This is a genomic window from Streptomyces sp. MCA2, assembly GCF_023544705.1.
GTDB classification, from domain to species: domain Bacteria; phylum Actinomycetota; class Actinomycetes; order Streptomycetales; family Streptomycetaceae; genus Streptomyces; species Streptomyces decoyicus.
The window spans coordinates 1-57,671 of record NZ_JAMJFM010000024.1 but is presented as its reverse complement, the minus strand read 5'-3'; the positions used below and the strand labels follow the sequence as shown (position 1 = coordinate 57,671).

Here is a 57,671-nt window from a genome sequence, read left to right as displayed (position 1 = left end):
GCCCAGGCGGCGAGATGCGGCCATACCCCTGCGTGCTGCTCCCGCTCAGCATCCGAGCCAGGAGTGGCGGGCTCATCGAGGACGCGGACGATCTCGGCATGGGACTCGGCGAGGCTGTCGAGGACGCTTCGCCACGCGGCGGTGTGTCGGGCGGGGGGAAGCTCGTCGAGCGCGCGGTGGGCGGCGGTCAGCAGTTCGTCGGCGCGCGGGGCAAGATCCATGGCGTAAGCCTCGATAGCTGCGCGGTTCCGGCGTGCGCGGGCTGCCGTGGCGGTGTGATGGTGGACGGTCCGTCCATAGCGGTCGCGGGTGGTGTCGAGCACGGTCTCCACCTCGCGGTCGAAGACGGCCATCCGCAGCCGGAAGTTACCTGCACGGGAGCGAAGTTCGGCCGTCGAAGGCGTGGGGGATATGGGGATCGGTTGCTCCTGGTGGTCGGTGTCAGCGGGACCGGGCCGTCATCGCGACCGGCCGGGGGCAGAGTCGGGGAATCGGGCGGTGGGCGCGTAGCCCGGCTCCGGCAGGGCCGACCGCGCGGGCGGCAGTGACGCCGTCGGTGTCATGCCGTACTGCGGTGACTGGCCAGCGGCTGCCTGTGCGATCCGGCTTCGCCGATCCGACAGGCCATTGGACTGGATGGGGCGAGGCGGCCTCGCTGCGGCAGCCGGATCGAGGGCGACGTCGGTCTGCACGTCGTAGCCGTGGCGGCGCAGGTCATGGACGGCCTGCCGGGTGCGGCGCGGTCCGTCGCGCTCGGGCTCGGTAAGTCGGAAGAGGCCCGGTTGGTCGGGGACGGGCTCGAACTGTTCCCGGACGAGGAACCAATGGGCCAGGTGCGCGGGCATGGAGGAGGAGAAGGTGGCGACGAAGCCGTGGTTGGGGTGAGCGCCGAAGGCGAAGTGGGTGGATGCGGCCAAGGCGGGGAGCTTTCGGTTGTGTCTGGGCGCGGGCACCGACGGACGGGTGGCTGTCTCAGCGGGCGGGAGGGGCGCAGCGCCCGCGTGGAGGGCTGGGCGCCGGCCCATCGGCGGTGCGTGCGGTGATGACCTGGTGGCGCCCGCGGCCTTCGGCCCGGCGGTCGTGGTGCAGGGTGATACGCCCGCAGGGGCTCGTGGCCGTGAACGTGGTTGTGCTCATGCGGGACGGCCACTGCTGGGTACTGGCGAATCTGGCGAGATGCGACTGGTGTTGGGCTGGCCAGCTGGCGGCCAGGTACCGCGGGCTGATGTGGAAAGAGCCGTCGCCCATGGGGTGTTCGGGGGGTGCCATGAAGTTCCTTGGGCCTGGTGCTCAGCGGCGCGGTGCGGGGGTGCCCGGCGGGAGGGCGCGAGGCGGAGCCGGCGCGGCGAGGCCGTTTCGCACACGTGGGGTGCAGGTGTGCGCCTGGCGGAGGAACGTCTCGCCGTGGGTGAGCCAGGTCTCGATGGGCGTCCAGGTTCGGGTAGCGCGCTCGCCGCGGGTGAGCGGGACGCCGGAGGCCAGCTCTTCGTGGACGGCCTCGGTGTCGGCCAGGGCTCCCGCCAGGCGTGCAAGGGCGGTGGCGTCCTCGGGCCACGGGGTGGTGGCGGGACGGCAGCGGTTCAGCAGCGCGGGCGCGTGGTCGAGCACGGCGAGGAAGTTGCGCCAGGCGTTGTCCAGGAGATCCTCGGTCGAGCTTCCGAGGGCATCGAACTCGGGCGGGGTGGCGTCGTTGTACTGGCCGGAGGCAACCATGGCCGTCCAGGTGCTGTGTTCGCTGCGGAGGCGGGCGAGCGCCGCGGCGACGGCGTCGGTGCTGCGGGCATGGACGGCGCGGTCGTAGGTCGGAAGGTACCGTTCGGTGATCGCTCGTGCCGCGAGACCGGGGGAGGGCGGCAGGACGACGCTTCGCGGGGCATGCGGGTCAGCGAAGCCCCCTTCCAGGGGCATGGGCGCGAAGGCCCCGATCAGGTAGTCGCGTTGGTGCCCGGGGCGCTCGGCAAGTAGGAGGCCGGTGCCGGTGGTGGCGTTGGTGAGGGTGGCCGCGTACGGGAGGCGGGTGGTGCGCACGGCGCGTCCGAGCTCGCCGCTGTCCCACAGCCACGGCACGAGGTCCTCCTGCCACAGGGGATGGGAGTAGATCTCGACCTGTGCATCCCACTGGCCGGGCAGCAGGCGGGCGACGTGGTCAGCCATGTCGCCGATGAACTGCCGGCTGCTGACACTGACGGTGGTGTGGTGCCGCTCGGCGCACCGGATCAGACCGGCCACCGTGGTACGGGAAGCGGTTGACTCGTTGGCCGGCAGGTAGTAGATGCCGGCTTCGCCGCGCTGGAATCCGCTCTCTCGCAGAGCGGTGTGCGCCCAGGGGTACTTCTCGCCGGAGGCGAGGGCGACGATGCCGTTGTGCCGACTATCGGTGAGGATGATCTCGGCGTCAGCCATGGGCGAGTGCCTCCCCGGACCGGAAGGCGGCGCGCAGGCTGCGGCCGTAGTTCCAGGCGTGCTCGCGGGACGCGGATTCCAGCTGATCGTACGTGGCCTGCTTGGTCATCTGGCCCGGGTGCTTGCGGTAGCGGTAGACCGGGACGGGCAGCAGGACCCCGGGGGCGAGGTTGGTCACGCCGAGGGCCATGTAGTCCTCGCCCTGGACGAGGCCGCCCATCGGCGCCGCCCGCACCAGGTCGGTGCGAGCCAGGATCGTCGTGGGGCCGATCGGAATGGTGTCCGACGGGCGCTTCCAGTACGTCCACACATCACCGGCCTGGTGCAGGCCGGGCGGCGTGGGACAGCGCCACAGGGTGGTCGAGCCGTCGGGGTGACGGTCCTCGCTCCATCCTGCGCACCAGCCCACTCCGGTTGATTCAAGAGCGTTGAGCTGCGTCGCCATGGCGTCGTCGGTGAACTCGTCATCATCGTCTGCCCAGTTCACATAGCGCGTGCGGACCTGGGTGAGGGCGAGGTTGCGGGCGCAGGCGGCGCCGACGGCCCGGGGGAGGGCGAGAGTGCGGATGCGGGGGTCGGTCACGAGCGGCGCCGGCAGGCGGGCGGGGTCGGCGCCGTCGATGGCGATCACCGCTTCCCACGGCACGGTCTGCCGGGTGAGGCTGGCGTGCATGGCGGTCAGGTAGTCGAGACGTTCGTCGTGCAGGCGGGTCGCGATGACGATCGTGATGCGGGGAGTGGGCAGGTCGGTCTCCGGTGAGGGGCGGGAGGGGTCAGCGGCGTGCAGTGGTTCGGGGCCTGCCCAACGCGGTGGCGGGAACGGTGGTCGGAGGCGCGGGTGGGTGCTGGTTGGTGGCCGGTGTCGCGTGGCGGAGATTCACGCCGATGCCCTGCGTCGCGAGCTGGTGGGTTACCGCCTGGATACGAAGTGCACGACCCGCCTCTCCGTACGCGGTGGGCAGGAGGAAAGCGGCTCGGTGCGGGTGGTACTGGAAGCCGTGCGCGTACAGGTGTATCCGTGCCTCCTCGGGCACGCTGGCATAAGGGGTGCCCAGCACTCCGTCCTCGTACCAGACCAGAGTGACGACCTGGTCGGCCTCGGGCGGGATGTGAAGCAGTGGCGGCTCAGGCCGTTCCCGGGCGTTGCGGCGTACGTCGATCAGGGCGCACCTGTAGTGGGGCAGGAGACGCCGGGTGACCGCGGCGGCGGCACGCAGCGGGTCGCCGCCGACCTTGATGCCGTTGGGCTCGCCCACACCATCGAAGTGGTGCGGCTTGAGGGTCCCATCGCGCAGGGGTGCGACGAGGAACTGGTGGCGGTGCAGGGGCCGATCGATGACGCAGAGCCGTTGGCCGGCGGGGCCGTCGAGCAGCGCGTGGTGGCGGAGGACGAACTCGGAAAACGCCCAGCTGACGAGGCCGTTGTCCCAGACCTCTTCCGCAAGTGGGAACTGGTCGCGGTAGGCGCCGTGCTGGCGATATTCACTGGTCCAGGTGCCGGGCAGGCGGGCGGCGAGGGAGGCGGCGAAGGAGGACAGGTCTGCGCGGTGGTGGGGCATGGGCTCCTTGGGGCCGAGGTGTTTCGGTTCGGGTCAGCGGTGGCGTGTGCTCGGCTTGGGCGGTGGAGGTGCTGGGCTCTCCCGTGGGGAAGGCGCCGGGAAGAAGCGGTGGAAGTCGAGGTGGTTGCTGAGTTCCTTGGCCGCGTCGCGGAGCGATTCCGACGTGCGCCGTAGGTAGGCGCGCCCCGTGGCATGGTCGATGACCATGCGGTGTTCCAGTTGCTGCCTGTCGGCCGGGCGGGAGGACCGGCGCAGGGAGAGGGCGGTCTCCGCCGTCTCTGCGAAGTACGGTGCGGCGAAGCACGCCATGGTGGAAGCCGTCGAGAGGCGGGCGAGTACAGCACTGCCGTCTCGGTTCGTGCTGTGGGCGGTCTGGGCGAAGTCGGCGGTGAACTGGACGACGTCGCGGGCGAGGGACTGCGCGTCGGCGGCGTGCTGGATCAGCTCGGCGTAGGACGGCGCGGCCGGCATATGGCCGGTGCCGTCCAGCAGCCGCCACTGCTCCGCGGCGTCGAGGAGTTTGACCTTCATGTCGTCGAACGCGGCGATAAGACGGAGAGTGTCGTCGCGAGGTATCAGTTCGCGCTGGACATTGGGATTCATGAGCCTCTTGTTGTCAATGCATGCGGGCGTCGGTGTCGAAGAGCGCTAGCTCGTGGCTGTGCAGGAGGTGCTGCACGATGAAGCTCCGGCCCGCGACTTTCCACAGGCCCCTGCCACGGTTGAGGTGCGCGATGGCGTCCATCTCGACGGAGGTCAGGCCGAGCAGAGAGGCCGCGGCGTGGAGCTGGTCGGTCTCCTGGCGGTAGATGATGCGGGTGGAGCAGTCGGCGAGGAGGCCCTCGGCCAGCGCCCGGCCTTGTGATCCGGCGTCGCCTGCGGTGAGCAGATCGCTGAGCCGGTGGATCACCATCAAGTTCGCGATGCCGAGGCCGCGGGAGAGCTTCCACTGGGCCTGCATACGTTGCAGCAGTCCGACATGGCCCATCAGACGCCATGCCTCGTCGTAGACGATCCACCGTCGGCCGCCGCGCGGGTCGGTGAGGGCGGACTCCATCCAGGCGGAGGCACAGGTCATGGCGAGAACGAGGGCGGTGTCGTCACCGCCTCCGCCGAGCCGGGACAGGTCGATCGTGAGCATCGGTGTGCTGGGGTCGAAGCGCACGGTGGAAGGTGCGTCGAACATGCCGGCCAGGTCGCCGTGGACCAATCTCCGCATGGCGTGGGCGAGATCGGACGCTGCCTCGCCGAGCCGTCCGGACATCATCCCTGCAGCTTCGTCGAGCTGGGTAGGGTCGTTGAGGGCGGCGGCGACGTCGCCGAGAAGCGGGGCCCGGTCGGCGGCTTGGGCGCGGATGACCACGGCGTTGAGGGCGACGTCGAGGGCGGTGTGCTCCATGGGCAGCAGGTCCCGGCCGAGGACGGTCCGCGCCAGGGAGCCGAGCAGCAGCAGACGCCTCTTGCGGATCTCGCCGACCCAGTCGGCCTCGGAGATGCTCTCCGGGCATGGCGCGGCATCCAGGGGGTTGAGGCGGCCGGGCAGCCCGGGGCCCAGCGCGACGGACGTACCGCCCAGCGCCTGCGCTACCGGCGTCCACTCCCCCTTGGGATCGCAGGGGACATAGACCCGGTAGCCGAAGGCGACCGACCGGAGGGCGAAGCTCTTGGCCAGCGCGCTCTTGCCCTGGCCGATCACCCCTGCCAGCAAAACGTTCGGATTCGTGAAGCCCTCCACACGGCCGTAGAGCGCGAACGGGTCGAACACGAAACTGCCTTCGGCGTGGACGTCGCGGCCGATGTAGATGCCCTCTGCCCCCAGCCCGCCCTCGGCGAGGAACGGATACGCTCCCGCGACGGTGGCAGTGGTCATGCGGTGGGCGGGCAGTCTGAGCTTGTTGTTGCGGGAGGACGCGGGGCCGGGTCGTCCCGCGGGCGGGAAGAGGGGCGCCGGCATCTCCTGCTCCTCCACACCGGTGCCGCTGGCGTAGACGGCTGCTTCGACGCGGGCCTTCGCGGTTGCCTCGGCGAGCTGCCGACGGGCGGTTTTCCGGGAGGCGCGGTCCGTGCCGTGCGGGGTGAACAGGGGGCTGGCGCTGGCACGGCGGGCGCGGCGCGCGGGTCGGTGGCTTATGGCAGGGCGGCTTTCACGTGATGACGGTCTGGACGCGGTGGAGGGTCAGACGCGCGGGGAGGCGCGGAAAATCAGCGGCTTCCGGTAGCCCTTGCCATCGCCCGCCCAGTCCAGCTCGATGTAGCCGTCGGCGAGGTAACGGCTGGAGCCCGCCCGGTGCTTGAGGGTCCCGGTTTCGTACGAGCCGTTGCCGTTGCTGCTGCTGTGTGCCAGCGCGTGCTTCAGGCCGGTGTAGTTGGCGTACTTCACGAGCGGGTCCGTGCCCTTCGCGCTTTGCTTGGTCTGCAGGTGGAAGCGGGCCTTGGCGAACCGGTTCTTCGGGGCCGAGTAGGGGCCGTCCCAGTTGACCTTGGCCGTGGTGTAGATGTAGCCGCCGCTCCGCTTGGCGCAGAGCCGGACGTCGAAGTCCCAGTTGTCGCTGTCCGGGTTGAACGACGGGTCGTCGACGGTGTAGCTGCTGGTGGTGCAGTGGTAGCTGGCGGCGGAGGCCGGTGTGGCGGTGACCAGGGCGGTGGTGCCGGCGAGGGCGGCGAGGATGGCGGCGGTGGAGGTGGAACGCTTAAGGGCGCGCATTTGGTGCCTTTCGGTGATGGGTTACTGGCTGCTGGGGGCGGTGTGGCCGTGCAGCGGGGTGTTGAGGTCGCTCGGAGTGGTCTTGCGGCGGACGCTGTGCCCGGTGGCCAGATGGCGCTGGCAGATAGTGAGGACTGGCGGTCCCTCCGGTAGCCGTTCCGGGCGGCACTCAGTGGAGGTGGTGGACGCTGCCGGCAGGAGGTGGAAGGCGGAGTGGATCTCGGCAATGGCCTGCCACAACCGGGTGTGTGCGACGGAGAGGTGCCGGCTCGCGCCGGGAAGCGGAGGGCGCGTTGTGTCGGCGAGTTGGTCGAGTAGCCGGTGCAGGGCGGCCAGGTGGGCATGGAGCACGTCGAGGTGAGCGCGGTCTGCCGGCTCCGGCGATGCTGTCTGGGCAAGTGCGCGGGTGTGGTGGCGGATGCCGGCGGTGGCGGCGCGGAGGTAGGGGTGCGCGTCGTCGGCGTGGGGAGGCGAGTTCAAAGGTGCGGGGGTCCTTGCTGCCGCCGTATCAGTGGAGAGGGCGGGGGGTCAGAGAGTGGTGCGAGCCAGCGGCAGTGCGGAGACGGCGAAGGCGTCGGGCTGCTGGTAGTTGAGGCGTCGCAGGTCGACACCGGCGGTGACGGCGGCGGTCTCGATCTGCGCGCAGGCAGCGTCCAGGAGGTCGTCGCTCTGGGCGGTGACGGTGACCAGTCCGGTCAGGGCGACATCAGCGTGTCCGGCGATGAGCTGCCGCTCGCGCTGCTTGACGTCGGCGTATTCGACGCTGTCCTCTTCGCTGTCGACCTGGCCGCGCCGGGCGCGTTCGCTGGCGTCGGCCATGATCGCCGACTTGCGGCGCTGGACGTCGCGCAGCGCCGACTCGATTCCCTGGGGCACGTACACCAGGGACAGGCTGCGGCGGACCCCGGCGGTGAACATCAGGCCGTGGAGGAATCCGGCGCCGACTTGGATGCGCGGCCAGTTCTCCACCCAGTAGGTGGCGTGGCGGGCGGAATCGGTGGCCAGTCGGTCCCAGTCCTCGACCTGGACGACGGGTCCGGCGGCGGCGGGATCGGCTTCCGCGCGGCCGGTCTCGGACCACTGCTGCAGGGCCGACAGGGCTTTGGGGTCGTAGGCGGTGCGGATGACGGCGGCGACTTCCCGTGCGCTGAGCCAGCCGGTGACCGTTAGTCCGGCATTCCGGGCGGCCTGGGCGACGCTGGCCGTGGTCTGCTGCATGACGGTGAAGGCACCGGGCAGCCCGCCACCGGCCTGCGAGATCAGGCGTCTGGCGGCTTTGAGGTCCAGGGAGATCGCGAGGTACGTCTCGTGCGGTGCTGCCGCGGGTCCGGCGGCGGCAACCAGTTCGGAGTAGACCTGCCCGGCGACCGGGGTGTCGGGTCGGCCGTGCTGGGTCCAGTGCCGGGCGAGGGTATCGCCGCTGTCGGGGACGGTGCGCTCCAGGACCTGCACGGTGGCGACGTGTCCGGTGCGGGCGATGCCCGCCAGAGTTCGGCCCCACCCGTTGACGTTGTGGTTCTGCGTCGCGGGGTCGAGCAGGGCGAACGCTCTGCTACTGACTCGGGCGATGGCGGTGAGGGTCTGCTGATGAGGATCGTGAATGGCGGCCGAGCCGGTGGCGGAGTCGCCGGGAGTGACGACCTTGAGGGAGGCGGAGGTGCCGGGCAGGTGCAGGACGCCGTCCTGCCGGGGCCGGGTGATGGGACGGGCGAGCCAGAGGGTCTGCCCAGTGCGACGGCGGTTTGCGTAGCGCGCCACGATGGGGGCCCAGTCGATCAATGAGCGGCCGTGCCGACGGTTCGTCACCAGGGCAGCGACGGCCGCCCACAGCGGTGCGAGGGCGATGGCGCCAACGAGCCCGGTCGTCATGACCGTCACCAGAAGCAGCGCCAGTGCACCGGATACCAAGGCGAGTTGGGAAAGAGTAAGACCGAGGAGAATGCCGCGGCGAGACCGGTGCGGAAACTTCACCGAGACCGGGGCGACGGAGAGATCAGACAAAGAGCAGTGGTCCTGGGCGCGGGGCTGGGGGCGGGAGACGGAGACCTCCCGCCCCCAGGGGTCGGACAGGGGTTAGGTACCGGTCGGCGGGGGTGACGAGGGACTGACGGACTGTGGCTCGGAGGGCGTCGCCCCCTGCGGCGGCGGGGTCGTGGTGGGCGGCCTGGACTGCCATCCGCCGGCCTGGCCTGCTGCGGCGCCTTCTCCGGAGCCGCCTGCTGCTGAACTTCCGCCTACGTGCCCGCTGGTGTCATCGGCGGCATTGGTCGGCGGCGGCTGGACGGCCTTCTCCAGCCCCGACTTGGCGGCATCACCGCCTGATGAGACCCCCGAGTCTCCGCCGGAGGACGTGGCGGTGATGTCGCCGGGGAACTCTCCGGAGCCTGCGGCGGGGCCTTGGGGAGCTGCGCCCGCCGCGGCGGCTGCTCCGCCGGTTCCGGCGGTGGCGGCCATGGAAGCACCCTTGCGTCCGGCACGTTCGGCGTGCTGCCGGGCCATCTGGGCACCGGCGCCACCGGCGCGGTGGATCGACTCCCCGTCTGTGCCCTCGGCCGCCCAGTGGACGAACTTGAACACGGCGTATGGGCACAGCAGTACCAGGACCATGATCACGATCCCGGACAGGACGTCGGCGAGTGCACCGAGCCCGCCCTTGGGAGAGGTGTTGCCCATCGCGGCGACGCCGAGGACGAAGATGATCGTCATCAGCAGCTTGGAGACCACGAGGGTGGCGGTGGCTTCGATCCATCCCTTACGCCAGCGGCGGGCGGCTTCCCAGCCGCCACCGGCACCCGCGAAGATCGCGAGGGTGACCATGACGAGGATGCCGACCTTGCGGACCAGCATTACGCACCAGTACAGGACGGCGCCGAGGGCGACTCCGAGGCCGGCCACGGTGGCGACCATCCAGCCCAAGTTGGATAGCGCGCCGATCTCCGAGACCTTCACGGTGCGTCGCACAGCCGTCTCGACGGACTGGTGTGAGGCCCGGAAGAGGCCGTCGGACAGGGCGTCGACCACTTCGATGGCGATGGTGGTGGCGGCGATGGCGCCGAAGGCAAATAGGCAACCCGACATGGTGCCGGTGAAAGCCTGGGCGAGGGCCTGGCCGTCGCGTCGGACGGCGGCACGGATGAGCTGCGCACAGAAGGTGGCGACCAGGATGGTCAGCCCGATGGGCAGCAACATCTCGTAGTTGTCGCGGAACCATCCCGCGCTCAGGTCGACATGGGTGGTGGAGTTGACGGCTTTCGCGGCGAGGTCGGCTGCCGCGGCGGCGAGTTCGCCGGCGCTCTTGGCGATCCAGTTGCCGATCGCCGCGCCGGGGTTAGAGGCGAAGTCGATCGCGTCGCCGGCTGCGTCGGTGGCCGAGCAGACCTTGTCCGCCAGGGGCAAGTCACAAAAGGCCATGGGAGCGTGTCTCTCCTTTCGGAATCAGGCGGTCAGGGCGCGACGCGAGGGGAGATGGCGGCCAGGGAGCAGTCGTGATGGGGCCGGCACTGCACGGCGAGCGTGATGGCGCGTTCCTCGGCACCGCCGCCGTGCTTCTTCCAGGCCATCTTCTGCTTGCCGTTGACGGTGACGACGTAGACGTACGCCTCGGTGATCGCTGACGGGTCGTCCGCCAGGGCCTGCTTGAACGTGCTCGGGAAGTGCCCCTCGGCGGCCGTGCCAGTGGCGTGCTGGTCCTGGTCGGCCATACGCGACCACAGCACCGGATCAGGTACCTGGCCGGAGACCGAGGTCCAGTCGGCGTACTTCGCCTCGCCGGTCATCCATGCCTGCATGCCGTCGAGTTGCTGGCCACGGCTGGTATTCCGGGTGTCGTAGGACCACAGCATCGTCGCGGCGGCTTTGGCGTAGGCGACCGGATCAGAAGTCTGTGGCGGCTTTGGCACCGAGCCGGTTCTCACCGGCCGGTCCGGCGCGGGCGGAGGCGAACTGCTCGTCGGTATGGGGTGCTCTGGGGGCTGCTCGCTGCGGCCGGTGAGGAGGGCCGCGCCGCCGGCGATGGCCAGCAGCACGGTCAAGGCGAGGGCGACGATCGCGATGCGTCGGTTGGCCGGCCAGCGGAAGCCGTACGCGGATCGGGATCGGGGAGAGGGGGGCTTGGACATCAGTGGATCTGCGACCCCAGCGAGCTGAAGAACGCGACCACACCGTTGGCGGCGCCGAGGCCGAGGGCTGCGCCGGCGGAGACGGTGGCGCCTTTCTTGCCGTTCGCCTCGGCCTGGTGGCCGCCCGAGTGATGGCCCCAGGCCCACACACCGAGCGAGACGGCCAGGGCGCCAACGACGGCGATGATGCCGAAGAGGTTGATCGAGTTGACGACGGACTTCAGGACGGAGAGGCCGGGCAAGCCACCGTCCTGGGGTGTGATGCCGGGGTTGTAGGCGAGGTAGACGATCGCGCGGTCTGCGAGTGACGTGGTGATGGCAAAGCTCCTTGCATGCCAGGCAGGGGACAGCCCGGCGGGAAGGGGAGAAGAGAGCAGAGGGAGGGGCGCCGAGCTCCAGGTGCGGAGGAGAGGCGACGGGCCGAGCGGGCGGCATCAGACGACGCGGCGCGCGGCGAGAATCGACCAGTCCGCGATCGGGGTGATCCGGACCGGCTTGGACGTCCGGGGGGCCTCGATGACCAAGCCGTCACCGAGCGCCATGCCGACGTGTTCGGGGCGGGAGGCAGTGCCCCGGCTGAAAATCAGATCGCCGGGCTTCAGGCTCTGCGGCGAGACGGCCTTGCCATCACGGACCTGCGTGTATGTGGTGCGGGTGAGCTTGACGCCGGCGTGGGCGTACGCCTGCTCCGTCAGCGAGCTGCAGTCGCAGCGGCCCATCGGGTGAGGTCCGCGTGGGGAAGTGCAGTGTCCGCCCCACTGGTAGGGCGTGCCGAGCTGCTGCATTGCCCATCGCATGGCCTTGCGAGCCCTGGGGGCGGCACCCTTGGGGATCTTGTAGCCCTTCGGGACCTTGCCTTCGGGGATGGGGCCCCAGCTGGAGCCGTCCTTGCTTGGGACACACACCGAGGAGGCGCCCGATGACGCGTCCTGGGCGTCTTTGCCCTGCGCGGAGTGGGGGAGCGACGCGGTGATGGCCCTATCCAGCGCGGTAGCCAGGCTTTCCCACCGCGCGTACGCGTGGGGGAAGCCGGACTTCTGGACGCGTTGGGCGGCCTGCGCGACGGTCAGCTGCTGCCAGCCGTGAACCTTCTCCAGCGCCTTGTAGAACCGTGTCGTGGCGTAGACGGGGTCATGGAGCTGCTGGGCGGTGCCCCAGCCCTGGCTGGGCCGCTGCTGGAACAGCCCGACCGAGTCGCGGTCGCCACTGCCCAGGTTGCGCAGGCGTGATTCCTGCATCGCGGTGGCCAGGGCTACAACCTGGCCGCGGGCTGGCACGTTGAGGCTGATGCCGGTGGTGATGATGGTCTGGGCGTTGGGGATCTGTGTCGCGGGCAGCGTGAGGTCTTTGATGTGGACGTGCTTGCTGTCCGCGCCGTCGAGGAGCTTGGTGATCTTCTTCGTGGCCGCGTTGGTGTTGCTACCGGTGGTGAGGCAGTCGCTGAACTGCCCGCTGTTCTGGGCGGCTTGGCTGGCGGTGGCCATCATCGTGGCCGTACCGAAGAGGAGAACGGGGGAGAGGACGACGACGCCGAGGCCGGCGGCGAGCGCCTTCAACCTGTGCGGCCCGCTGGCCGATCACCGTTTTCAGGCAGGGGCGGGTAGCGAGAGGTCATAAATGTCCTTGAGTGCAGTTCCGGCGTGCCGCGTGCGCGTGGAGTGGTGGAGGGGGCGGCGGCCGGGGTGGGCTGTCGAGGTGTAGGTCGGCTTTGGCGAGTTGCCGCTCGCCGCGCCGGCCAGGGTGTGGGCTAGGGGTGCCGGGGCAGGGGGAACCTCCGTGAGGCAGGGTGGGGTTCAGTCAGCGGCGGTGTTGCGCCGGGGCAGTTCAAAAACAGTAGGCCCAGATTGGCAGTTGACCAAAAAGCTGACGTGAGGGGCCGGATTCCGACCCCCCTGCACGACACTTCTTGGTCGTCGGCAAATTCCCCTCTACAGTTTTGGGACTCCCCCCGCCCTCTGCTTGCAGCCCCGGGCTTCTGTACGCCTATTTCGGCTCGCGGGGACTTACACGTGCGACGGGGAGCTATCCCACCTTAAGCTCCCACCCGAATCGGGGTTCTCTTTGCCCTTTTCCCTTCACCAGGGCGATGCTCTCAGCGTCCTCGCCGATCTTCCGGACGACTGTGTCGACTCCGTCATCACCGACCCGCCGTATAACTCTGGGGGCCGGACCGCGAAGGAGCGCACGACCCGCTCCGCGAAGCAGAAGTACACCTCCGCCGATGCCGGCCACGGCCTGGCTGACTTCACCGGCGAGAACATGGACCAACGCAGTTACGGCTTCTGGCTGACACAGATTATGACCGAGGCGCACCGGCTGACGAAGCCCGGCGGCACGGCGCTACTGTTCACCGACTGGCGCCAGCTCCCCGTCACCACCGATGCGATCCAGGCGGCTGGCTGGCTGTGGCGGGGTGTGCTGGCCTGGCACAAGCCGCAGGCCAGGCCCCAGAAGGGGCGCTTCACCCAGAACTGCGAGTTCATTGTCTGGGCCAGCAACGGGTCCATCGACGGTTCCCGTAACCCGGTCTACCTGCCCGGCCTTTACAGCGCCTCGCAGCCGTCGGGCAAGCAGCGGCAGCACATCACACAAAAGCCCGTCGAGGTGATGCGCGAGCTGGTCAAGATCAGTCCCGAGAGCGGCACGGTACTCGACTTCTGCGCCGGCTCCGGCTCGACAGGGGTCGCGGCCCTGCTGGAGGGCCGCGACTTCATCGGCGTAGAGAAGACGAAGCACTACGCCTCGATCGCAGCGGACCGTTTGACGGAGACGATCCGCAAAAACCTCACTCAAGACGACGTGACACTCACTGCCTGACGCCCAACACCGTGACGTGCGGGAGAATTTGGACCCATCTCCGTACCGGCGGGCCCATTAGTACCCTGCCGAAAGTTCCAGTGCAATTACTCGCCACGCTTCCCGTTTCCCCTTTTTCACGGCTCGTAGGAGGTCATTCCCATGCCTGAATCCGTAGACCCGCCTGCCGACGGGGAGTTGGAACCGGTACACATTCCAGATGCTCAATTGGAGGGGATAGAGGCCAGCGTCCGACGGCTGATGGAGCAGTCGGCGCAGCAGGCCCAGCAGCTCGACCACCTTGCCTCAACCCCGACTGCCGGGGGCGGCGGTTCTCCGTTCGCGGCGTTCGGCCTGCCGGGGCTCGGCGGAGCGGCCCCGGCAGCGCCGCCGGAGCCACGTCCCATTCTGGAGCTGGAGGGCGAGGCGTACGAGGACGAACTCGACGCACTGAGTGACTGGGTGGACGATTGCCTCCTCCCGGTCTACGGGGCGGAGGTCACCACGGCGGCGCCCTGGTGCCTGCAGTGGCAGGAGCACGCCGACGTCGTCGCTTGGCTTCATGCCCTCTGGCTCGCCTATCAGCAGCACAAAGATCCCGAAGCGGGCCTGTCTGGGATGCTCGTGTGGCATCGGGACTTCCTGACCCACACCATCGCGGCGATCCGCTCGCCTGGCGGTCCGCTGTCGGCGTGCATGACCTCCCCGGACCGCCCCGCTCACCGAGTCCTTCCCGGCCCCCCGCCGTCGGCGCGAGCCGAGAAGGCAACAGAGGCCGAGCCGGAGTCATCCGCGTCCGGTGAGCACGAGCTGGCGTCATGACCGGGGGGCGCCCGGCCTTCGGCCTGAGCTTCGACCCTCGTGCGCTCACCGACCTCCTCCAAGCCCCCACCGACATTCGCGATCTCACCCTCGCCTACCTGCAAGAAGTTGTGAACGCCGAGCGATTCGGGATTCGGCTCACAGGTGATTTGAAGGACTATCGCAAGTTGTTCGTGGATTCCCGGCGGGAATGGCGCGTTGTCTACGGCCTCCGACCAGCGCCCGAGACGTCCACCTACCGGCAGGAAGTCCACGTCGTCGCCGTTCGGCCACGGGCAGGCAACGACGTCTACGACACGGTCGGACGCCGCCTGGGGATGGCCAGCCGACCGCTGAGCGCGCGCACTCACGCGGCGCGCTCCCGCTCCCCGCAGCTCACGACCCGCAACTCGGCTCCGATGCCCTCTGCGGTACCGGGCCTGCCGCACCCCACGCGGGCCCCCTCGCACCGTCACGCCCGCTGACTCATATAGCGCTGGCGATGCCTCCTGGACCAGCGCTGGTGCCTGTCCGGAGCGTGGCCTCCCAATTCGACCGCTGCCGGCTGCCCCACGGATTCGATTGAACTCAACCTGGGATCGGGCCCGCAGCCCGCGGACGAGGCAACCCGGGCTCTGGAGCGAAGGCTCGCGACCGACGGAGACCACTTCGCACTCGGGTACTCCTACACCCACGACTACCCGGGCGACCCGGTCATCGTGGCGGCGCTGCGTGCCCTCGATGGCCGCTCCTCCCCCTTCCGTGTCGTGATCGAAGAAGTCGATAGCGACGCCCGGACCTACAGCCTGCGCGAGGGTGGCTTCGCCACGGTCGGAGAAGCCCTCCAGTGGTGCGATGACCGGCTCAGGGGCAAGGCCGGACCGCTCCCACCCGTCAGGCCGGCCACGTCACTCGTCCGCCCGACTCCCGCACCGAAGGCACCTGCTCCACGGCCGCCGGGCCGATCGCGCTGAGCCTCGAAGCGACCATGCGCGGCGCAACATAGCCGACGATCGCCGGTTGGCCAAACCGGCGATTCTCCGGACTCTTATATGGCTGCCGGGACGACAGCTCTGGCCGCCTCTCCACACATTCCCCCTTCCGGAAGGAGGCTTATTCCGCATGCGCTCAACACGAATTGCGAAGGTCGTCGCGATGCTCCATTCTCGCCCCGCCGATCGCCTCAGCGGCGGTGGCTACGGATGTCCCGGCTAACGCGGCGAGTAGCCCCCAGGTCTCCCGGCCGTGTGACCGTCCTGGCTCGTGGGTGATCGACACGAAGGCCGTGACCATCCGCTCGGATGCGTCGTCGAAGTCGACCCCCCCATCGGGATTCTGTACTGCGGCCACAAGTTCACCGTCCACAAGACCCGCGGTAACTGGCACTACATCACCAACACGACCACCGGCGAAAGGGGCTGGGTCTCCAGCACCTACGTCTACCGCAGGTCTACATGTGCCTCGACTGATGTAACCGCCCCCGCATACCTCGCCTCGCTTTCTCCCTTCAACTGTTAGGAAATCTCCTTGCGCCTTTCCCGTCTTGCCGCCGCCGCAGCCGTGACCGCGGCCATCGCGCTGCCTGCCGTCACCGCTCCGGCGGCCAACGCCGCAGCCCCGGCATCCTTCGCTGCCTCCGCCTCGTGTGACAAGTCCGGGCCGTACAAGGTCCATGCCAGCGCTGTCACCATCCGCTCGAAGGCGTCGTCGAAGTCCACCGCTGTCGGGGTTCTTTACAAGAGCCACAAGTTCACCGTCCACAAGGTGACCAAGTCCGGTTATTGGGTCTACATCACGGACAAGAAGACCGGCGTAAAGGGCTGGGTCTCCGGTGTCTACGTCTACCCGACCGTCTACACCTGCCTCCACTAAGAGGCCACGCCGCGCTGTCAATTTCCGCCGGTGAGTCTCAAGGAGTCGCTGCACATGAAAGGAATGCACTGTGCTTGATGACATGGACGATGTCATGGGCGTCATCACCGAGCAGATCGAGGCCCGCTTCGGTATGAGCCTTCTCGAACTGCAAAGGGCTGTCACAGCGGCTCCGCATGAGAACCGTGAGGCCACCGAAGTCGTTCATTGGCACGGCCTGCTCGCCGAGTCCCAGAAGGTACTGGAAGAGGCCGAAGACAATCTCGTCGCGGTACTCGAAACCCAGCCGATTGAACTCGATGACCCAGCTATGGAAATGGCTCACCGAGTAAATGCAGCCGTCTCCGCCAGGAACGGGCGAGCCGGGGTCGTGCAGTGGCTTCTCGACCTCGATGCCCCTGGGAAGAAGGGCCTGGCCGCGGAACGGGCGGCTCGCTTCAGCCGCGGGGCCCGGGAGCTCCCGGTCGGAAACCAGGGCCTGGCCGCGGAACGGCTGGCGGCCCGTCTCAGCGGCGGGGCCCGGCAGGGCCCGGCCGTGCAGACCACCACGCCACCCCGGCCCGCTACTGTACCGGAACCGGTATCCCGACGGGTGCCCCTGCGGTGAGCGTCCGGCTCAAGCCCAGCACCCTGGACCCCCGGCTGGAGCAGGTTTTCGACGCTCCTATCGCCGAGCTGTACGCGACAGCCACCAGCCCGGATGCCTCCGCCGCCTTGACCCGCGCCATGGAGCTGCGTTCGTTCCTCGCCCTGGCCGAGGAGCAGGTCGTCCGCGTCCGCGACCGAGTCCGCCACGCCATGGCTGCCGAGCACGACGTGGACGAGCTGTCCGCGGGTGACCTGCGATTTGACGCGCAGTGGCTGGACGCTGCGCTCGACGCCCGCAACAGCTACCGAGCCGCCCTGGGTGACCTGCTGCGGACCATGCCGACTGCGTGCCAGCAGCCCCGGCCCGTCCGCATGGCACAACCGGTGGCCGCCACCACCCTCCCCACTGCCGCCCCGGCACCGCAGCGTGCCGGGGCGGCCCGGGCCCGACCGTGAAAGCCCCCGATTGCCTGACCACATCACCTCCCCCGAGGTAGCCGGACGGATCCAGGACCTCTACGGCGCGCCGCTGGCCGACCTTGAAGCCCACGCCCAGGAGCAGCCGCCCGGCATGCTCGCCGCCCTTCTCGGCATGCACCGAGACCTTGCCGTCGCCGAGCAGAGCATCACCGTCCAACGCGACCTTCTCGGTCAATTCGTCCACCCCGATCGACAGATCGGCGGACACGAGGTGACGCACGTTCTCGACTGCGCCCGGCGCCTCGCCGAAGCAGTCGCTGTCCGCGACTTCCAGGCCAAGACGGCTTTCGCCGTCCTCCAGAGCCTGGGTCGCGTCGCCTCTGCCGAGGGGCGCGCCGCCTCCTCCGAGCCGGTAGCCGCCTCCGTGCCGGCCCTGCCTGCTACTCCTGCCTCGGCCGCGAGCACCGCTCCGAGCCGCTGACCGCGCGGGTACCCCGCTCACTCACCCAGGAAGTTCCTCCCTTGGCTACCACCGGTCTGCCCCCCGACGCCGACGCCGACATCGCCCGCGTCACTGAGGTACTCGCCATGATCACTCCACGATGGAACGTGCGGATCCTGCTGGCACTGTCCGGCCCGCCGCTCCGCTACAACGAAGTCGCGGACAAGATCACCTGGCTGCAAAACGGCCAGCTCCACTCCAAACTTCAGGCCCTGTGCGAAGCCGGCCTAGTCCAGCGCACCGAGCACACCCCGCGGCACGTCACTTACGGCCACACCGATCGCGGCGCCGCCCTGCTGCCGGTACTGCCGCTGATCGTCACCTGGGCAGAGGAACATCTGGAGCAGGCGGACCGGCCGCTGCCCGCGATCGAGCAGATCGAGGACAGCCTCACCCTCCTCACCCGTCGGCACGCCGCTGCAATCCTGTGGGTGCTGAAGTCCCGGGGGGAAGCCAGTGGTCGGGCTCTGGCCAGGACGGTCATGCCCGGCTGTGACTGGACCAACGTCTACCCGCCCCTGCGGCAGCTCGTGGCCGACGGCCTGGTCGACACCGCCGGCATCGGGAAGCCCTACAGCCTGTCTGGTGCCGGCGACGCCCTCGGGCCTGTCTTCGGTGCTCTGTCTGCATGGTCGGCCGGGCAGCCCCTCACCCAGGCCGCCCGGCACCCGCTCTGGGGACGTCCGGTCACTGCGCCCGCTCCGAAGAAGTGGGTCAGCAATCAGTCGCGGCTACCAGCCCCAACCGCCACGCCCGCGCCGAGCAGGAACGGCCAGGTCTCCGCCCTGACGTGGCAGCACCGTGACCTCTTCTCCCATACCACTCCCGCTCGTTCGGGAGCGGCAGCACTTGCGGCGGGAGGACCTCGCCGATGAATAGCTCCCCCTCCACAGGCACCGTGCAGGATGCCCGCTCGGTGCTTTCCTGCCAGGCCCTGATCCGCTTGGTCACCGAGATCGACGACCATGGCCCCGTACCCCTGCGCCGGCTGGCCAGCACCTTCGCTGATCTCAGCGAGGCCCGCCTTCGCCGGGCCACGGACTGGGCCCGCGACGTCGGCCTCGTCCGCGTCCGGCCGGGAGACCGCCTCGGACTGACCACGCCTGGCCTGGAGTTGGCCGACGTCTATGACGCGACGGCACAGTGGGCCCGCCACCACGCCTATCCGGATCCGGTGTCCGACTTCATCAGCCGCGTCCAGAGCACCCTCGCGCTCCTGACCGCGGCACCGGCACTCCCTGCGGAACCTGGTTCCCGTGTTCCAGGAGACGACCTCCGGCTGAGCGAGGAGGCTCTCGCAGACTTGACCAGGGCACGCGATCTGCTGGATCAGTGGCTGGCCTCGAACCAGGCCGTCATGGGCACGACCCAGACCGCCGCGTGACGGGGCCCACCGGCTGGCCTCGGCAACCAAGCCGGACCGCAACGGCCTTGCTGCGCGGTGTCTATCTGCCCAGGACGGCCGACAGCGTCGCCTTCGCGATGACCACCTACGGCACCCCCCTCCTCGTCCTGGCCGCCACCGGTTCTCCGGGGCTGACGGGGTTGGCCTTTGCGCTGGAATGGCTGCCCCGGCTGGGCGCCTTCGTGGTGGCCGGCACCCTCGTCGACCGCCTCGGCACCGCCCAGGTCTTCCGCGCCGCGTGTGTCCTGCGGGCCTTGGTCGTCCTCACTGCTGCGCTCCTGCTGGTGGTCCACGGGACCAGGGCGCTCGCGGAAGTGATCGTCATGGTGCTTGCCCCGGTATCCGGGGTCCTCACCGAGTTCAGTTATGTCGCCGCCGAGACCGCCGGCGGCGAGGCGAGCCGGACAGTCAGAGGTCGGGCGCACCAGGTGCAGTCGGCCCTGCTGGGGATCGACCAGAGCGCCATGCTCGCCGGACCTGTGGTGTCGGGCCTGCTGTTGGAGTACGGCGGCCCAGCCGTGATGCTCGGTATGCTCGCAGGCTTCTCCCTCCTCGCCGCCGCCCTCAGCCCCCGCCAGCGCCACAACCCGATCGGTTCTACGTCGGAGAAGATCGGGCTACGGGCCGGCTGGCTGACGCTGCGCTCGCTGCCGGGCCTTGCTTGGCTGGTCGGCGGCCTGCTGGCTTCCAACGTGGCCATCGGCCTCCTCCAGGCAGCCATGCCAGTGATCGTGGTCACCGAACTCGGGCGCTCCAGCTCCGACGCTGGACTCATCTGGTCCGCAGCAGCCCTCGCCTCCCTGCTCGCCGTCACCGCAGCCCGCCGGGCCATCGACCGCTGGGGCCTGTGGCCGGTCGGCACCGCCTCCGCCGCCATCGCAGCCACCGCAACCCTCGCCGTCGCCCAGGCGGACTCCTACAGCGGCTACCTCCTGCTGATCGCCGCTCTGATGGCCGGCGAAGGCGGACTCACCGTCGTCCTGCGCACCATGCGCTCCCACCTCATCCCGCCCAGTGTCTTCGGCAGCACCCTCGCGGTGACGATCCTGCTGCTCCTGCTGCCCTTTCCCGCCGCAGGGCTCCTCGTTGCGGTCGTTCCACCCTCCGATCTCGGAATCGCCGTTACCGGTGCAGCGCTCCTGCAAGCCCTCGGTCTTGCGATCGCGTTCACCCGGCTGCGCCGCCTGCCTGACCCTCCTGACCTCCCGCTACGAGAGGAGCCCATAGCTCATGCCCACCATCACACAGGACGGGCTACCGGGCCTCGGCCTCTCCCTGACCATCACTGACCGGTTTCGCGCCTTCGATGCCCAGCACCCCTGGATCTACCGCGCCCTGGAGCAGCTCGTGGAGGAGCGGCTCGAAGCAGGGGCGAAAAAGGTCGGGATGAAGGCCCTGTTCGAGGCTTTGCGATGGCGTCACCCCCACGAGGTGAGGGGCCTGAACAACGACTACACGGCCCTGTACGCCCGTGCGTTGCTCGCCGAGCACCCGCAGTGGGCTTCGTCGATCGAAATCCGCCGCCGACGCAGCCCGTGACCCTCTCATCCTGCTGACCCTGTTTTGACCTTCGAGGAGCTTGTTCTTGTCCGACTGTCCGGTCGCCCTGGGCGTCGCCAGCGCAGAGGGGCAGGCCGGCCGCGTGAGCCCGGCAGCCGCCTCGGCCCGACGCAGCCGGGGCCTGCTGAACGGCTACTTCCTCGGCATGGGAGTGGTGATGGCCCACGCCCTGTACTCGGCCCGGCTGGAGGTGTGCAAGCCGGCCCCCGCCACCTACCAACATGCCCTGCACACCCTCGGCGCCGTCCATCCGGAGCGCGTGCTCTTCGTGGACGACCGCGCCGACAACTGCAGCGCCGCCCGCCGACTGGGACTGCGCACACTGCACTACACCGGTCGGCCTGCCGACCTCGAAGCGGCCATGCTGCCCGCCGGGTGACCGCCTCTACCCCCAACCTCTCAGGAACCCGTGCCACCCCACGAAGACCTCCACACCATTGATGGAGACGTCTACGTCTCCCCGCGCTACCTCGCCGGCTCCACCGGCACCGGCGACCCCGCCCTCGCCCCGCTCCTCGGCCATGGCTGGGACCTCCAGCACGACGACCTAGAAGTTACGTGGAATCACTTGCGAGGCTTGCGGTCTCGTACGGGGACCCACGGACTGAAGGGATCAGCGGTACCAGATGGTCGAGCTCAGGGAGAAGTGGCCGATACTCGGTCGGCATGAGCAGGCAGCGGCCTGGCTGCAGGTGTGGCAGGACTTGGGACGGGCGCCGAGGACGATCGATGCCTACGCCCGGGGGCTGGCGGAGTACCTGGAGTTGTGCGAGCGGGAGAGCGTCGACCCGGCGCAGGCCACGCGAGCCCATGTCGCGCTGCATGTACGCGAGTTGAGCTCACGACCGAGCCGCCGGGGCGTCAACGTCGTGGCTCTGGACTCCGGTGCCGGATTGTCGAATGCGACGCTCCAGCAGCGCCTGGTGTCGGTGCGGTTGTTCTACGACTTCCTGGTCGAGGAAGGGCTGCGCCAGGACAATCCCGTCGGCCGGGGACGCTATACCCCTGGGGCCCGTGGCGGCGGGCAGCGTGGGCTGGTGCGGAGGCTGGTGAAGCTTCCCTGGATCCCCAGCGACGAGCAGTGGCGGGCCGTGCTGGCGATAGCCGCCGCCGAGCCGGTGCGTACTCGGCTGATGCTGGCCATGGCCTACGATGCGGCCCTGCGCCGGGAGGAGTTGTGCTCGCTGCGCACCGATGACCTGGATCCGGGGCGGCGGCTGGTGCGGGTGCGGGCGGAGACCACCAAGAGCCGCCGGGAGCGGGTCGTGCCCTACTCGGCGGCGACCGGGGTCCTGCTGTCGCAGTACTTGGTGCACCGGGCCACGGTCAGCCGGGCGCGCGGTGGGCTGTTCCTGTCCGAGTCGCGGCGCAACTTCGCCCAGCCGCTGAGCCTGTGGACGTGGTCGAAGGTGGTGCGCCGGATCGCCGTGGAGTCCGGGGTGGAGCGCTTCTCCACGCACACCACGCGGCATCTGTGCCTGACCGACTTGGCGCGGATGGGGTGGGAGGTGCACGCGATCGCTACCTTCGCCGGACACCTGCATACTGACTCCACCATGCGCTACATCCACCTCTCGGGCTGGGATCTGGCCGAGAAGTTGGCGCGGGGGATGGAACACATCCATACCCAGCGCGTCGCGCTGCTGAGCGCCGGCGCCGAGGGCACCGGACAGCCGCGGTGAGGGCACTTGCCCTGGCCGCTGGGAAGACGGCACCCGAGTGGGCCTGGCCGCTGGAAGGCGCGTCCTGGGACCGGGACCCACAACTTAGTGCCGACGAGCATGCGGTGCTGGTGCAGGCCGGCCCACGGCTGTTTCACTCTTCCCGGCTGACCCGGGCGGAACGCAGTGCGCTGGCGCGGTTGCTCGGGCCGCTGGAGCAGGTGCGGTCCTGCCTGAGGATCCCGGACAAGGCCGGACACCACCGGTGGGTCGACTACCAGGTGGTCGGGATGCTGCTGGTCCGTACCGCCGAGGCCGGTTCGGCGTGGTGGAGTTGGGACCAGAGCGTTTGGACCCGTGTGATCGGGGCCGACGCGGAGGAATGGAGCCGCCAGTGGCCGGCACAAGCGTCGCAGTCATGCCGCCCCCGCCTGCTGGCCTACGCCTACCTCCTGGGCGCGCCCGTGGACGAAGCCCTGTTCCTCGGCTTCGAACGGCTGCGCCTGGCCCGCACGGTCTTCGGCTCCGAGAGCGTGGACCGGGAGGTCGACACCGTCTACAGCCTGCTGCGCGGCTGGGGCTACCGCCTGGACACGACGGGCAACCGATCGGTGCGCACCTTGATCGCACACGCGATGCTCCTCAACCGCAGCCCGCTGCTGGCGGATATGGACGCGGCGTTGGTGGAGCGCCTTCGTGAGGCGGTGTGTTCCACCGGGAGGGCATCCGGTGACCTGCACTCGCTGCAACGGGCGCTGGCGGCGCTGGGGCGGTGCGAGCCGCCCGTCGCACGCAACGAGAAGCTGTTGGGGGAACTGGGGGCCCAGCGCTGGACGAATGTGCCGGCGCCGTGGGCCGAGATGGTCTGCCGGTGGTTCGACACCTCCATACTCAGTCGCAATGTCCGCCTGGCCTACCGCCAGGACCTGGCTCGTACCGGCCGGTGGCTTGCCGCCGAGCACCCGCAGATCACCGAACCCGCCCAGTGGACGAGGGCGATCTGCGCGGCCTGGGTGGCAACAGTGGACCGGATGCGGATCGGCGACTACGCCGAACGCACTGCCACCCGCGGCGTGTTCGGGGACCCGATGTCCCCCTCCACCAAGGACAGTGCGCTCACCGCCAGCCGCGCGTTCTTCCGCGACCTTCAGGAATGGGAGTGGATACCGCGCAGGTTCGATCCCGGGCGCGCGCTGGAGACGCCTCGCAGCGTCCGCGCGCTGCTGGGTCCCAACCCCCGCGTCATCGCCGACGAGGTGTGGGCCAAGCTGCTGTGGGCCGGCATCAACCTCACCTCCGAGGACCTGCCCACTTCCAGCAGCGGCCCCCGCTATCCCCTCGAACTCTCCCGAGCCGTGGCGCTGACCTGGCTGTTCAGCGGCCAACGCAGCGACGAGATCCGCCGCCTGCGCACCGGCTGCGTCCGCTGGCAGCATGACGGCACGGCCGTCAGCCCGGACGCTGCGGACGTCCTCGCCCGCGACGCTGTCTGTCTGCTGGACGTCCCGACTCACAAAACCGGCACGAGTTTCACCAAGCCGGTCGACCCCCTGCTCGGACAGGCCATCGAGGTCTGGCAGGCCGTCCGCCCCGAGCAACCGATGATGCTGGACGCCAAGACCAGCGAGCGCGTGGAGTTCATGTTCGCCCACCGCGCCAAACGCGTCTCCAAGGACTACATCAACCGCACGATCATCCCGGCACTGTGCACGAAGGCCGGGGTCCCCGACAGCGACGTCCGCGGCAAAATCACCAGCCACCGGGCCCGGAGCACCATCGCCAGCCAGCTCTACAACGCCAAGGAACCGATGACTCTATTCGAGCTGCAGGCATGGCTCGGACACCGGTCACCTAGCTCCACTCAGTTCTACGCGAAGATCTCTCCCAAGACGCTGGCCAAGGCGTACAGCGAGGCCGGCTACTTTGCCCGGAACGTGCGCACCATCGAGGTTCTCGTCGACCGCGACGCCGTCGCCTCCGGGGCGGCGGCCGCCGGCGAGCCCTGGCAGTACTACGACCTGGGCCACGGCTGGTGCACCTACACCTTCTTCGAACAGTGCCAGCACCGGCTGGCCTGCGCCCGCTGCGACTTCTACACCCCCAAGGGCTCCAGCAGAGCCCAACTCCTTGAAGCCAAGGAGAACTTGCAGCACATGCTCGCTTCCATCCCTCTGACCGAGGACGAACGCGCTGCGGTCGACGACGGCCAAACCGCCATCGAGGCGCTCCTCGACCGGCTTACTGACACCCCCACGCCCGCAGGCCCCACACCACGGGAACTCGGCCTCCCCGCCACTGCCACCATGCTGCCCATCGTGGAGGTCCGCCAAGTTCCTGATGATGTGGTCACCCGAACAGCCCGACGTGTCTAGTGTCGGTCCCGGACCACTGATCGGGACGGGTGCTGGACGGGGAAGGGTCGATGCGGGAGTTGGCAGCGGGTGGACAGCCAGTGGGGAATGCGAGCGGGGCGCAACGGCATGCAGCGCTGTCGTTGGGGATCGCGTTGACCCGTACCGAGGACGGTGACTCTCCTCGGGCAGGGCTGGATGTGCTGGAGGAGGCTCCCGTTCATGCCGGGAGAGTCGCGGAGATCCTGACGGGGTTTCGGTACGAGCCGTTCCCGGCCACCGTGTCAGTCGATGTGGTCGGGTACGGGGGGCTGGTCGAGGCGGCGGTGGTGGCCGAGGACGTCGATGTGCTGGTCGTGCATATCGTTGGGCACGGCGAGCTGGCCGAGGGCAGTAGCGAGAAGCTGTATGTCCTGGACAGCGATGGACAGCGCCTGAGTCGGCCGGTGGGCGCATGGATCGACCTGATCGAGGACCACCCGCAGCGGCATCGGCCGATCACGCTCTTCGTCCTCGATGTCTGCTATGCGGGCGAGGCCGCGGTGACCGCCTGGCACGCTCGCATGGATGTGGACCGGCGCCGGGCCTGGGTGCTGGCCGCGACCGGGCCCGGACAGAAAGCGTTCGGCTACCGCCTGAGCCAGGCCCTGGTACAGGTCCTGGAGAAGTACCGTGACTTGAAGGTGCGCTTCGATCCGTCCGTACGCCACATCCCGCCGCACACGGTCTGGAGGGACATCGAACGTACAGTCAACGAGCTGGCTGCCCAGTCCGGCGGCCTGCCACAGGCGATCCTGACCAGCCTCGTTCCCGGGCACGCCGACCTGTCCCACCTTCCGTTCTTCCCCAACCCCTCCTATGACCCTGATCGTGGCTCCTCCGCCGTGGCCTCGGGCCTGCCGCCGGAGATCGCTCGGCTGGCGGACTGGGCCGCGGACCCGCTGCACTTCATGCGGCGCGCCGGTGGCGCCGAGCCGGTGCACCGCGACTGGGCCGAGGGCTACTTCAGCGGCCGAACCGCACAACTGGACACCCTTGCCGGCTGGCTCGACGACGAGGCGGCCGCCCCGGGGCTGCGCGTGGTGACGGGCAAGCCCGGCGCGGGCAAGTCGGCGCTGCTCGGCGTCCTGGTCTGCGCCGCGCACCCGGCTCTGCGCCGGCACACCAGGGCCCTGTGGGCGGGCCTGGGCGACCGAGCCCCGGGGGAAAACGACCGGCTCGCGGTGGTCCACGCGCGCCGCCTGGCCCTGGACGACATCGTCAACTCCCTCGCCCGCCAGCTGCGGCACATCCACGGCTGGGACGACAGTTGTGATGCGAGCAAGACGAGTGAGCAGGCTGTGGGTAATCCGGCGGACTACCTGCTGGGCCTGCTCCCCAGTGACGAGAGGCCGGTCACCTTGATCGTCGACGCCCTCGACGAGGCCGTGCGGCCCCAGGACATCACCACCGCCTTGCTGCTCCCCCTCGCCCGCCAGGCGCACGGGCCGGGCAGCCGGCTGCGGCTGCTGGTCGGCACCCGCGATGACGAGCGTTTTCGCAGTTTGCTGGCTCTGGCGCGGGACGCCAGTGGGTGCACGGACCTGAGCGCCATCGTGCCCGAGGTCGTCTGCCAGGACGTGGCCGACTACGTCAAACAGCTCCTCGCGGCCGACGGCCCCTACGCCGCAGGCGCCCTGCGACCGGTCCGGGACACCCTGGCCAGGGCAATCGCCGACACACTCACCGAGCCAGGCCACAGCAACCGACCGGCCCAGGACACCGATGCCCTGCACTGGGGCGAGTTCCTGACCGCCGGACTCTACGCCCACTACCTCCTCACCAGCCCACCCCCAGGCACCGCCGAGGAGGCCGCCGTACTGGGCCGGGCCGTACCCCGCAGCTTGCCCGCGCTCCTCGAACTCGACCTGCAACGCCACAAGGACCGGCCTCTCCTGCGGCCCGTGCTGACCGCCCTTGCCTTTGCCCAGGGCCGGGGCATGCCGGAAAGCGTCCTGGCCCACGCCACCACAGCCTTCAACGCAACCGTCGACAGCACCACTCCGCTGGCCCTGCCGGACCTGTACACGCTCCTGGACGGCGAAGCCCGCTTTTACCTGCGCCGCGACGTCGACGACGACGGCACCACCCTCTACCGGCTCTTCCACGAGGGCCTCGCCGAATGGCTGCGCGCCCCAGGCAGCCAGCCGCCCGATCAGGACACCCCCACAGCAGCGGTACCCCCGCTCAATCCGGCCGACCGCCTGTATGAGCGACTCTTGGACTCCGTGCCCCGCGACGCCTCGGGCCGCAGACAGTGGCACCTGGCCACCCCATACCTGCTGCGGCACACAGCCCAGCACGCCTTCAGCGCCGGACGCCTGGACGAACTCCTGAACGACGGCGGATACCTCCAGCACGCCGACCCCCACACCCTCGCGGACGCCCTCCGGCACGCCCACTCCGAGCAGGCCAGGCTCAACGCCGCGGTCTACCGGGCATCCTGGAGCGTTCACCACAGGCTTCCACCCGCTGCACGCCGCCAGCTCCTGGCCCTGGACGCGGCGCGCTTCCGCCACATACCGCTGCAAGCGGAACTGCCCGGCGACGCAGACTGGCAGGTGCGCTGGGCAACAGGAAGCCAGGTCTCCACGGCACTGGTCCGCACACTCACCGGCCACTCCGACGGGGTGCTGGCGGTGGGGGTGGTGGAGTTGGACGGCCGCCCGCACGCCGTCACCGGCGGCATCGATGGGTCGGTGCGGGTGTGGGACCTGACCACCGGCACCCAAACCCGTGAACTCACCGGCCACACCAGCGAGGTGAATGCGGTGGAAGTGGTGGAACTGGACGGCCACCCACACGCCATCACCGTTGGGGACGACGGGTCGGTGCGGGTGTGGGACCTGACCACCGGCACCCAAACCCGTGAACTCACCGGCCACACCGGCGAGGTGCGGGCAGTGGGGGTGGTGGAGCTGGACGGCCGCCCGCACGCCATCACCGGTGGCGGCTTCGCCTTCGACGAAGGGTCGGTGCGGGTGTGGGACCTGACCACCGGTGCCCAGACCCGTGAACTGGTCGGCCACAGCGGCAGGGTGGATGCGGTGAGGGTGGTGAAGTTGGACGGCCGCCCACACGCCGTCACCGGCAGCTTCGACGGGTCGGTGCGGGTGTGGGACCTGACCACCGGCACCCAAACCCGTGAACTCACCGGCCACACCAGCGGGGTGCGGGCGGCGGGGGTGGTGGAGCTGGACGGCCGCCCGCACGCCATCACCGGTGGCGGCAGGTTCGACGGGTCGGTGCAGGTGTGGGACCTGACCACCGGCACCCAAACCCGCACTCTCACCGGCCACACCAGCGAGGTGAATGCGGTGGAAGTGGTGGAACTGGACGGCCGCCCGCACGCCGTTACCGGCAGCTTCGACGGGTCGGTGCGGGTGTGGGACCTGACCACCGGCACCCGAACCCGTGAACTCACCGGCCACACCAGCGAGGTGCGGGCGGTGGGGGTGGTGGAGCTGGAAGGCCGCCCGCACGCCATCACTGGTGGCGGCTTCGGCTTCGAGGACGGGTCGGTGCGGGTGTGGGACCTGACCACCGGCACCCAAACCCGCACTCTCACCGGCCACGCCGGCGGGGTGCGGGCGGTGGGGGTGGTGGAGCTGGACGGCCGCCCGCACGCCATCACCGGTGGCGGCTTCGGCCTCGAGAAGGGGGCGGTGCGGGTGTGGGACCTGACCACGGCCACCCAGACCCGTGAATTCATCGGCCACGCCGGGGTGCGGGCGGTGGGGGTGGTGGAGCTGGACGGCCGCCCGCACGCCATCACCGGTGGCGGCTTCGACGAAGGGTCGGTGCGGGTGTGGGACCTGACCACCGGCACCCAAACCCGCACTCTCACCGGCCACACCGGCGAGGTGCGGGCGGTGGGGGTGGTGGAGCTGGAAGGCCGCACACACGCCATCACCGGCGGGGACGACAGGACGGTGCGGGTGTGGGACCTGACCACCGGCACCCAAACCCGCACTCTCACCGGCCACACCGGCGAGGTGCGGGCGGTGGGGGTGGTGGAGCTGGAAGGCCGCCCACACACCGTCACCGGCGGGGACGACAGGACGGTGCGGGTGTGGGACCTGACCACCGGCACCCAAACCCGCACTCTCACCGGCCACACCGGCGAGGTGCGGGCGGTGGGGGTGGTGGAGCTGGAAGGCCGCACACACGCCATCACCGGCGGGGACGACAGGACGGTGCGGGTGTGGGACCTGACCACCGGCACCTGCCGGACCACGTTTTACTGTCCCGCACGCGTGTCGGCCCTCACCGTCACCGCGGACGCCACCGTCATTGTCGGCTTCGCCCACGAGGTGGCCGCTCTCAGCCTCGCACCCCTGAAAGGCAGGCTCAGTTGACCACCCCCGGTAGTCCACCACTGCGGATCGTCGCCGTGCACGGCGTCGGCAACAGCTTCGGCGCCGACATCACCGGCACCCGCCTAGAAGAGCTGCGCGCGCTGAAAGCTGCCGTCTGGGCGCGACAACTGGGCAGCGGCCTCAGCGTGTCCGCGGACCGGATCGACCTCGACTTCGCCTACTACGCGGACAAGCTCCTCACCACCACCCCCGCGGCCCAAGGCGAGCAGGGTGGCGACTTCCTGGACGACTCGCTCGCCCAGGAGATGCTCTCCACCTGGGCACAGGAGCTGGGCGTCCCTAACGAGGTGTCGCAGGGCCACGCCACGATGCCGCTGCGGGCGCTGTCGTCCTGGGTGGCGCACAGGTTCGACCTGGCGGAGGGGCCACTGCGGATCTTCCTGCGGACCCTGTTTCCTGAGGTCGCCGCGTACCTGCGGACCGAGGACGCCCCACAACGCACGGCGGCGCGTGAGGAGGTCGCCGCCCGGATCGCCGAGCATCGACCGCACGTCGTCATCGCCCACTCCCTGGGCTCGGTCGTCGCCTACGAAGCCCTGCACGCCCACCCGGGCCTTCGGCCGGATCTGTTCCTCACCCTGGGCTCGCCGCTGGCACTGCCCCGCGCGATCTTCGAACGCCTCATCCCCTCACCACGTCCCGCCGGCCGCGCACCGCAGGGGGCGCGTCTGCCCGGGCAGACACGATGGGTCAACATCGCCGACCCTGGAGACCCCGTGGCCGTCCCACCCCAACTCAGCCAGCACTTCGACGGGATCGCCCTGGACCACACCACGGTCATCAGCCCCCTCTTCCATTTCCACCACGCCACCAACTACCTACAGTCCGCGACCACCGCCGCCACCATCGCCCCATACCTCGGCATCTGACCCTCGGGCGCCATCAGCAGCATGGCCACCACCGTCGCGTTGCCCACCGAGATCCCCGTGTCCCGATGCGGCACCCAGGATGCGCCCAGGTCGCCCACAAGGGCACGGCTGGCCGATGGACGAACCCGTTCGGGCGCACCGCCTCCTGCCGCACGGCCGTTGCGCACATCCCGCCGGACGGTCCCGGAAGCGGTTTCGATGAACCCCTGAAGACTTCTTGAGTCGACCACTAAGCACGGAAGCCACTTGACAGAGCTGATTCCACATAATCGGCAACGTCTACGTCCACGCCTCCGATCGGCGAGTGCGCCTGGGCTACCTCCCCGAGGGCGAGGACGACGGACTCTGGCGCATCAACGCCTACAAAGACCCGTTCGGCCCGCCGACCTGGGGCGCCTGCTTCAACGACCGCACACCAACCGAATTCGTTCGTGCCTTCACCACAGCTCTCGCGTCGGCCTACGAGCAGGGGCCGGACGCCTACCTCGCCAGGCCGGTCTCCGGCGACGGCGAGCACGACCCCTTTCGCATTGTCGTCCCTCTCATCAAGCAGGGCTGGGAGTTCGACCGCCCCCGCTGGGGCGTCTTCGCACTTCAATCGCCAGAAGGACTCGCCGGATTGGAGTTCACGACCGGCGACCTCGATCCGGAAGCCGAACTGACCACACGCGACGCGCGCTGGCAGCTGTGGGCCGGGAAGTCCATCGACCGGCCTGCCTGGTACGTCACCGCCAGCACCGATACCCCCGTCGCCCTGCTGACCGCCGTCACCCAATGCGTCTCCGACCCGACCCCGCTTCTCCGGTGGCAGAGGAACACCTACAGCTACATCGAGGGCATGGCCCAGCTCACGCCTATTCTCCCGCCCGAACCACCGGCCCCCACCCCACTCGATGTTCAGCGGGCCGCCGCATCCCGCCGCCCTGCCGCGCTACCCACCACCAGCGTCCCGCGCTGGACCACCACCAGCCGCCCTGCCCTGCCCGGCCCACGCCGGTAGGCCCTGCGCACGCTCCTACCGGAAGCCGCACATGCCACTGCACGCCCCCCAGTTCTTCGCCGAGCTGTGCCTGCCCTTCACCGACAGCACGGTCGTCGGAAACACCTATTACGCCACGCCGGTCGCGGGAGCGGCGCTGCGACTGCGCATCAGCTTCTCGGAGACGATCTATGCCGATACGTACGGCGGCCTCCATATGGCGGTCGTCCACCCCGACAGAGGCAAGATCGACTCCGTGGCACTCAGCTTCGCCGATCACGGAACATTCCACCGCCGCGATGAAGCTCTGAACACGCCCCTGAAGAACCGCAACTACGGCACCTTCAACACTGCCTACCACCGACCTGACCAGCCGCCCTGGGAAGGTGCAGTCACAGCCCGCCTTCGCGATGCCATCGAGCAGTACACGGAGGTCTGGTTCCCCGGCGCCTGGGGGACGCCCACGCCCTCGCGCGCTGCTGCCCGCACCGTCCAGAAGACCCCGGCACCACCGGCATCTCGCACTGCGAGTCGCACCCGCTGAACCGCCCCGTCCGAACGATCGCCCTGAGCAGCAGGCCCCGGCGCACACGTCCGGGGGCCTGCTGCGTATGGCCGGACCGGCGCCGCGACGGGTGCGCACGCAGCGTCACCCGCTCTTACGGCCGGGAGCATGCGGACTCTCCTTCTTCGAGCTGCGCGCGACCTGTGCAGCCCGAACACTCTCCTGAAGCATGGCCATCAGGTCCACCACCGGCCCGACCGGCGCTGCAGGGGCATGCGGTGGCTCCTGCCCGGCGAGCTTCGCCGTCACCACGTCGTCCAAAGCCGTCCGGTAGTGGTCATGCTGCTCGTCGAGCCGAAAATCCTCCGAAAGCGAGGTCATCAGGGTCCGGGCCATCTGCAACTCCTGGCGCCGCGGCTCCGGGGCAGGGGCCACCAGGGCTTCGGCGGAACGAACTTCGTCTGGCCACAGCAGCATCTGGGCGACAATCACCTCCTCGCGAACCCGGAGGACCACCAAGCGCTCTGGGCCACGCAGCGCCATGCGGGCGATGCCGACCTGGCCGCTCTGCTTCATCGCGTCCCGCAACAACCGATACGGGCGGGCCCCAGCCCCCTCGACGCCCAGGAAGTGCGACCTGTCCAGCGCGATGGGGTCGATCTGCTCGGACGGCAGGAAGCCGACCACCTCGATCGCCTTCACGCTGGGAAGGGGCAGATCTGCGAGATCGCTGTCGCTGAGTACAACAATGCGGCCATCCGGGGCCTCGTAGCCGCGCGCAACCTCCTCGTACGACACCTCGACCCCTTCAGCCTCGCAGATGCGCCGCTGCCGAATCCTGGCCCCGTCCTTGGCATGCACCTGATGCAGAGGTACGGCGCGCCGCGCGGTCGCCAAATGAATCGACACGGGTATGGACACCAGCCCGAAGGTGATGTGCAGTCTCGTGATGGCGGCCATACCTCCATGCCACCCCCGAGCAGCGGTGATCGCATTCCGGAGCCCGGCTGACCAGCATCGATGCCACCCATGGCAGCCGTCCAGGAGAGCACTGCTCCGGCGAAGGCCAGGGCGGCTGAGGGCCGGCGGCCGAGCTAGGCGTACCCCTTTCCGAGTTCCAGCGCGGGCTTGAGTACTGCGGCGGCGTCGCAGCTGTGGCAGGCTCGCGCGCCCGGCCGCATCAACGCGTCGAGCGCTTCCATGGCGCCCAACTCTGTCCCCCCGCCGCCGGCCTTCCGGCAACCGGCGTCGTGCACGACCGTGCCGCCCCGCCGCTCGGGATCTGGCCGCACCACCCATCCCGACGGTGTGGGCGGGGGAAGCTCCGCCGGGAGCCGGTGCGTCGGAACGGACGACAAGTCCACCCCCTCGATCGGCTGGAGTTGGCCGGCTGTGACCCAGACCCTGTACTCCGCCGCCTCCACACCAGTCGGTGTTGCCACCCAGGAAGGCACCCCGATGAGATAACGCCAAGGGTGCGGCCCCCGCGTCTCACGCCTCTCATGAAGGCGCACGCGTACGGTCTGCTCATCAGGCAAGGTCAGGGAGATCTCGGCCGGCTGGGTCCCGGCCGACGACTGGTCCTTGGCGCCGCCGCCCATTTACGGCGCTCCAGACTCCAGCTGCCTCGCCCGTCCGCGCAGAGCCACCCGCTCGCCGCATCCTGCATCGCGCGACGACCAGTGCGGGTGCCACCACACCTGCACCGACAGCTTCAGCAGACGCCGCCGCACACCGTCGTCCCTCCTCGTCGCGCCGGATCGGTGAGGGCCCGGTACGTACGGTCCCAGGCGCATTGCGCGGCGAGAAGGTCCTCGGGGAAGGCAGGGCATCGCATACCAGCTATTGCATCACGTGTTCGATTTCTGGCGCATCTGTGCAGATGGGGGGCTGCCCGTTGTTGTGACTGAGTGCTTCAGTTGGCGGATGAGTGCGGTAGTTGGCGAGTCGAGCGTGATAGGTGGCGGGTGTGCGCGGCACGCTTCGAGATTCACACGAGCGTCTTAAACAAGCGTCTTGTACGTGCGTATAGATCTGCTCTACGGTGAAGCCATGGACACCGACACCGCCGAGCGCTCCGCGCTCACCGTCGACGGCCGCACCCTTTCCTACGTGGACTTCGGCGGCCCCGGCCGCCCGCTGCTCGCCCTGCATGGGCACATGTCCGAGGGCCTGTCGTACGCCGAGCTCGCCGCCCGTCTCGCCCCGGAGTGGCGGGTCCTCGCCCCCGATCAGCGCGGCCACGGCGAGTCCGACCGGGCGGCCGACTACAGCCGGGAGGGCTACCTCGCCGACCTGAAAGCCCTCATGGATCACCTGAACCTGGACCGGGCGGCCCTCCTCGGCCACTCGCTCGGCGCGATCAACGCCTACCAGTTCGCAGCCCGCCACCCCGAGCGCGTCACCGCGCTGATCAATGCCGAGGGATGCGCCGAACTCGGCCTGGACGGCAGCAATCCGCTGGCGTTCGTCCTGAACCTGCCGGAGGGCAGCGCCCCCGACCGGGAGGCGTTCGTCGCGCAACTCGGCCCGTTCGCACCGCACTTCGAGTCAGCCGTCCGTGAACGGCCGGACGGCACCTGGGGCCTGCACTTCCACCCCCAGGACATCCACGACTCCGAGGACCAAGTACACGGCGACCACTGGGCCGACTGGACCGGCTCCACCTGCCCGGCGCTGCTGGTGCGCGGCGCCAAGGGCGGTGTGCTGCCGGCGGAGCAGGCAGCACAGATGGTCACCCGACGCCCCGGCACCCACCTCGTCGATCTGGAGACCGACCACTTCGTATACGCCAGCGACCCGGCCGGCTTCGCGGCCGCGGTCCGCGACTTCCTCACCACGGTCTAACCAGGTCCGCAGCCGCCCACGCCCCGAGACCCCCGAACACTGGGCGGCCTCCGAGCGCTTCAGCTTACGAATCCCGCCAACTGAAGCGCCCAGTCACAGTTGTGAGTGTCCTGTGCCATCGAAGGTTGATCTTTGTCATCGAAGGTTGATGATCAGTAAGTTCGCGCCCTCGAAGTTTGATCGGCACGGGATATTGCTGGTCAGGGTGGCGGTGGGGCAGCTCGCTGATGCGTACGCGCAACCGAATCCTGGGACGCTTGACCTGGGGTTTTTGGAGGATGGCGAACAGGTTCGGCGGTCTCTGACGGCCTGCTGGGGTGTCCGTTTCGAGCGGGCGGTGCCGGTGCGCCCGTTTCGCTGACCCAAGGGTGGGGAGAGCTTCGCGGGCATGGGCTTCTGATCAAGCCGCTATCGCTGCGCGTCGCCCCTGGAGTTCTCCTCCTCTACTCGCTGCTTGCGGAGCGCTTCAAGGATTTCGATGAGCTCGTCAGCCCTCAGCCCTTCGACTTCCAGGACTTCACCGCGTCCGCCGAATGTGACCCTCTTGCCGTTGTTGCGCTCGAAGAACACCTTGAGCACCGCCGCGATCCCGCCGATGCCCCCGGCAGCCCCAAGAAACGTGACAGTCGCTCCGATCAGTGTCGAGTAATCGACCCCAGGACCCGCGGAGTAGTTGGTGTCCCCCAGCAACGCTTGCAAGCCTTCTTGGCTGGCATGGCTCGCCAGCTGGAAGCCCAGGTCACCATGCCCCTTCCGGAAGGCAACTCTGGTAACCATGACGCGCTCGCCGTCTCCGTCTCGTGACGGCCGCCGGCTGGCCAACCATCCGTCTGGATACCTCCACACGAACCTGATGTCGACGTCCACCGGCATCCTGGCCCCAGCGCTCACTCTTCCCCCTTGCCCCGTTCTGCCCGCCCGTGTCATATGGCATGTTCCCGGCCGCCGGCCGCTTCCGCAGAAGAATCGACGTTTTCGTCAGCTCTAGCAGCGACGCTGCCCGCCAGCACCGCGCCAGATTCGCTGTCTGGCGCGCTCAGCCACAAGGCGCCTGCGCCGCCGCGGTGACAGCTACGGCGCCCAGGTGACATCTATCGGGACCAGTCACAAGAAGTGACCTGCGCCACTCAAACTTCATTGACACTGATCAACCTTCGTTGTCACAGGACAGTGAGCTGCCTGCCATCCAGCCTTGATCATTGCCAGCGAACCGTGGGACCGCACGCAGCTGAGCTGAGCGATGACCTGTGGCCAACCCGGCTTGAGGGCTCCCCGAGGCCACGGCCATGCACCGACCGCACGCACGTGACCACCGAGAGGATCTGTTAGATGAACCGTTCTAAGGTGAGCGGGAAGAAGAACGCCATGCAGGCCGCCGCGCTCGTAGCTCTCGTCGGGTTCCTTGCATTGTCGCTGTGGCTCGGTGACGAGCTGTGGGATCTGGCCGTGTACTGGCCGGCGACCGGCATCGGATTCGGCGCCACCGTCGGGGTGCTGCTCCCGATCACGTTCACAGCCGCCGAGCGCTCCTTCCGCCGGGACGGCTCGGCCGGGCGCAAGCAATCGTCCCGACGGGCCGTGGCCGGCGTCGTGTGTGCGGCTTTGGCCGTGGTGAGCGCGATGGCTGTCGCCCGCGCGATACCCGGAAGGGGCTCCTCGAATCCCTGCCTCCACGAGTGGCAGCCGTGCTGGGTGACCCACCTTTATCCGGGAGCCTTCTTCGTGACGGTGGGCAGCTTGGCCGCGACGGCGACGGTCATGAAATGGCTGCCGAGCTGGAAGTCCAAGCTGCGCACCCGGTCCCGCCGATAGCCGCAGAGGTCGGCGGAGTGGAGACGGGGTGTGTTCGGAACCGTCAGGAGGTCGTGCGGCCAACCCTGTGAATCTCAAGTTCCCCGACAGCGTCAACCTCTGAGAGCGCCAACGAGCCACCTCTCGAACTTCGGGGCCACATGCGCAAGTTCTCTGTCACAGGAGATGAGCGAGTGTCCGAGTTGACCGGTTGAGCACGTCCCCCGGGGGAGTCGGCGTCACTTGGTTGATCGGCGACGCCGGAGTGGTCCTTGTCGATGCGTCGGCACCTCGTCGTGACCGGCCGACGCCGCATGGACGGCTCCACCGAGGACGGTTGTGCCGAGAGCTGACCTCCCCCCATTCCAAAGCCCCCCGGAATTAGTAGATTCCGGGGGGCTTTGTCGCAAGCGCCGGTCTCGCGCGGGCCCTGTGCGACGGGCTCGTCAAGGGGGCGCCTGCCGTGCGCATCTCGGCGGATCGCCATCCCCCTGGCCCCTGCCCCGCAGCACCGATCAGACGGCCAGCAGGTAGTCCTGGCGCTGCACCCTGGGCCTGGTGGACGCCCTGTCACGCTGTCTATGCCGCGCTACGCTGCCGCAGTGATCGAGCCCTCCACGCTGCCCGGTGACCCCACCGAGCTGCACCTGCGCATCTCCTACGACGACGGCCTCTGCGACACCCCGCAGGCCGACACGCTGGAGCGGTGGGATGTGGCCGTCCTCCATCGGCGCCGTACGCATCACGGCGGTGACGGCCCGGCGGCGACCAATGACTGCACAGATGCGGACTGTCCCTCGTGCACCGTGGAGGACGTCACGATCGGGTCGATGGCCTTCTACCGGGTGCATCTCGACCGCGGGCGGAATGCCTACTGGGCCATGGAAGAGGAATCCGAGGACCTGTACGAGACCGCGCAGGTGCTCCTCGACCCGCAGACCGGCTCGTTCACCGGCGAGGTCAGCGAGCTGTTGGAGTACGTCGGCACCGGCCTGCTCGTCATGGACCGGGTGACCCTTGATCGGCAGTGGCGAGGTCATGGCCTGGCCGTCGTTTTGGCCACCGAGGCGATCCACCGGATCATGCCCGGCTGCCGGGCCATCGCCTGCGCACCAGGCATCACCGACCTCAGCAGCCACCGCCTCAAGGACCGAACAGAGTGGGACCGCGTGAACGCAAAGATCGCCCAAGGGTGGGAGCGCATCGGGTTTCGCCTGTACCGCGACAACATCTATCTCCTCTCGCCCGCCTCGCAGGACCTGGAGGAGCAGCGCAGCGAACTGCGGGGTCGGCTCGTGGAACTCGGTGCCATCTGGAAATCAGCCACGTCCTGACTGGCGCCGCGCCGAGGGGCCGAGGGGCAGTCGCGTCACAACGCGGGGCACCCGAGCATCACCGGTTGCGCAACCAGAACCTCCAGGGGCTCCAGGGCGATCCGGCCCGGCACCAGGCCGGCCAGTTTTCCGTCTTTGCCGTCGATGCCGGCTCACGGCGTCCACAGCGGGGAAACCCGGTGCGACGTCGACGAGTCGGCCAGCAGCGACGTCACACCCCCGGGAACCCCGAGCTTCCCCAGGGCCCAGTCGAGCGCGCCAGCTTCGGCATCGCACATTCTGGCAATCAGGCTCGTCTGTTCAGGCAGAACGATCCTTCGGGGGATCACGATCGTCTCGCGGACCCGGTCGATGGGCAGCCCCCGCTGGAAGCCCTGTACGGCGGGGCGAGGTGCGTCCTCGTCCCGCGGGAGCGGCAGGCGCCGGTGGGCCACGTTCGACACGACGACTCCGGCGACGTGGACGTATTCCTCCAGGAGCGGCCCCAGCAGGGCTGCGAGCGCGTCGGTCTTGGCGGCGAGTGACATCCCGGCAAAGGCTGTCGGGAGGCGGAAGAGGCCGCTGTGGTCCTCCACCCAGATCCACGCGGTGCCCGCTCCTTGCGTCTTGGCGCACTTGCCCCGCACCTTGCCCAGGAGCCGTTTCCCCTGGTCGCTCTCCACAGTCTCCCCGGTCAGCGTGGTGCCCGGGGGAGCCGTTCCGGGGTGGACGGTCAGCCGCCTCCCCGCACTGCTGAGGACGTCGACCGCGGCCCCCGAAGCCGCGCACTGCTGGGCGGCCTCCTCGGTCCGCTTCTTCCACGTCTCGCACTCGTGGCCATTGAGGAGTTCGGGGAAGTCGCCTTCCCAGTAGATGTCGCGGTCCCTGTCCAGAGTGAGGAGGTGGACTCGGCAGTTCTGGCGGAACTTCTCGTAGTCCTGGAGCTTTTGGTCCTCGGCGAAGGTGACGACCTCGATGAAAACCGGACCGATACGGACGTCGCCGGGGCCGCCGCTGGCTTTCGCCGGCTCCAGCTCGACCGGGAGTCCGCGGGCCGCCCCCATGAGCGCGAGCCGTGCCTGCGTCTGGGTGTGCAGGAACCGGGACAGGGGTGACGTCGCGGCGGGCATCCCGCCTAACGGAGAGAAGGCCGGGCACCTCGGCCTCTTCCAGATAGGCGTACGCGGCCCACCACCGCACCGCCTCCACCCAGGCGCCTCGCTCTGCTCCGTTCATGAACTGGAGTACGGGGGCGGCCCGGCCCAGACCGACGAAGGTGTCGCTGGCCCGGCCGGAGGCTGGGGAGGGGGTAACGGCCCTGGGAAGCCAGCGGCTGTCGAAGAACGTGGTGAGGCCGGCCACCGCGCGTGCGGTCACTTCGTGACCTGCCGGGGAGAGATAGCTGGCGCCCTCCGGGCAACCGAACCACGCCTCCCAGTCGATCGCCCGGAGGTCTTGGCCAATCGCCCGCCATATCTCTTTGTCACGAGGGTGCATGCCGCCAGAGTGAAGGACTCGCAGACGAGGGCGCCGGAATTTTCCAGGTTCATAGCCTCGATGGGATGACACGGCGGTCACCAGTTCGCCTGGGGCAGACGCGAAAGATCCACGAAAGACTGGCCAAGTGTTGCAGGGGATGTCAACGTAGACATCTTCCCAGAAAACCCCAGGTCAGAGAGGTGATTGCTCGTGACCGTGGCTCCTGTCAGCCCCGGTTTCTCCACCACTGTTGAAGCCCTGCGGCTGCGCCACTGGCGGCTCGGCCCGGGCCAGCCCACGCTCGTCATGGACCAGTTCTCCGCCAAGGACTTCAACTTGATCGTGGACGATCGGGCGGACGTCCACGTGAGCAGCAAAGACGGCCGCTTCTACCTCGGATATTTCCCGCTCGGCCGCCCCGGTAGCGACGGTGAGGGGTGGAAGGTCGCCGTCACCGGCACTGCCAAGGTCCGCGGCTACCAGATGTCTTTCGACATGGAGACGCCGGCGGATGTGGTCGCCGCCGCTGTGGCACGCGTGCTGGAGACCTCCCGCCGCCTTTGACGCCAAAGGTCCGAATCGGAAGTCCTCCACACGAGGCCGCTCACCCGGCGGCACAGTCCGCAACCCCACACAAGGAGGCCGTCAGTGGACCACACGGAGTTGACCGTCGGCGATCTCGTCGACCTGCTGTCCGCCTGCGATCGGACCGCGCCGGTGCGACAGGCGATGAACCCGTTCTTCCCGATGGCGCACCGTCTCGCACAGGTCGTCCAGTCCGTGGACGAGACCGGCCAAACCGTCGTTTACCTCGCTGAGGGGAGGGATGCCGGGGACGCGCAGCTCGGTCACCTGCCGCCCGACGTCGCCATCGAGCTGGCTTGGCAGTCGCCCGTCCAGGCGCCCCCTCGTCGCCCCCGCCGCACCGCCCGCGGCAAGTAGCACACCGCACCTAGCCTTTGGAGGCGCCCCTGTACCCCGAGCAGCCGCTCGACCCGTCCACCCCGAACACGGCCCAGACCGCGTACTGGGTCGGTCCCCGGCACTTGGCCGGTGACGACGGGCGTCTCTACGACACCGTCGCCGACACGCTCGCCGGCCTCGGCTGGACGAGCCTGACGATCGTCCGCGGACGGCAGGAGCCGGACGATCAACCGGAGGACCGCCAGGTCCTGCGCAGCACCGTCCTGCACATCAGCCCCGACACTCTCCGCTGGGCCCAGTGGGTTCTGGCGGACGAGCCGTTCCGCCTGGGGGAGTTGCCGATCGCCTGGCAGATTTCCGCTCGCGCGGACACGAGCAGCCCGCTCGCACAGTGGTCCGCCTACTTCACCCCCGATGTCCCGGGCGAAGTCCTCGCCGACTTTCTCGTCGCGCTCGACGCCCGCGATCAGCCCGATGTCCAGCTCGGCGGCGCCGAGCTGGTCCTCGACTCGGTCGCCGCGCATGGCTGGCTCCGCGACATCGACCGGCCCCACGCGGGAGCGACCGATCCCACCTTCGCCTCGTACCTCAGCCTCGGCGAGGTACCGCCTCTCATCCAGGACGCCGGCCCTCGCGCTCTGACGGTCCTGGCCGATGAGGCGGGGCCGGCCGGGTGGCAGGCGTGGGCGGAGCCGGTGCTGGGCGCCCCCATTCTGTGGGCCGCGTCCTTCGGTGCCAGTGTGCCGCACGACCTTGTCGCCGTGTTCGCCGATGGGCTCAGCTCGACTGCACCGGTCCTGCGCCGGGTGCTGCCCGAGAGCACGCGTGAGCGGCTCCTGCGCGCCCCGGCCAGCTGAGACAGGGGCGGTCGGCGTCCCTGTCTCGGCCATGTCAATTCTTCTTCTGCCAGGTGGAGGTGGGTAGTTGCTGTTCGCGGGGTGTGACTGGTCGGATCGGTGGCTGGACGTCGCCGTTCTCGACCGGTCCGGGGCCGTCCTTGGGGAGACGCGGATCGTCTATGCCGACAGCCCGGACCCGGTGGCCCGATACCGGGAGTTCCTGGCGCCGCTGGGGCGCAGGTGGAGAGCGACGGTCACCGGGATCGAGGACGTGCATATTCTCTTTGCTCGGTCCTTGGCGGCTTCGGGCATGGAGGTGGTCCATGTGGACCCCACCCGTGCTTCACGCCACCGGGCCGCGTTCGGGACCCCCAAGACGGATCGCGCCGATGCCAGGCTGATTGCCTCGATGACCCTTGCGGGGGAATGCCGCCCGATCGTCCCGAACTCCCCCACAGCAGAAGCACTTCGGGTGGTAGCGCACGCACACCGAGCGGCAGTTGCCAACCGTGCCGAAGCCCTGCACGTGCTGCGGGCGGCTCTCGTACGGATCTGGCCGGTGGCCGTATCGGCGTGGCCGGCCAGCGTTGGCGGACTGCGCAATCCCCAGGCGCGGGCCGTCCTTGCTGCCGCCCCTGGACCGCGAGCCGCAGCCCGGCTGGACCGCAAGGGTCTGGTGGAGCTGTTGGCAGGGGCGGGCAGGACACGGACGGTGGAGGACGAGGCCGAGCGGCTTCGCCTGCTCTTTTGCCGCCCGGTGATGCTGCTCGACCCCCATGTGGAAGAGGCCGAGGCCGTACGCATCAGACACCTCCTCGATGCCCTCGACCAGGCCGTTCAGCGGACTGACCTCCTACATGGGGAGTTGGAGAAGCGCTATACCGCCCACCGCTTTCACCAGCTGGTGTCTCGCGTTCCGGGGGTCGGCACGACCCTTGGCGCCTACCTCCTGGCGGAGATCGGGGACCGGCCCGTCGAGCGATTCGATACCGGACGCTCCCTCGCCGCATACGCTGGGGTGTCCCCGGTCACCTGGGCATCCGGCCAGACGGTGCGGGTCGCGTTCCGCCGAGCGTCGTCGACTCACCTGCGGAGCGCTCTTCACGCGGTGGCCTTCTCCATGGTCGGTCACTCGCCGGGCGCCCAGGCGTACTACGGTCGGCGCCGCGCGGCTGGCGACGCGCACGCCACGGCGCTGAGGAAGCTGGGACGCAAGGTCCTTCTGTGCCTCCACTACTGCATGGCCTCTGGCGTGCCGTACGACGACGCCGTCGCGTTCGGGTACGACCCTGCGGCAGCCGATGCTCCCACCCTCCGCCGGGAGAAGCCGCTGGACGAGATGGAGATCGTGCGCGCCCGTGACATGCTCGCCACCCCTGGCGCGACCGTCACTGCCACAGCTCGCGCCTTCGGGGTGTGCAGGCAGACGGTCTATCGCCACGTCCTTGACCGTCCCCGAGCGCGGTGATCGGCCCTCGGCGCATGCTCGGTCCGAGAGCGGAGGCGTTCACCGCACGGCGGTGAAGGCCCCCGCTCTCGGCCAGAGCGGGAGAGGCGGGCGGACCGTGGTACGCCCGAGGACATCCCCGGGCCTTGAGCCCCAGCGTGGGAATGGCGCCCACGGATCCCGCCCGCCTCGCAGAACTCGCAGGCCCACGGCAGAGTGCGAAGACCCGCCCTTTGCCCGTCGGCACGGGCGTAGCCCGGCTACTTCCTGAGCTGGCCCGCGACGCGATCACCGTCCAAGCTGTCCGCTCACTGCCCGATCAGACGCTCGCTAGCCCGGCAACCCCGAGAGGGTTGGCCGGGCTCCAGGCTTTGGGCGCCCACTGAATCGCTCGTGGGGGCCGCGGTATTTCGGTCCAGGTGTTCTGGTGACGCGCCGGTGCCCCCGGCCTCATGGTCGGGGGCACCGGCATACGGCACGTCAGCGGGTTGCTGCCGCCTTGGCGAGGGCCTCGTCGACGTGCTGGTCGACCAGCGCCGGCGAGCCGGAGACGATGACCAGCACGCTGCCGTCTCGGATCGCGGTCTGCTATGCCGTCCAGCCCTGGCACTCCTCACTCACCCGCCCCAGACCTTCCCCACGCGCTCCCCAGCATCGTCCTGGTAAGCCCGTTTGGGCAACAGAGGCAGGCCCGTGCGGACGCGCATCGGGGGTGAGTGAGTGGGCGGAAGTGGCCAACCGTCGGCGCGAATGCGACATGGATGCGTTCACATGTTCCTTACATATGCTTTACTTCTTCACTGCAACGACACATGTCGACATCCACCCCTTTGAACGGAAGAAGCCGTGGCGACACCTCATGCCCGAAAGGCGCTGTTAGCCAGCTTTGTTGGCGCACTGTCAGTGTCGGCAGTGATGACCGGTCTGACCTTCGCGCAGGCCGCCCCACAGGACGACCCGCCTCCCGCGACCGCCACCGAAATACCCTCCGCGGTCGAGGACTTCAGCTACCCGAACGCCGCGCGGATCCTTCAGGATCAGAAGATCGCCCTGAAGCGGGGCGACGGTCACATCACGCTGACCGGTTGCGACTCCGCCCACGACATCATGGTCAAGTCCCGTACCGGTCAGATGGATTACTGCTTCGCGGTCCGTGGTACCAAGGGCTACCTGACCATGGAACTGGCCGACGCCTTCGGTATGTGGACCATGGGGCACCCGGTGCAGGCCACGATCACCGCGGATGGCAAGGAAACCGTCATCAACGCGCCCAAGAACGACTACAAGCCGTTGGGCGAGGCCGGCAACTCCGAGAAGCGCTCGGTCCTTCTGGAGCTTCGCGTCACCAGCTGACGCCGTCCCGCGGCAAACCTCCGGACAACAGTGGGCAGGGGCACGCTGTTGAGCGGGCCCGGAACTGTGCCCCTCCCCGATCGAACAGGAAAGTGCCAGTGATGGGCAGACGTTCGCGCGCCGCGTGGATATCAGGATTATTCGCAGCCTCCCTCATGACGAACGTGCCGGCCTACGCAGTGGCCGGTGGAACCGCCACCCCGGGCGGGGCCTACACGTTCGCCGTGAAGCTCGACATCGGTGACGGCAAGCGCAGCTGCTCGGGCGCGCTGGTGGACAAGCAGTGGGTGCTCACCGCAGCCGGCTGCTTCGCCGACGACCCCAAGAACCCGAAGGTCACCGAGGGCGCGCCGAAGTGGAAGACCACGGCGACCGTCGGCCGTACCGACCTGACCGGGACGGGAGGAACCGTCACGGACGTCACCCAGGTGGTGCCCTACGCGGGACGGGATGTGGTGATGGCCCAGCTGGCCAAGCCGGTCAGCGGTGTCACGCCTGTGGCCGTCGCCTCGGCTCCTCCCACGCAGGGTGAGGAGCTGAAGGTCATCGGGTTCGGCCGCACCAAGACCGAGTGGGTCCCCGACAAGCTGCACGCGGCCGCCTTCACGGTGGACGCGGTGCAGGACGGGAAGCTGGAGATCACCGGCAAGAGCGCGGCGGTGTGCAAGGGCGACACCGGCGGCCCGGCGCTGCGCGAGAGCGGCGGCCGGGTCGAGCTGGTCGCCGTCAACAGCACGTCCTGGCAGGGTGGTTGTCTGGGCACGGATCCGGCCGAGACCCGCACCGGTGCCGTCGACGCCTGGGTGGATGACCTCGCTGCCTGGGTGCGGCAGGTCCGCTACCGGCCGGTCTTCGCCGGCGCGCCGTGGGAGAAGGCCACCCACATCGCCTCGGGCTACTTCACCGGCGGCTCGGCCGGCGGCACGCGGCACATGGACATGATCGTGCGCTGGAACGACGCGGAGGTCACCCTCTACCAGGGCGCCGACGACAAGGACCCCCGCCACCCCTTCGCCGCCGAGTACCAGTTGGCCGAGCCGCCGAAGGCGGGCAAGACGAGCATCTGGCAGCACGCCAAGCAGATCACCGGCGCGAGCTTCGGCGGCGGCACCGACGGGCTGGTGGTGCGCTGGGGCGACGGGGAGCTGACCCAGTACACCCACGTCGACGCCAAGGGCTTCCACGGCGAGAAGCAGCTCGCCAAGGCCAAGAACACTCTCTGGCCGCACGCCACGCAGATCACCGCGGGCCGCTACTCGGCCAACCAGCAGCGTGACGACCTGCTCGTGACCTGGGATGACGGCCGCGTCACCCTCCACCCTGACCTGGGCACCAACGGCGTGGACAAGGCACAGAAGGTGCTCGTCAACAAGAACACCACCTGGACGCACGCCACCCAGATCAGCGCCGGGGAGTTCACCGGCAAGAAGACCATGGACCTGCTGGTGCGGTGGTCGGACGGCGAGGCCACCCTCTACCCGGGCGTCGACACCGCGGGCCTCCACGGCGAGAGTCAGCTGTTCAAGCCGAAGACCGACTGGAACGACGCTGCCGTCCTCAACGCCGGCGCCTTCGTGGGCAACGAGCGGGTCCACGACGTGCTGGTGCGACGGGCGAACGGCGCGCTCAGCATCTACCCGGCAGTGGCCCCAGGGGGCAAGCCCAAGGAGGTCAAGATCGTCGGATGAGCCGGCGCCGCGTGATGCGGCGGCAGGGGAAGCTCCCCGCCGCGTCACGCGGCACCGTGGCACATCCCGGCGGCCCCGGCCCGGCCGATCCCCGCCTCCCCGTCCTCCCTGTTCCCCCGCCCGACACCGCAACGGAAAGCTCCATGAGACGCATACCGTGGATCCGCGCCGCCTTTATTGCGCTGTGCGCATCACTGGCCGTCACCGCCCCGTCGGCCGCGCTCCCCCTCGGGGGACCGGGTTCACCCGGAACCGGGCCCGGCCCGGCGAGCCCCACCACGGTTCCGCCAAGTACCGGGCACGATTCTGCGCACGGCGTGAGCAAGGAGCAGATCGATACGGCGCGACAGGCGCAGCGGTACTGGACGCCGGAGCGCATCCGTGCTGCCGTTCCGGTCGACGCCGAGCAGTCCCGTCAGCCCGATGCGAAGGCGCCGCCAGGAGCCGGACCGGCACGCAAGCGGTCCCTGGCGGGTGAGCCGTCCCACCAGATGCCGGAGGGGATCGCCACGGTCGGCGTGTTCTTGATCCGTGACACCGGTGGCTCGCCCACGCCGGATCAGTTCTGCACCGCCAGTGCGGTGGCTTCGCCGACCAAGAGCCTGGTCGTCACGGCGGCGCACTGCCTCATCGGCGACCATCGCCACCAGGAATTCGCGTTCGTGCCCGGCTACCGCACCGGAGCGTCGAAGGCCGGGCAGGCAGGAGAGAGCCCCTACGGGATCTTCCCGGTCCAGAAGGGCAAGATCTGGATCGATGCCCGCTACCGTGCTTCGACTCCCGACGACGATGTCGACTTCGCCTTCCTGGGCGTCGGCCCGAACACGCGAGGTCAGCTGCTGGAGGACTCCGTCGGACCGGGCAACGACCTGACATCCGTCCCCACGGCGCACCTCGCACGCAAGGCCGTGACGCTCGTCGGCTACCCCAGCGGCCAGAAGACCCCTCTTCAGTGCACCAATGACACCACCGCCTTCCAGGGCCGGTTCATGGAGATCAAGTGCGACGGCTTCCGCACCGGTGTCAGCGGCGGCCCGTTCCTGGAGAACTTCGACGGCCGGCGCGGCAGCCTCGTCGGTGTCATCGGCGGCTACAAGACCGGCGGCCTCTACGACCACACCAGCTACACCTCGCAATTCGACGAAGACGCCCTCCGGCTCTACCAGCAGGCCGTCACCGGCATGCCGACGGACCCCGACCCCGACCCCGGCACCGGCACATCCATGGGCTCCGCCGGTACCTGGACCCACGCCAGGGGCATGACCACTGGCCGCTTCCGCACCACCTCGGTACGCAACAACGTCAGCGACCTGATCGTGCGCTGGTCCGACGGTGAACTCTCCCTCTACCCGGGCAACGGCGCATACGGATTCGGCAAGGACATCCAGCTCGTCAAGGACAAGGCATGGCAGCAGGCCGCGGTCATCACCGCCGGCGACTTCACCGGTGACGCGGACTACGACCTCCTGGTCCGTTGGACCGACGGCAGGCTGACCCTCTACAAGGACGTCAACGAAAGCACCAAGCTGACGCACAAGGTGGAGCTCAAGGGCCCCAACGACACCTGGACCCACGCCAGCACCATGGCCGCCGGACGCTTCGGCGGCGGAAACACGCGCAGCGACGACCTCATGGTCACCTGGACCGACGGTGAAGTGACGCTCTACACCAACGTCGACGCCAAGGGTCTGCACGCCGAGAAGCAGCTCGTCACACCGCCCGACACCACCTGGCCGCACGCCCGGGACGTCGCAGCGGGCGACTTTGGCCCCGCAACGGGAGACCAGGACCTGTTCGTGCGCTGGAGCGACGGCGAGGTCACGGCCTACGAGAACATCGCCGCAGAAACCTTCACGCGCGAACACCGGCTGCTGCCCGCCAAGTCCCGCTGGCGCGACGCGCTGCTGGCCACCGCAGGCGCCTTCGGCGGCCCCGCCCGCCAGAACGACCTCGTCGCACTCTGGCCCGGAGGCAAACTCACCCTCCACCCCGACACCACCAGCGCGTCCGTACCCGCCGAACGCGTCCTTGTGAGCCCGTGAGCAGAAGGATCTGTGCGCTGCTGACGAGGTGACGGTGACTTCGACGTGCGTCGAGCAACTTGGCCTTCGACTACTGACCTGTTGAACCCAGCCAAGGCACAGGCCAGTTTCAGACCTCCTCCCTCGACACCAAGCTGGTGAAGGCACCATCCATGCCCCGGCGCCCTTCACCGGCGCCGTCAACACTTCGCGCTCTGCTCGCGAGCCGGGTGCCGGACCGGTAAGCAGATCCGCTTGCGTGGCCATCTGTCTACCCGCCCCTGATGCGCATCCGTGCGTGCTTCCCCTTTCGCTGAACGGGCTTACCGGGCGCTGGGGGTACTACCGATCGCTATGAAGGACAAGAGAGGACTGACCGGATGAGACCGAGACCGAGCGCAACGAGAGCCGCATGGCTCCTCAGAAGTGGCCCCTTATCCAGCAGAAGCGGACCGCCACGTCGTGGTGCCTGGGCCGTATTGCTGACCGCCTCGCTGGTGGCCGGACTCCTGGGGGCAGAGCCCGTCGTTGCGGCGGAGACCAACGACGACCTGCCTTACATGCGTGGTCTGGTCGTCCGGCTATGGATGGACGGCGGTACCGGGGTCAAGGAGGCGGCCGAGCAGGCGCTTGTCGGCTCGGGCCAGGATCTCAAGACGTTCCTCGACCAGAAGGACAGCATCGAGTTCGTCGACGACTACGTCGATGCGAGCCGGATCTTCAACGCCGGTGGTCCCGCGGTACGCGAGGCAGCCAAGAGCGCCTTGAAGAACAGCACTTCGGAGAAGCCCGAGGCGCTGCGGGCGTTTTTGAAGGATGGCTGGAAGGCTCCGCTGGAGGAGGACAGGCAGGTCGAGGTCTCCCGGGTCATCAACTTCGGGGGCAACGGGGTCAAGGACGCCGGCAAGGCAGCCTTGAAGGGCACCCCCGAAGACCGGGCGAAGTTCCTTGAGGAGGGGCAGTACACGGCGCGCGAGACGGACAACGAGGTCGAGGTCTCGCAGCTCGTCAACTCGGGCGGCCCGGCGGTCAAGGCGGCCGGAAAGGTCGCGCTCAAGGGCACGCCCGACGACATCGTCGAATTTCTCGAAGTAGGGCAGTTCGTCGCGCGCAACCGCGACCAGGAACATGCCACCATCGCCCAGCTGACCGCGCAGGCGACCTTGGCCGGGAAGCGGGCCAAGGAGGCGACGGAGAAGGCGCAGGAAGCCTCCACGCGTGCGATCGAGGCGTCGGATCTTGCCAAGGAAGCCGCGCTGAAGGCGGCGCGGGAGACCAACGCCGCCAAGAACGACTCCCAGCGGGCGGCCGTCAAGGCCAAGCAGGCTGCCGATGCGGCCCGGGCTGCCGCCGCCGCGTCGCAGACGGCCATCAGCGCGGCCAACGCTGCCAACCGCTCGGCCCGCATGGCCGCCTTCGCGGCGGCGCAGACCGCCGCGGCAGCCGCCAATGCCGCCGACGCGGCCAATGATGCCTACAACGCCTCTATCGCGGCCGCGTACAACGCGGGCCGGGCGGGCGAAGCCAGGGACATGGCGAAGAAGGCACGGGCGGCGGCCACCCTCGCAAGGACTTCCGTGGAGGCCGCCAAGGAGGCCGGCGCAGCCTCGCTGGCCGCGGGCGCCGCCGCAAAGGCTTCTCGCAGCGCCAGCGGCAACGCCAACGCCGCGGCGGACGCGGCCGATGAGGCCAACAACTACGCCGAGGCCGCGGGCGTCCACTCCGGTGAGGCCAGGGCGGCCGCCGCGGAGACCCGCCGCCACGCCAACGAGGCCGACCGTGCGGCCAACGCCGCCGAAGCCCTGGCACGCAAGTCCGCCAGTGCCGCTGACGAAGCACGTGAGGCGGCGGATTCCGCGGCCACGCATGCGGACAACGCCGCGACGGCCGCGGAGGAGGCCGCCAAGCACGCCGGTGAATCGGCCAAGGCGGCAGAGCAGGCAAAAAAGCATGCAGCCGCGGCCAAGAGGGCGGCGGAGGCGGCTGAGTCGGCGGCAGCGACCGCCAAGAAGGTCTTCAGCATCGCTCGTGAGGCCGAGGCGGAAGACCTCACCACCCGCACCGCTGCCGCCATCGAACGCGCCAGGTCTCACGCGGCACAGACCGCCTCTGTCACCTCCGCCTCCGCGGCGGGCCTGGTCGAGTCCCGTTCGCTGGACACCACGGCAGCCGAACTGGCCGCCGAGACTGACAAGCCCGACGCCGACACCAAGGCCATCGCCGCCAAGGGCCGCGCCCTCGCCCTCAAGGCGTTGAAGATCCGTGGTCCCTGGCACCAGGAGGCCGCCGCCAGAGCCCTGTCCGGCCTGGACGACGAAGTCCTGGAGTACCTGCGCACCGGGTGGAAGCAGGCCGCCCAGGAGGAGATCCGTGAGCAGGTCTCCCAGCTCAGCACACAAAGCCCCTACGAGGTCGTACGCAAGGGTGCTTCAGAAGCGCTGAAGGGATCCGATCAGCAGGTCAGCGATTTCTACACGGCCGGTCAGTACGACGTGGCCGTCACCGACTACGCCGTGCGCGTCTCGCAGATCAACAACGCCGGCGGCCCCGGTGTGAAGGAGGCGTCCAAGGCCGCACTGGCCAACGGCAAGGGCAAGGTGCTCGCCGCGTTCATCAGCAACGGCCAGTATGCGGCGCTGAACTCCGACGAGCAGGTCGACGCCTCCAAGCTCGTCAACGACGGCGGTCCGGAGATGAAGGCCGCGGCCAAAATCGCCCTGTCCGATTCCGCTGATCAGCTGCACGACTTCGTCCAGGTCGGCCAGTACATGGCCGACCGCAAGGACAAACTCGCCAGCACCCACATCGCCCAGATGCAGCGGCTGATCGCCGAAGCCTCCGGAGTGGCGGCCAAGGCACGGCAGAACAGCTGGAAGGCGGCAGAAGCCGCCGCCAAGGCCATCGACGCCAAGGACGAGGCCGCCAAGGCCGCGGACGGGGCGAAGAAGTCCGCCAACCTCGCCAAACAGTACGCCGACGACGCCGACGAGTCAGCTACCAGCGCCGAGAACAGCGCGGCCCAGGCGGCCACGTCCGCCAAGACCGCACGCACCGCGGCCAATGCCGCCGACCACGATGCCGCCGATGCCGAAAGCTCCGCAGCCCAGGCGGAGTTCTCTGCCAACTACGCGCGCTATTCGGCCATCTTCGCCACTTCGGCGGCCGACGACGCCCGTGCCGCCGCACTCGACGCCGGCAAGAGCAGCAAGGAAGCCAACACCCTCGCTACCCAGGCATGGACGGAGGTGAAGAAGAAGCGCGAGAGCGAGGTAGCCGAAGCACGCCGCAAGGCCGAAGAAGCCCGCAAGGAACAGGAGAAGCAGAAAGCTGCGAAAAAACACCACTGTGTCTCTCACACCAGCAACGAAATAGCCGGGCTCCTGCCCTGCGTCCTCTCCGGCGGCGACGTCACTCCCGTCATCGACCCCACCCTCACCGCCGTGGTATGGGAAATCACCGGCCTCAACGACCTCAGGGAGTGCATCAAAAACCCCAACTTCGGAGCCTGCACCGCCTTCGCCATCTCCGTCCTCCCCATCGGCAAGGTCAAGCTCCTCAAGAAGCTCGGCGAAGGTATCGAAGACATCGCTGAAAGCTCACGGGTCGCGAAAAAGACGAAGTGCTTCAAGTGCTTCCTCGCCGGCACCAAAGTGCTCATGGCAGACCACTCGACGAAGAACATCGAGTCGGTGCGGGTCGGTGACCAGGTACTCGCCACCGATCCGGTCAGCGGCCGCACTGGGAAGCGCACGGTCACCGGCCTCATCGTCACGGAACACGACAAAAACTTCAACGAACTCACCATCGCCACCCCCCAGGGCAACCGCCACCTCACCGCCACCAACGAGCATCCCTTCTGGTCACCATCGCAGAACGCATGGACCGAAGCCGCCCACTTGCGTCCCGGCATGACACTGCGAACCGTCGATGGCAGCGCGGTCACGGTCAAGGGCAACCGCCCCTTCAGACAGAACGCCAGGACGTACAACCTGACGGTCGACAACCTGCACACGTACTATGTACTCGCCGGTAGAGTGCCCGTACTGGTGCACAATTCGGGATTGTGCCCCGAGAAGATCGACGACGTCTTCCATAACCCCAGCGGCAGATCTTCTCAGGATCAGTTTGAATACCACTGGGACAAGCATGCAAAGGGGCGCGGTGTCACGCGTGAGCAGTACCTCCAGGATGCGCAAGACTGGGCGACGGGAATTGCCCAGCCAGGCGGGAAGAGGGGGCTCAACGCCAGCTTGGAGACGCTGGCGGACGGTGCGCGTGGGATAAAATACGTGGACCCCCAGACGGGTAAGGGCGGGATCATCGGCCCCGGCGGCAAGGCCGTAACCTTCTGGTATGGCGCCGACTAATGAGAGGACGAGTCGTTGTCGGATTTCATGGAGAGCTACGCCCTCTGGCGATCCTTGCCGTTTCCCGGGCTACGCCGCGGTGAGAATCTGTTGCGCGCAGGAGAGAACCTTGCACTCATTCATGGCGACCTAGCTCTCGCCGACGAACATGTGACCCAGGTGATCCTTTTTGTCGATGAGGGGATATTTAGGCCGAGCCGGGCGGACGTCCTGGGGTTGCTTGAAGGGGTCATCTCTCGCCTGGAGCGATTCGGCGAAAGCGTGGCTGTCGAAGAGCGAGAAGTTGTCGACGCCCATTATCGATATGCAGTTCTGCTGCATCAAATCTATGCAGAATTTCTGCGCATAGGGGCTCCGTAGCTCGTCACCTGACCTGGAAGGGAATAACGATGAGCCGCCCACACGTGTGGGCGGCTCATCGCTTCTGTTGGAGTCTTTGTGCGCGCGACGCGGTTGCAGGTCGTGTCGGTGAACTTCCCGTCTCTCCAAGTCGAAAACTGATCTCTGACGCGAAGCTTGGTCGCCCAGCGAGGGGGATTCCCTGTCGATAACGGCCAGCAATAACACAGAGGCCCCACCGGAATGATGTCCCGGTGGGGCCTCTGTGGTGTCTGACGGCAGTAGTTGACGGGGCCGAGTCATCCCTGAGATCAGCGATTTCGCGGGAATCCGGTACTACCAGCGCTTGCGCAGGCTTGCTTTGCTTGTCGCGGGGAGTCTCGACGACGCCGAGTGAGAGGCTTTGCCAGCGTGGTGGTTCCGGGGACAGCCCTTAGCCACCCCAGATCTTCAGGTACGCCGCGCGGTAGCCGGGTGGATCCCAGGTCGTTTCCCCGTGGCTGTTGGCTGCTGTGGAGAGGTGTACGGGGGCGACGTAGCCGCTGGCGGGGGTGCCGGAGAAGGTGCGGTTGAGTTCGTCGAGGATCTGCCAGCCCTGCTGGGCGAAGGGCTCGGGGATGGTGGCCGCCTGGAACTGTCTGCTGTTGATGCGTTGGAAGGCGGAGGGGTCGCCGTCGCCCGCGCCGATGTTGTAGGGGGCGGCGCCGCCCTTCTTGCGGGCCGCGCGCAGGGCCGGGGCGGCATCGGCGAAGTACACGTCGTTGATGGCGGCGGAGTGGGTCCAGCCGTCCCGGAAGCGGGAGAGGAGTGCGGAGACCTCCTGCGGGGTGCGGCTGCTGGTGTCCGAGATCGGGATGTTCTCCTCCGCCAGCAGCCGTACGCCCGAGCAGGCGGCGAGTCCTTTCTCGATGAGTTCGGACTTGTGCCGGGCGAACGGGATCGAGGCGTCGGTGAACACGACGACTCCGGCATGGCCGCGGGAGTGCGCGATGACCCAGTCCGCGCTGATCTTCGCCACGTCCTGGACGTTGGTGGTGATGTTGCTGAAGAGCGCGGGGTCCTTGCTCGGGCCGGGGTTGTCGACCGCGTGCCAGCCGATGAGCGGGAGGTGCTCCGCTCGGGCCTTGGCGACCTGTTGCGACGTCAGACGCGGGTCGAAGCCGCCGATGACGATGCCCGAGGGACGCAGGGCGAGGGCCTGGCTGAAGGCCGCTTGGATCCCGGCGGGAGTGCCCTGACCGTCGATCACCCGGACGTTCCAGCCGATGGCCTTCGCGGCTTCCCACACGCCCTTCGCGGCGCCTGCGACGCCGGGGTTGGTCATGGTCTGCGCGACATAGACGATCCTCTTGCCGGAAACCGCCGCGGGTCCGGTGGTGGGGCCGTCCCAGGTGGTGCGGATCTTCACCACGGTGTCGCGCCCATCGGCGGAAAAGGTCAGGAGCTGACTCCAGCGCTCGTCTCCGAGCTCGGGCGCGGTCATCTTCTGCGTGGTCACGTCGACCTTCGTGCTGCCGACGAGGACCTGGTACTGCGGGCAGCCGATCATGGCCTCGAAGATCCGGCCGGTGCCGGTCGAGAGCTTCCCCGCGGTGTCGCTGTACAACTCCTCGGAGACCTCCGAGTTGCTGCTGGCTGTGTAGGCGAAGGTGGCCTTCGCCTTGTGCGAGAAGGCAAGCGAGCCGCCCATGGCCGCGTCACCGCCCAGGTCGTTCAAGGCGGGACAGCCGAGAACGGAGACGTCGTCGTGCTGGGTGGGACGCTCGGGCTTGCGGGCGTAGCCGCTACCGAGGTCGCTCCCGTCGAGCAGGCGCGTCCTCAGCGCGGTCGACGCCAACAGCGCACCGTGTCCAGCATGGGCCGGCTCACCGCCGTGGGCGGAGGAGGGAGTGGCCGGCTTGGCCCCGGTGCTGGTGGTCGAGCAGGCGGGCAGGGCGAGGAGAGCAGCAGCGGTGAAGCTGATGGCGGCGACGATGCGAACGCGCATGGTGGAACTGACCCCTTGGTGCTAGGTGACGGGAGGTCAGTACGGGCTCGGGGGCCCGGTGGGGTCGTAGGAGTGGGGGTCAGTGGCCGAGGTGCCGCAGGCAGTCCTCGAACGTCGCATGTGTCGCGTCAGCGGGCCCAGCATGACGGTTGTACCAGGCCGTGTCGAGGCGCGTCTCCTGCTGCTGGTGCCCCTGGCGACACCGCAGCCAGATCTGGTCGCGGGTGGAGAGGATGAGCCAGTCCCGGTACGTACCGCACTCGACGCAGGCGACCATATCTCCGTCGAAGACGAGCGGCTGCGGCCAGGGCGTCATTCGCCCGGCGAGCTGGTCGTGGCTCAAGACGCGCAGCTCCGGCGGGAGGAAGTCATCCACGACCGACGCCGGCTCGCAGGGCTGTGGTTCGGCCGGCACTCGTTCGGCCTCTGGGGGCACCAGGCCCTCCAGCTGCGCCCATGCCTCGTCATGCAGGCGCCGCATCTCGTTTGTCTCCGCACGGCGGCGGCGTATCCGGTGAAACACCGTGGGGCCCTCCCTCGTCGTGTCCTGCTCGCTTCATGATCGTGCCTCAAGTCCCTGACCTGCTTCAATTCACAAAATCCACAGTCGCTGTCATCTGCGCCGGTGCCCGGACCGTCCCGGTGCCCGCTGTCCTGCCGGGTGTGGCGAGCGCTCTGCTGCGTGCGCGTCGGCCGTGCCACTGGTGTCGGCGGGCAGGTCCGCGGTCTGGCGCAGCCGCCAGACGAGGACGTCCGCGACGGAGTCTGCGGTGCCGAGTTCCCGTCGCCCGGCGGCGTTGGTGAGGAGGCTTGCCGGGTCGTGGCCGGCGGCTTCGGCGTCGGCGAGGGTGGCAGCGAGCGCGTACCATCCGGGCTCGGCCAGGATCTGTTCCGCCAGCTCCGGCAGCGCTTGGCGCAGCACCGACGTCTGCCGCTGGACCAGAGGGCTGGCCAGGCGCCTGCCGCGCTGGTAGAGCGTGCCAAGGGGGTGGGCAGCGGCGGCCTGGTAGGCAGAGCGCAGGTGCTCGGCGGCCTGGCGGGCGGCTTCGGCCTGCTGAGCGTGGCCCTTCTTGGCGTGCCAGTGCATGGCGGCGGTGATGAGGAAGACCAGCACGTCGATCGCCATCGCGGTCGTGGCGCCGTCTTCGCCTCGGCCGAGGGCGGGGCCGCCGTTGACGAGGTCGCGGGCGGCCTGCCGCAGAGCCCGGTCGTGCCCGCGTTCGGCGCGGATGTGAGAGCGGGAGGCTCGTTCGAACTCGAAGGCAGCGTCGCGCAGTTCATGGCGGGTGTGGGCGGCGGAGGTCTTCGCGAGCGCGTCCAGGACCTCGCCGGTCGCCGCGATGTGTGCTGCGGCGACCGCATCGTCGCCCTGCTCGACGATCGGGAGCGCTGCCCAGGCGGCCGATGCGGTCCGGCGACGCGCGGCAGAGGGGTTGTTGTCCGGGGTCGCACGGCCGGGAGTCTCTGGCGAGGGAGCCGGGTCAGGGTGGTCGGCGGACCAGCGTTCCCGGATCCGGGGCAGGGACAGGTCGGGGGCGAGGCGCACGCCGGGGTAGAACACGGGCTCGTCGTCCTTGTTGCGGTCGTCGGGCAGGGCGACCTTGTAGCCGAGCAGGTCGCCGGAGGGCGCTACGCGCTTGCGGACCAGAAGGCCGGCGGCGGTCAGCCGGTCGAAGAACTCCGTCTCGCCCGCCGCGCCGGCGACCGCGCGGCGCACGGTTTCGCGCAGCTCTTCTCGTGCGGTGCGCTCGCGGCCCTGCCTCTCGGCCTTGTGGCGCTCGGCGCTGGTGGGACGCTTCGCTGCGGTGCCGTCGCCCTTGTTGAGGCGGCGCAGGTCCAACTCGACTTCCAAGGCACGGGCTTCGTCCTGGACGCGGATGGCGTCGTTGTTGAGGTCGGGGCGGTAGCCGTCCTCGCGTACGAGGGTGGCGACGATGTGGATGTGGTTGTCGGCGTGCCGGACGGCTGCCCACCGGCATCCCGCGACCTGCTCCGGGTCGTCGATGCCCGCGGCGGCGACCATGCGGCGGGCGACGTCGCCCCACTCCTCGTCGCTCAGGATCCGGTCGTCGGGCCCGTTGCGGACGGACAGGTGCCACACATGGCGCTTGGGGCGTTCCGCCTCGTCGATGTTCTCGACCGGTTGATCCAGGAGCTGTTGGAGCTGCTTGAGGGTGGCAGTGCCATCCCGTCCGGGGTCGGGTGCGAGGTGGTCCCAGGAGGCCACCAGGTGCGGGTCGATGTGCTCCTCGAACTTGCCCGGCCCGTACAGGTAGTAGAGGAGGCCGATGGTGCGCTGCCCGCGCTTCTGAATCCGGGGAATCATGCTGCTGTCCTCAACCGATTGATCAACTGGGATGGCCAGCGGGAAGGAGGCGTTCCACGTACCGGCGGCGGGAAAACCCGACGTATGAGCTGGATGTCGCCGCTTGTCGCACTGCTGGGAGTCTTGCTTGGGGCCGGCGCGACGGCGATGGCGGATCGTCGCCGGTGGCGCCGGGAGGCGGTCACGCGCCTGCTGGAGCTACGTACGGAGCTGTACGCCGAGTACCTGGTAGCGATGGAGGAAACGGGGAGGGACCTCCTGCGCGTGCTGCGGACCACGGCAGCCGAGGAGCGCGAGACGTCTGCCGACGCGGCGTTCGCCGGCTTCAACCTTGGGGGCACACGGCAGCGGATCCACGTCCTGGCTCCGCTCGACGTCGTTCGGGCGGCCGACGAGATCTTTCGGGCTCTACGACGTGCCCGCGACTACGTCGCGACTGCCGACCCACGGGACACTCCAGGGCTCCTCGCCCTCAAGGACGAGGTCGGAATGCTGCGCGACCGCTTCCAGGAAGGGGTCAGACGCGACGTCTGCGGCCTGCTGGCCGGCAACGCCTCATGGTCTGGACGAGTCGATTGATCAATCCTGTGCAAGCATCCGGTCGGTGACTGCCTGCACGCGGGCGACCGCCCGCTGAACGGCCGAAACGACGGCGTCGAGTTCCGCAGGCTGTCCACCGCTATTGATGGCACGGGCGACTTGGTTCAAGTTGTTGCCGACCTGGCCGAGATGACGGCGTGCGGCGAACAGCTCGGCTATCAGGTCTCGGTGATCTGCGATGACCGCCGCGGTGTTCTCGGAGTCGTCGGCGGCAGCGAGACCTGCGCGTACGAGGAAGGCGGGCAGGCTCTTGCGTGACGTACGGGCTGCGGTGGTCAGCCGACGCCACTCGTTGTCGTTGAGACGGATGTTGCAGATGCGTGCGCGCTTGTTCTTCTGGGGGGAGCGCTTACGCGTGCTGGGTGCTGGAGTGGCGCTCGCGGGGCTTCGTGGCTCCTCCTCCACCCCTGGCTGCGACCCGTCCTCGGTCGCCGCCTGACGGTCCAGCGCCCCCCGGTGCTGGACCGCTCCCGCCACCCCTGGGGCGGGAGATGGCCATGCTGCCTTCCCCGACGGGGAAGAGTAGCTTGGCCGATAACTTGCTCGCCCCGAGACCGAGTTGAGGCCCCGAGACGGTTCCGGGGTGGAGGGGGACTCGTTCGGGTTCGTCACCGTTCACCGCCCCGCGTGTCGTCAATGATCTCCAGGATTTCGAGGACGAAGTCGAAAGCATCCTCTGTGTCGGTCAGGTGATGGATCTGGTGATCGGGTCCTATCTGGACGAACCACTGTCCTTCGGGGCCGTCGACTGCCGAGTGGATCAGTCCGTACCGCAGGAAGGTGTGCAGGAAAGCCCAGATCAAGCGGTCTTCGAACTGTTCGGGAGCGGTTGCGTGTGT

Annotated in this window: 53 protein-coding genes and 3 pseudogenes (1 of these 56 running past the window's edge); 33 read left to right on the top strand and 23 right to left on the bottom strand. The window is 68.9% G+C overall.

Annotated elements, in window-relative coordinates:
• The 14 genes from M8I34_RS20715 to M8I34_RS20650 form a co-directional block, all read right to left on the bottom strand.
• On the bottom strand, nt 1-353 hold the start of the coding sequence (locus M8I34_RS20715) for a hypothetical protein (RefSeq protein ID WP_250051009.1). The gene continues 745 nt to the left of window position 1, outside the view; the window shows 353 of its 1,098 coding nt (coding positions 1-353); its start codon is at nt 351-353; the stop codon falls past the left edge of the window.
• 105 nt (nt 354-458) lie between these two features.
• Complete coding sequence (locus tag M8I34_RS20710; RefSeq protein WP_250051008.1) at nt 459-917, bottom strand: hypothetical protein; 459 nt, start codon at nt 915-917, stop codon at nt 459-461.
• Between the two features lie 373 nt (nt 918-1,290).
• Nucleotides 1,291-2,403: a hypothetical protein gene (locus tag M8I34_RS20705; RefSeq protein WP_250051007.1), complete on the bottom strand. Its 1,113-nt coding sequence runs from the start codon at nt 2,401-2,403 to the stop codon at nt 1,291-1,293.
• Complete coding sequence (locus M8I34_RS20700) at nt 2,396-3,127, bottom strand: glycosyltransferase (RefSeq protein ID WP_308372495.1); 732 nt, start codon at nt 3,125-3,127, stop codon at nt 2,396-2,398. The genes M8I34_RS20705 and M8I34_RS20700 overlap by 8 nt, the downstream gene beginning before the upstream one ends.
• 49 nt (nt 3,128-3,176) lie before the next feature.
• The gene (locus M8I34_RS20695) at nt 3,177-3,962 is read right to left on the bottom strand and encodes a hypothetical protein (RefSeq protein WP_250051005.1); all 786 of its coding nucleotides are present in this window, start codon (nt 3,960-3,962) and stop codon (nt 3,177-3,179) included.
• 33 nt (nt 3,963-3,995) lie between these two features.
• Nucleotides 3,996-4,565, bottom strand: coding sequence for a hypothetical protein (locus tag M8I34_RS20690; RefSeq protein WP_250051003.1), 570 nt, complete (start codon nt 4,563-4,565; stop codon nt 3,996-3,998).
• Between the two features lie 13 nt (nt 4,566-4,578).
• Nucleotides 4,579-6,093, bottom strand: a complete 1,515-nt coding sequence (locus M8I34_RS20685) for an ATP-binding protein (protein ID WP_250051162.1) — start codon at nt 6,091-6,093, stop codon at nt 4,579-4,581.
• A 45-nt stretch (nt 6,094-6,138) separates the two neighbouring features.
• Nucleotides 6,139-6,666 carry a hypothetical protein gene (locus tag M8I34_RS20680; RefSeq protein ID WP_250051001.1) on the bottom strand — a complete coding sequence of 176 codons (528 nt, stop codon included), beginning with the start codon at nt 6,664-6,666 and terminating at the stop codon, nt 6,139-6,141.
• 21 nt (nt 6,667-6,687) lie between these two features.
• A complete protein-coding gene (locus M8I34_RS20675) occupies nt 6,688-7,146 on the bottom strand; it encodes a DUF6238 family protein (protein WP_250050999.1) in 459 nt (152 codons plus the stop codon).
• Between the two features lie 48 nt (nt 7,147-7,194).
• The gene (locus M8I34_RS20670; protein WP_250050997.1) at nt 7,195-8,667 is read right to left on the bottom strand and encodes an SCO6880 family protein; all 1,473 of its coding nucleotides are present in this window, start codon (nt 8,665-8,667) and stop codon (nt 7,195-7,197) included.
• A 72-nt stretch (nt 8,668-8,739) separates the two neighbouring features.
• Nucleotides 8,740-10,077, bottom strand: a complete 1,338-nt coding sequence (locus tag M8I34_RS20665) for an ATP-binding protein (RefSeq protein ID WP_250050995.1) — start codon at nt 10,075-10,077, stop codon at nt 8,740-8,742.
• 32 nt (nt 10,078-10,109) lie between these two features.
• Nucleotides 10,110-10,784 carry a hypothetical protein gene (locus M8I34_RS20660; protein WP_250050993.1) on the bottom strand — a complete coding sequence of 225 codons (675 nt, stop codon included), beginning with the start codon at nt 10,782-10,784 and terminating at the stop codon, nt 10,110-10,112.
• Nucleotides 10,784-11,101: a DUF6112 family protein gene (locus M8I34_RS20655; RefSeq protein WP_250051159.1), complete on the bottom strand. Its 318-nt coding sequence runs from the start codon at nt 11,099-11,101 to the stop codon at nt 10,784-10,786. Before M8I34_RS20655 ends, M8I34_RS20660 begins: the two co-directional genes overlap by 1 nt.
• Nucleotides 11,102-11,218: 117 nt before the next feature.
• On the bottom strand, nt 11,219-12,340 hold the full coding sequence (locus M8I34_RS20650) for a C40 family peptidase (RefSeq protein WP_250050991.1): 1,122 nt from the start codon (nt 12,338-12,340) through the stop codon (nt 11,219-11,221).
• Between the two features lie 505 nt (nt 12,341-12,845).
• On the opposite strand from M8I34_RS20650, the gene M8I34_RS20645 reads away from it, so the two are divergent.
• The 20 genes and pseudogenes from M8I34_RS20645 to M8I34_RS20550 all read left to right on the top strand — a co-directional run bounded on the left by M8I34_RS20645 (nt 12,846) and on the right by M8I34_RS20550 (nt 31,550).
• On the top strand, nt 12,846-13,601 hold the full coding sequence (locus tag M8I34_RS20645) for a site-specific DNA-methyltransferase (protein ID WP_250050989.1): 756 nt from the start codon (nt 12,846-12,848) through the stop codon (nt 13,599-13,601).
• Nucleotides 13,602-13,841: 240 nt separating this feature from the next.
• Nucleotides 13,842-14,402 carry a DUF4913 domain-containing protein gene (locus M8I34_RS20640; protein WP_250050988.1) on the top strand — a complete coding sequence of 187 codons (561 nt, stop codon included), beginning with the start codon at nt 13,842-13,844 and terminating at the stop codon, nt 14,400-14,402.
• Nucleotides 14,399-14,866, top strand: a complete 468-nt coding sequence (locus M8I34_RS20635) for a hypothetical protein (RefSeq protein ID WP_250050987.1) — start codon at nt 14,399-14,401, stop codon at nt 14,864-14,866. Before M8I34_RS20640 ends, M8I34_RS20635 begins: the two co-directional genes overlap by 4 nt.
• Nucleotides 14,867-14,944: 78 nt before the next feature.
• A pseudogene (locus tag M8I34_RS20630) lies at nt 14,945-15,355 on the top strand (hypothetical protein); the annotation flags it as partial.
• 289 nt (nt 15,356-15,644) lie between these two features.
• A complete protein-coding gene (locus M8I34_RS41655; RefSeq protein WP_308372478.1) occupies nt 15,645-15,899 on the top strand; it encodes an SH3 domain-containing protein in 255 nt (84 codons plus the stop codon).
• A gap of 9 nt (nt 15,900-15,908) precedes the next feature.
• A complete protein-coding gene (locus M8I34_RS20620; protein ID WP_250050985.1) occupies nt 15,909-16,253 on the top strand; it encodes an SH3 domain-containing protein in 345 nt (114 codons plus the stop codon).
• Between the two features lie 70 nt (nt 16,254-16,323).
• Nucleotides 16,324-16,860, top strand: coding sequence for a hypothetical protein (locus M8I34_RS20615; protein WP_250050983.1), 537 nt, complete (start codon nt 16,324-16,326; stop codon nt 16,858-16,860).
• Nucleotides 16,857-17,297: a hypothetical protein gene (locus M8I34_RS20610; RefSeq protein ID WP_250050981.1), complete on the top strand. Its 441-nt coding sequence runs from the start codon at nt 16,857-16,859 to the stop codon at nt 17,295-17,297. Before M8I34_RS20615 ends, M8I34_RS20610 begins: the two co-directional genes overlap by 4 nt.
• Nucleotides 17,298-17,307: 10 nt before the next feature.
• Nucleotides 17,308-17,742: a hypothetical protein gene (locus tag M8I34_RS20605; protein ID WP_250050980.1), complete on the top strand. Its 435-nt coding sequence runs from the start codon at nt 17,308-17,310 to the stop codon at nt 17,740-17,742.
• A gap of 41 nt (nt 17,743-17,783) precedes the next feature.
• Nucleotides 17,784-18,638: a helix-turn-helix domain-containing protein gene (locus tag M8I34_RS20600; protein WP_250050979.1), complete on the top strand. Its 855-nt coding sequence runs from the start codon at nt 17,784-17,786 to the stop codon at nt 18,636-18,638.
• Nucleotides 18,635-19,147 (top strand): hypothetical protein, encoded by a 513-nt coding sequence (locus M8I34_RS20595; protein WP_250050978.1) that lies wholly within the window; start codon nt 18,635-18,637, stop codon nt 19,145-19,147. Before M8I34_RS20600 ends, M8I34_RS20595 begins: the two co-directional genes overlap by 4 nt.
• Before the next feature lie 47 nt (nt 19,148-19,194).
• Nucleotides 19,195-20,457, top strand: coding sequence for an MFS transporter (locus M8I34_RS20590; protein ID WP_374210949.1), 1,263 nt, complete (start codon nt 19,195-19,197; stop codon nt 20,455-20,457).
• On the top strand, nt 20,399-20,707 hold the full coding sequence (locus tag M8I34_RS20585) for a hypothetical protein (RefSeq protein ID WP_250050977.1): 309 nt from the start codon (nt 20,399-20,401) through the stop codon (nt 20,705-20,707). The genes M8I34_RS20590 and M8I34_RS20585 overlap by 59 nt, the downstream gene beginning before the upstream one ends.
• 166 nt (nt 20,708-20,873) lie before the next feature.
• Nucleotides 20,874-21,107: an HAD-IA family hydrolase gene (locus tag M8I34_RS20580; protein WP_374210956.1), complete on the top strand. Its 234-nt coding sequence runs from the start codon at nt 20,874-20,876 to the stop codon at nt 21,105-21,107.
• Nucleotides 21,108-21,354: 247 nt separating this feature from the next.
• Entirely contained in the window at nt 21,355-22,410 is a 1,056-nt protein-coding gene (locus M8I34_RS20575; RefSeq protein ID WP_250050976.1) for a site-specific integrase, read from the top strand.
• Entirely contained in the window at nt 22,407-24,761 is a 2,355-nt protein-coding gene (locus M8I34_RS20570) for a tyrosine-type recombinase/integrase (protein ID WP_250050975.1), read from the top strand. Before M8I34_RS20575 ends, M8I34_RS20570 begins: the two co-directional genes overlap by 4 nt.
• Nucleotides 24,762-25,021: 260 nt before the next feature.
• A complete protein-coding gene (locus M8I34_RS41650; RefSeq protein WP_250050972.1) occupies nt 25,022-29,137 on the top strand; it encodes a WD40 repeat domain-containing protein in 4,116 nt (1,371 codons plus the stop codon).
• Nucleotides 29,134-30,027: a serine peptidase gene (locus M8I34_RS20560; RefSeq protein ID WP_250050970.1), complete on the top strand. Its 894-nt coding sequence runs from the start codon at nt 29,134-29,136 to the stop codon at nt 30,025-30,027. The genes M8I34_RS41650 and M8I34_RS20560 overlap by 4 nt, the downstream gene beginning before the upstream one ends.
• 268 nt (nt 30,028-30,295) lie before the next feature.
• Nucleotides 30,296-31,027 (top strand): annotated as a pseudogene (locus M8I34_RS20555) (DUF317 domain-containing protein); the annotation flags it as partial.
• A gap of 31 nt (nt 31,028-31,058) precedes the next feature.
• Nucleotides 31,059-31,550: a hypothetical protein gene (locus tag M8I34_RS20550; protein WP_250050968.1), complete on the top strand. Its 492-nt coding sequence runs from the start codon at nt 31,059-31,061 to the stop codon at nt 31,548-31,550.
• Between the two features lie 105 nt (nt 31,551-31,655).
• Here M8I34_RS20550 and M8I34_RS20545 read toward each other — a convergent pair whose 3' ends face one another.
• Nucleotides 31,656-32,471, bottom strand: a complete 816-nt coding sequence (locus M8I34_RS20545) for a Ku protein (protein WP_250050965.1) — start codon at nt 32,469-32,471, stop codon at nt 31,656-31,658.
• Nucleotides 32,472-32,605: 134 nt separating this feature from the next.
• Complete coding sequence (locus tag M8I34_RS41950) at nt 32,606-33,112, bottom strand: DUF6233 domain-containing protein (RefSeq protein WP_374210948.1); 507 nt, start codon at nt 33,110-33,112, stop codon at nt 32,606-32,608.
• 451 nt (nt 33,113-33,563) lie between these two features.
• Between M8I34_RS41950 and M8I34_RS20540 the strand changes: the two genes are divergently transcribed.
• Entirely contained in the window at nt 33,564-34,358 is a 795-nt protein-coding gene (locus tag M8I34_RS20540) for an alpha/beta fold hydrolase (protein WP_250050963.1), read from the top strand.
• Nucleotides 34,359-34,766: 408 nt separating this feature from the next.
• Here the strand turns inward: M8I34_RS20540 and M8I34_RS20535 are convergent, their stop codons facing one another.
• On the bottom strand, nt 34,767-35,225 hold the full coding sequence (locus M8I34_RS20535; RefSeq protein ID WP_250050961.1) for a hypothetical protein: 459 nt from the start codon (nt 35,223-35,225) through the stop codon (nt 34,767-34,769).
• A gap of 462 nt (nt 35,226-35,687) precedes the next feature.
• Here M8I34_RS20535 and M8I34_RS20530 point away from each other — a divergent pair, with 462 nt between their 5' ends.
• Both M8I34_RS20530 and M8I34_RS20525 read left to right on the top strand, forming a co-directional pair.
• A complete protein-coding gene (locus M8I34_RS20530) occupies nt 35,688-36,170 on the top strand; it encodes a hypothetical protein (RefSeq protein ID WP_250050959.1) in 483 nt (160 codons plus the stop codon).
• 581 nt (nt 36,171-36,751) lie between these two features.
• Nucleotides 36,752-37,483 carry a hypothetical protein gene (locus tag M8I34_RS20525; RefSeq protein WP_250050957.1) on the top strand — a complete coding sequence of 244 codons (732 nt, stop codon included), beginning with the start codon at nt 36,752-36,754 and terminating at the stop codon, nt 37,481-37,483.
• Between the two features lie 152 nt (nt 37,484-37,635).
• Here M8I34_RS20525 and M8I34_RS20520 read toward each other — a convergent pair whose 3' ends face one another.
• Nucleotides 37,636-38,592 carry a hypothetical protein gene (locus M8I34_RS20520; RefSeq protein ID WP_250050955.1) on the bottom strand — a complete coding sequence of 319 codons (957 nt, stop codon included), beginning with the start codon at nt 38,590-38,592 and terminating at the stop codon, nt 37,636-37,638.
• 559 nt (nt 38,593-39,151) lie between these two features.
• Between M8I34_RS20520 and M8I34_RS20515 the strand changes: the two genes are divergently transcribed.
• The 9 genes from M8I34_RS20515 to M8I34_RS20475 all read left to right on the top strand — a co-directional run bounded on the left by M8I34_RS20515 (nt 39,152) and on the right by M8I34_RS20475 (nt 51,940).
• On the top strand, nt 39,152-39,505 hold the full coding sequence (locus M8I34_RS20515) for a DUF317 domain-containing protein (protein WP_250050953.1): 354 nt from the start codon (nt 39,152-39,154) through the stop codon (nt 39,503-39,505).
• A gap of 84 nt (nt 39,506-39,589) precedes the next feature.
• Complete coding sequence (locus M8I34_RS20510; RefSeq protein WP_250050952.1) at nt 39,590-39,883, top strand: hypothetical protein; 294 nt, start codon at nt 39,590-39,592, stop codon at nt 39,881-39,883.
• Between the two features lie 17 nt (nt 39,884-39,900).
• Nucleotides 39,901-40,722 carry a DUF317 domain-containing protein gene (locus M8I34_RS20505; protein ID WP_250050951.1) on the top strand — a complete coding sequence of 274 codons (822 nt, stop codon included), beginning with the start codon at nt 39,901-39,903 and terminating at the stop codon, nt 40,720-40,722.
• 67 nt (nt 40,723-40,789) lie between these two features.
• A complete protein-coding gene (locus M8I34_RS20500) occupies nt 40,790-42,172 on the top strand; it encodes a transposase (RefSeq protein ID WP_250050950.1) in 1,383 nt (460 codons plus the stop codon).
• 894 nt (nt 42,173-43,066) lie between these two features.
• Nucleotides 43,067-43,504, top strand: coding sequence for a hypothetical protein (locus tag M8I34_RS20495; protein WP_250050949.1), 438 nt, complete (start codon nt 43,067-43,069; stop codon nt 43,502-43,504).
• A 155-nt stretch (nt 43,505-43,659) separates the two neighbouring features.
• A complete protein-coding gene (locus M8I34_RS20490; protein WP_250050948.1) occupies nt 43,660-45,192 on the top strand; it encodes a trypsin-like serine protease in 1,533 nt (510 codons plus the stop codon).
• 317 nt (nt 45,193-45,509) lie between these two features.
• Nucleotides 45,510-47,234, top strand: coding sequence for a serine protease (locus M8I34_RS20485; protein ID WP_250050942.1), 1,725 nt, complete (start codon nt 45,510-45,512; stop codon nt 47,232-47,234).
• Between the two features lie 458 nt (nt 47,235-47,692).
• A complete protein-coding gene (locus M8I34_RS20480) occupies nt 47,693-51,580 on the top strand; it encodes a polymorphic toxin-type HINT domain-containing protein (RefSeq protein WP_250050940.1) in 3,888 nt (1,295 codons plus the stop codon).
• Nucleotides 51,581-51,595: 15 nt separating this feature from the next.
• Nucleotides 51,596-51,940, top strand: a complete 345-nt coding sequence (locus tag M8I34_RS20475) for a hypothetical protein (RefSeq protein ID WP_250050938.1) — start codon at nt 51,596-51,598, stop codon at nt 51,938-51,940.
• A 412-nt stretch (nt 51,941-52,352) separates the two neighbouring features.
• Here the strand turns inward: M8I34_RS20475 and M8I34_RS20470 are convergent.
• The 3 genes and pseudogenes from M8I34_RS20470 to M8I34_RS20455 all read right to left on the bottom strand — a co-directional run.
• Nucleotides 52,353-53,312, bottom strand: a pseudogene (locus M8I34_RS20470) (substrate-binding domain-containing protein); the annotation flags it as partial.
• Between the two features lie 673 nt (nt 53,313-53,985).
• Nucleotides 53,986-54,429 carry a hypothetical protein gene (locus M8I34_RS20460; protein ID WP_374210947.1) on the bottom strand — a complete coding sequence of 148 codons (444 nt, stop codon included), beginning with the start codon at nt 54,427-54,429 and terminating at the stop codon, nt 53,986-53,988.
• 90 nt (nt 54,430-54,519) lie between these two features.
• Entirely contained in the window at nt 54,520-56,232 is a 1,713-nt protein-coding gene (locus M8I34_RS20455; protein WP_250050935.1) for a relaxase/mobilization nuclease domain-containing protein, read from the bottom strand.
• Between the two features lie 84 nt (nt 56,233-56,316).
• Between M8I34_RS20455 and M8I34_RS20450 the strand changes: the two genes are divergently transcribed.
• Nucleotides 56,317-56,811, top strand: a complete 495-nt coding sequence (locus M8I34_RS20450; protein WP_250050933.1) for a hypothetical protein — start codon at nt 56,317-56,319, stop codon at nt 56,809-56,811.
• On the opposite strand, the gene mobC is transcribed toward M8I34_RS20450, so the two are convergent.
• Nucleotides 56,812-57,309 carry a plasmid mobilization relaxosome protein MobC gene (gene mobC / locus M8I34_RS20445; protein ID WP_250050931.1) on the bottom strand — a complete coding sequence of 166 codons (498 nt, stop codon included), beginning with the start codon at nt 57,307-57,309 and terminating at the stop codon, nt 56,812-56,814. It lies immediately after the preceding gene.
• A gap of 131 nt (nt 57,310-57,440) precedes the next feature.
• The coding region (locus M8I34_RS20440) for a hypothetical protein (protein WP_250050929.1) at nt 57,441-57,671 on the bottom strand (231 nt) is incomplete at its 5' end.

Excerpts from the sequence above, each read along its gene's own strand:
- M8I34_RS20705 (WP_250051007.1), bottom strand. The coding sequence starts at position 2,403 with ATGGCTGACGCCGAGATCATCCTCACCGATAGTCGGCACAACGGCATC.
- M8I34_RS20520 (WP_250050955.1), bottom strand. The coding sequence starts at position 38,592 with ATGCCCGCCGCGACGTCACCCCTGTCCCGGTTCCTGCACACCCAGACG.
- M8I34_RS20545 (WP_250050965.1), bottom strand. The coding sequence starts at position 32,471 with ATGGCCGCCATCACGAGACTGCACATCACCTTCGGGCTGGTGTCCATA.
- M8I34_RS20595 (WP_250050978.1), top strand. The coding sequence starts at position 18,635 with ATGAATAGCTCCCCCTCCACAGGCACCGTGCAGGATGCCCGCTCGGTG.
- M8I34_RS20640 (WP_250050988.1), top strand. The coding sequence starts at position 13,842 with ATGGAGCAGTCGGCGCAGCAGGCCCAGCAGCTCGACCACCTTGCCTCA.
- M8I34_RS20550 (WP_250050968.1), top strand. The coding sequence starts at position 31,059 with ATGCCACTGCACGCCCCCCAGTTCTTCGCCGAGCTGTGCCTGCCCTTC.
- M8I34_RS20540 (WP_250050963.1), top strand. The coding sequence starts at position 33,564 with ATGGACACCGACACCGCCGAGCGCTCCGCGCTCACCGTCGACGGCCGC.
- M8I34_RS20680 (WP_250051001.1), bottom strand. The coding sequence starts at position 6,666 with ATGCGCGCCCTTAAGCGTTCCACCTCCACCGCCGCCATCCTCGCCGCC.
- M8I34_RS20660 (WP_250050993.1), bottom strand. The coding sequence starts at position 10,784 with ATGTCCAAGCCCCCCTCTCCCCGATCCCGATCCGCGTACGGCTTCCGC.
- M8I34_RS20455 (WP_250050935.1), bottom strand. The coding sequence starts at position 56,232 with ATGATTCCCCGGATTCAGAAGCGCGGGCAGCGCACCATCGGCCTCCTC.
- M8I34_RS20530 (WP_250050959.1), top strand. The coding sequence starts at position 35,688 with ATGAACCGTTCTAAGGTGAGCGGGAAGAAGAACGCCATGCAGGCCGCC.
- M8I34_RS20690 (WP_250051003.1), bottom strand. The coding sequence starts at position 4,565 with ATGAATCCCAATGTCCAGCGCGAACTGATACCTCGCGACGACACTCTC.
- M8I34_RS20495 (WP_250050949.1), top strand. The coding sequence starts at position 43,067 with ATGACCGGTCTGACCTTCGCGCAGGCCGCCCCACAGGACGACCCGCCT.
- M8I34_RS20490 (WP_250050948.1), top strand. The coding sequence starts at position 43,660 with ATGACGAACGTGCCGGCCTACGCAGTGGCCGGTGGAACCGCCACCCCG.
- M8I34_RS20575 (WP_250050976.1), top strand. The coding sequence starts at position 21,355 with ATGGTCGAGCTCAGGGAGAAGTGGCCGATACTCGGTCGGCATGAGCAG.
- M8I34_RS20695 (WP_250051005.1), bottom strand. The coding sequence starts at position 3,962 with ATGCCCCACCACCGCGCAGACCTGTCCTCCTTCGCCGCCTCCCTCGCC.
- M8I34_RS20450 (WP_250050933.1), top strand. The coding sequence starts at position 56,317 with ATGAGCTGGATGTCGCCGCTTGTCGCACTGCTGGGAGTCTTGCTTGGG.
- M8I34_RS20665 (WP_250050995.1), bottom strand. The coding sequence starts at position 10,077 with ATGGCCTTTTGTGACTTGCCCCTGGCGGACAAGGTCTGCTCGGCCACC.
- M8I34_RS20580 (WP_374210956.1), top strand. The coding sequence starts at position 20,874 with ATGGGAGTGGTGATGGCCCACGCCCTGTACTCGGCCCGGCTGGAGGTG.
- M8I34_RS41950 (WP_374210948.1), bottom strand. The coding sequence starts at position 33,112 with ATGGGCGGCGGCGCCAAGGACCAGTCGTCGGCCGGGACCCAGCCGGCC.
- M8I34_RS20585 (WP_250050977.1), top strand. The coding sequence starts at position 20,399 with ATGCCCACCATCACACAGGACGGGCTACCGGGCCTCGGCCTCTCCCTG.
- M8I34_RS20635 (WP_250050987.1), top strand. The coding sequence starts at position 14,399 with ATGACCGGGGGGCGCCCGGCCTTCGGCCTGAGCTTCGACCCTCGTGCG.